Here is a 57,671-nt window from a genome sequence, read left to right on the forward strand (position 1 = left end):
GGTCGCCTTCCGCAGGGACACACTTTGGCTCCGAATGCGCACTGCTCGATACCGACGTGGTGTCGGCTCCCGCAGCCCCAGCGTGCGGTTCGCCAGGTCGGCCAATGCCCGTCATGTTCCATCTCCAATACGGTCAACAATGCGCAGCGTCCCTGGATAGGCCGCTTGGCTGACGGTTGGCTGACGAAGGATGCTCTCCGAATGCACAACCCCGCCCTCCGAGTTCCAATTTCATGGAAGCTGTTGTGGTGCTGAGGCAGCAATAGGACATGACCCATAAGGTGCGGGATCGTCGATTGTAGCGCCGGTCCGCATTCCGCCCCTCGCCGTGACCAGTATGGAAATGTGCACGCCCAGAAATAGCCCTGCCAAAGTCCTTCCCGAATACCGAAAGCCGTCGAGCATGGCGAACCGCAGGGTCGATTGTCAGGCTTTCGGCAGCAGCAAAGCTCTTATTAACCGGGAGGAGATGCTATTGGTCGACCAAAGAGTTTCGGATCCAACTATGCGTAGATCTGGCTCGATGTGGAACGTTCCGTCAACTCGACCTCTTCTTCTCGCGTTCGAGTGAGCAGAACCTACGCTGCGCAAGTCCTTTTCAGAATAGGGCCTCGCCGAGGATGCTGCCCAGTTACGCGCACTTAAAATAAAATAGCGCAGTGAGCGTGCCAAGCACACCGAGCGCCAATCTGATATCGGCGAACTACCGTTAGCCAGTCTCGAAACAGCAGAAAGCGTGAGAATCGGTTTCCCCACCAAGATTGCTCCGACCGATATCGAGGATTATGCAGGTATTTCGAGATGCATGTATCCCAGTGCATGTCCGAAGACGAGAAGGATACCGCCGAAGGGTATTAGCAGAAACATCGGCAAGAGCGTTGTTAGGTCCCCCCGGCCTTTCCAAACTGCTTTGAGGCAATCAACCCTGCGATTATCGAAAGCGCTACTAAGAAATGGCGTCCACCACTCAATCTTCAATGCTGAGCACATGATCCGAGGCTGGCGGCATGCGCCTGAACACGACCTCGGTCCGGATCAAGGTGACCTCTCAAGGATGTGAAACCGGAGGTGACGCGATGCCTTGTCGTGCCGCTCACGCTGCGCCTTGATCGGCCGATCTGACGCTTCAGGCGGCGTTTGGCCGGACGAACAGCCATCTCTTGGAGTTCCTGGCCGGCGAAGGACGTCGGGGTATCCCTGATCCCGGAGGAGATTTTTGGCCTTCAGCCCATCGATGCATCGCAAGACGCGGCTCTTCAATATCGTTCAGGAGACCGGCGCGAAGACGATCCATTTATCTCTATGATTTCGGTGACAGCTGAGACCAAGTGATCAAACTCGAAAAATGGTTCGACACCACGACGATAGAGGGACTTCCCTCCTGCTCGAGGACGTCGGCGGTGCGCCCGGCTATGCCGAATACCTCGATGCCAGCGGCGACCCTACTCATCTGGAATATGAAAATATGCGCTTCTGGAGCCCGCACAGTTCGATCCCAACCTCGTCACCCCGAGGATGCTCGAGGCCGGCGCCAGCGCATTGTCCAAAATTTGGAAGCCGCGGCGTCGCGGCACGCGGCTCAAATAGATGTCAAGCGTCAATCATCAAAAGGGCCGCAGAGCTACGCCTACAGTCCGATTACCGGTCTGGCGCGCCAAGTCGGCAATGAAGAGGCGAGGAACTTCAGCTCGTTCACTTCAGCCGGAGTGAGTTTCTGGCTGACAAACCGCAACGTTTGTCTTGCCGCTTTGGGACCAACCCGGGCAAGCGCGCGCACGCTCGACGGCTTGCGAGGGATAGCTGCCAACCGGGCGCATGCTTGAGCTCCACCATCTGCTTGCCGATGTAAAGCTTACGAGAAGGACCGGACGTTAGATATAATCTAGCATCCCAACGGAGCAATCGCGGTTGCTGCCACAGAGCAGATAACAGCAGACCTCCGCAACGTTCCCGAGGTCCTCACTTGACGAGTAACGCACATTTGCTCTGTATGAAGTCCAACATCAGCGGAACAGGCAGCCGCAATAGTGTAGCCGGCAAGCCAGAGGAATGAAGTTCAGAACTGTCGAAGAGCTCAAGCTAAATGATCTCGAAGTATCTCCGACGTTCAAAGTCGGTGACCCGATGTTGAACGGCTTCCCACTCCCAACGGCGCGAGCAAGAAAACGCTTCAACGAACCTTTCTCCGAAGACATCACTTGCCGCCGCAGACTCTGCAAACCGAGAAGTTGCCTCTGATAGGCTTTGAGGCAGTCTCGCGGACGGCCGACACATTTCCGCGCTTGCATCACCGATGATCGAATCCGGCAGTGCCGGACCTGTCTCGACACCCAATATTCCCGAACCAATCGCACTTGCGAGCGCGAGATATGGGTTCAGGTCTGCGCCAGGCAGCCTATACTCCAGGCGATGGGCAGATGGCTCTCCCGGAATGGCGCGAATTGCGCAGGAGCGGTTGTCAACTCCCCAGCTTGGACAGATTGGTGCCCAGCAGCCAGGTACCAATCTCTTGTAGCTGTTGAAGTTCGGCGCAGCGAGCACACAGAACTCATTCATGTATTCTAGTTGTCCGGCGATGAATTGCCTCATAAGCTTCGAGACGTTGCCGAACGCATCACTGTCGTAAAACGCGTTCTGACTATCCGAGGACATCGAGATGTGAATATGCCCGGACTGGCCGGGCCATTCCTCGGAAACCTTAGCCATAAATGTAGCCATCATGCCTCGAGTTTGCGCCCAGGCCTTTATCATCGACTTGAATATGGTTGCTCGATCGGCAGCTTCCAGCGCATCACAATGACGAAGTGACGCTTCGACCACGCCAGGTCCCGTTTCAAAGTGCAGTCCGCTGAGAGGTATTCTAGCCTTCTCACAAAGCGCCAAGATCTCATCAAACAGCTCATGTTGCGCGACAGAGCGCGCAATCGAGTAGCCGAACGGGCCGCGAGTTAAAGGAGCCCACTCGCCGAACGGCTTTTCTTCAATCGTGTCTGCGTTCTCCCTAAACAGCATGAATTCAAACTCGAACCCGGCAGTGCAGTCGTATCCGTGTTCAGCAGCCCTTCGCAGGACCTTACGCAGAATACCGCGCGGGCAGATGTCCTCATGTGCGCCCATGAACTCCGCGAGGTAGAGATATTGATCGCCAAGATGAGACACCGAACGGCCGGTGCCTGACAGAATACGCAGGTCAGCATCTCCGAACGCTGATAGCGGCTTTTGCGTGAAACTGGCCGGAATGACCCGGTCCGTACAATCCCACGCCAGCACCGCTTCAGAGAACTTGATAACTTTATCTCCATCCGAGAGATCTTCACCTAAGACGTGTTTGCCTCGCAGAACGCCATCGAAGTCGCTTGCGCCGACCATCGCCACGCGGGACCGATTCCCTCCGGTCAACCTGAAATCAGTTGGCATTAGTCGCGGTCCTGCATCACAAAATCGAACACCTGGTCCATCCGCATTGCTCGCAACTTGCGATAGTCACTCTCAAGCTGAGTCAAGTCGCTATTCACGAGATAAACGATGCCTGGTGTTGACACCAAGTCGATCGTGGGAACTAGCTCTTGACCAATCGGAACGAATGCAATGGCATCCGCGAAGCTTGAGAGCTTGCGGATTGCTTCGAGTCCCGGGTAACCGGCAACGACACCGCCCATATCTGAGATCAGCGAGACGCAAAGTGCGTGAGCCTGCCGCTTGTAGGGCCTGCGCAGCCTCATATATTCACCAAAGCCGTTGGGATCTGCGTAGCGCCGGGCCGTCAGGGTCATATGGTTGTGCCCCAACGCCATCGTTCGTGCTTTTGCCGACATGGTCCCTTGAAGCCTCGCTCCGAAGTCCACCAGGACCGGTCCCCGATGGTCGACGATGATCTCAGCATGAGCCGGTCCGTCGACGATCTGTAGTGCCTGCAACGCACGCTCCAAGTAGTCTGACAGTTCCTGAACGATTGGTTCGCTGCCCTCCAACAATCTCTCAAGTGAGCAGACCGATGATGCCCCCTCAATTGGAACCGTGTCATATGTCCAGGCCTCCGTGACGAAGGCTTCCCCGTCCATCGATACGGCATTGACCGTGTATTGCTGGCCATTTATTTTTTCTTGCCCAAGGGCAAAGCGATTCAATGCTCCGACACGGTTCGTCTTCCCGACAATTGCGCTAAGAGCCCGCTGAATATCAGCATCTGTCGAGCAAAAGAATACATCCTCGGTACCCGTACTGTTCAGAGGCTTGATCACGATCTGATCGAACTTCGCTTCGCGCTTCCAGCTCGCGATCTCTACAGGACTGTCGGACACGATTTGTCTGATCGATCGCACGCCTGCGGAGGTGAGCGCGCAAGACAATCGCGCTTTGTCACGCCGAGCAGCGGATAGCGCGGTCCCATTTGATGGTACGCCCAGCCGCTCCGACAAAGAATCGGCGAGTTCAACTCCGGTCTCGCAGCCCGCGATAACGAACTCCAATTCCCGGCCATGGAGAGCCTGAAGATGATATTCAACGATGTCGTCGTACCCCATGCGCTCCCTGGGGCGAATGACTTCACCATACAGATCCGCATTGAAATGCGATTGGAATATGGGCGGAATCTGTGCAGCCGACATCACATGCACCGTTCCAATTCCATAGCGCTTGAACTCTTCCGGTAGGTATCGGCCGGTAGAGTAGGCGTCTACGATTACACAATTCCGTTCTTTCATGCGGATCTCCGATACTGCAAGTAGATGTTGCCGACAGCAACAGCCGTAATGAGAACATTTCCAACGAACGTGTGTGACGAAGGCACGATGCGAGAATCGAAGTACTGGAACAGGAAGGTGATGATAGGGGCGGTGGACAGGACCATGTTGACGGTGAAGGGCTCTACGTGCCGAATGCCCTGCTGGATCAAGAGCAAAGGAATAAGGATCGTCGACAGCCCAATTGCTGCGATCGCAAACCAATGCTGCGAGATCTCAGGCAAGATAGATGAATGATCGACTAGTCCCAGCAGCAAGAGAATCGTTCCATAAAAGCGATGCGCCAGGACTTGTCGGCCGGAAAACCCACGATCGAAGAGCAGTTTGACAAGTATATTTGTAAGGGCCAGCGATAGGCCGGCCACGATGGCCAAGACGATGCCAAAGGACGATCGAGCCCCCCACTCCACGCCTGCGTTGCCGCTGGCCGAGATCCAAATCATGTAAGTTCCGATCGTTGCGATCGTGACGCTCACGACAATATCGGCTGCTGGAGGGGCACCCTGGCGCCTGATCAGTGCATTCAACCACGCTGTTGCGGTGGGCCCCAGCGCCACCATGAAGGCGACGACGATCGCGGGTTCTGCGTATTTCAATCCGATAAATAAGCCGATCCAGCTGATTGCTGTCACGACATTGAGCGCGACAAAGACCAGGAGCGACCATTTCGTCACCGTTGCCCCGCCTCCCCCGTGGCGAGCCAGGAGATTGAACATCAGACAAACCACAGCGAAGGACAGCAGGAGCGCGACGAACACATCCGCTTGCTGAAAATACGACGCCGCATAAACCTCGCCTGCCGCGCTCAGGACGACGTAAAGCGCCACAAAGAAAACTCCCAGAGCGAAGCGATTCGCCAATCGTCCAGTCTTCCTGTGCCCGCGAGGCGACGCACGGCCCTCGCAGGACCCGACGCGTGCGTCGGCTCCGAGGAAATGTCCTTTCGACGTGCACGGACCACGTTTGGTTTGAAATGTCACAATCCGCCTCTAGCTCCTCTTAGTCCGGTAGTACCCAACACACGCCTCTCCAAACGCCTTGAACAATTGCTTGCTGAGGAGATCGCTTGAGACGTGCCATTCGGGGTGCCATTGCACACCGATTTGCAGCGTCGGGGCGCCAATGACCGAAGCCGCCTCGACCAAACCGTCAGGCGCCCACGCCTCCCGTCTCAGCGCCGGGGCAAGCGCCTCGATGCCTTGATTGTGCAGCGAGTTGACTTGCGCTTCGATCGTCCGCGCGATCGGAAAGAGCGCGCCATCGGAACATATCTTGACGCTGTGGGCGGCGTCGTACTGGCGGTCTCTTGGACGATCTGGCTTCTCGGCATGCATCGCACCACTTTCCGGCCTCCACTCCGCAAGCGATGAGCGGAGCGTGCCGCCGAAATAGACGTTGAGTTCCTGAAGCCCACGGCAGATGCCTAGAATAGGCATTCCGAGCGCGATGGCGCTCTCTATAGTTACGGCAGAGAGCCTGTCCCGCGGACGGTCGAGGATCCCAACCTCAACGTCCTGCCGGTCATCCTCCGTCAAGGACGCGGGCGCTCTCAGGACGGCGGGGTCGATGTTCGATTCATCACCTGTCAACACCAAGCCGTCGAGCCGTCGCATGATCGCCGGGACGACCTCCTCCCTCGCATCTTCGGCGTCGACCGTCGGCAATATGACGCAAGCCACGCCCCCCTGACGATGGAGTGCCTGCAAGTACTTGCGCCGCAACCAGTCGCGATGCACAGCATCGACCAGAAGACGGTTCGAAGTGACGCCTACCACGGCTCGGGTGCTCTCTGGCCGAAGCAACGTCACGCCACCTGCCCTCGTGTGCGAACCTCGGCAATGGACTGCTCATACAACCGTCGATTTCGCTCTTTTAACTGATCTATGACGCTAGATTGACCTTGAGGTCCCTTGACAAAGAGCCCGCCCCAGGTCGCGGCAACCTTCGCATAGTTCGGATCTTGCATTCGGATTTTCTGAGCTTTGCGCAACAGCCAAAACGGAATGCCCGGCGAAAGGTGATGCTCAAGGTGGTACTCATCCAAATTCTGCCCGAGGATGGCCCGCTCGAGGAAATTTCCTTTCCGATTCCGGGTGAGATAGACGTTCTGCGTCTCGGTTTCGCACATAGGTGAGTGCTCAGCGAGCTCGATGAACCATCCGAGGACCTGAAACGTGGTGAGATAGGGCACGATCCAGAACAGGACGACGATATGGAGCAGCCCAACAGCATATGACCCGGCCAGGATGCTGATCCAGAAGAGATAGAAGCCATACTTGTCGACAAGTATGCCTGAGCGGCTCTGATCCTCGACATCTGTGACCGAAAATCGATTCGTCCAAAGGTACTTCAGATACGCCACTGTCGCGCCGCCGAAGATCGGCTTCCAGATCATGTTGAAAGCGTATCGCTCCGGAGGCTGCACCTCGTAAACGCCGCTGGCCAGGAAGAACTTCAGGTCGGGGTCCTTGTCCGGGTCTCCAAGATAGGGGTGATGCAAATAGACGTGCGAAATCCGGTAGGCCCAGTGGCGCTGGAACAAGGGATAGGAAGCGAACAGAATGCCCAGGACGTAGTTCCAGGTCGTGTTCTTCGCGAGCGTGCGGTGAGCCGCATCATGAGCGATGGTTGTCAATCCGCGCTGATAGGCACCAATTAGAAGGACGGCCAGCGGGTAGAGCCACCATGAGACTGACACAGTCGCGAGCGTGCACGCAGTGATGATAGCGTAATCTTTGGCAATATATGCGGCTCCCGTTATGTTGTCGGGCCTCAGCTCAGAGAGCTGCTTATTGATCTCTCGGCTGAATTGAACGGCCTCATAGCGTGATGACCTCAATTTCCAAGCATCTGCCTGATTCATGAGAACTTCCTCCTGATCGCCTTGCTGGTTGTCAGATTGCGGAAAGCGCCTTGTCCAGATCGCGCAGGATGTCGTTGACATCTTCGATGCCGACGCAAAGCCGGATCGAGCCGCCAAATATGCCGGCGGCTTCGCGCTTTTCCCGCGGGACGGTGGTGTGGGTCGTCGAGACAGGATGGGTCACGAGCGTGCGGGCGTCGCCTACATTCGAAACGTGATACATCAAGTCGACGTTCTGGATGAACTTGCGCCCGGCTTGTTCGTCCTCCACTTCGAACATGACCATCGCCCCGTGTCCGTATGCAACATTGAGTGTCTGTTCGACGACTTCCCGATCGGCGCCTTCAAAGAGCCCGGGGTAGAAGACACGGCGCACTTTAGGATGCTCCTTGAGAACATCGGCCACGATCCTGGCATTCGCGCAGTGCTGCTTCATGCGAAGTGGCAGCGTTTCAAGCCCCTGGATCAGTTGAAAGCTCGCAAACGGGGCGATCGCCGCGCCGGTATCGCGCAACCAGGTCATGCGAGCCTTGAGGAGAAACTCGCTCTTTCCGAGATCGTCGACATCGCGCACCGCGTTATGCCAGATAATTCCGCCATGCGCATCGTCGGGACGATTGAACAAGGGAAAGCGAGAGGCTCCCCGGTAGCTAAACTCGCCGTTGTCAACGATCAGTCCGCCGAGCGTCGTACCGTGGCCGCAAATATATTTTGTTGCGGAGTACGTCGTAATCGCAGCGCCGAGATCTGACGGCCGGCATACCAGGGGCGTTGTCGTATTGTCCACGACCAAAGGCACGCCGTACTTTCGGCCGATCTCGGCCAGCTGTTTGACGGGGAGCGGAATCAGACAAGGATTCGAAATCACCTCTCCGAACAGGCATATCGTGCGATCATCAATGGCACGTTCAAACGTCTCGGGCTTTCGAGGATCTGCCGTCCTCACGCTGATGCCAAGACGCTTTAATGTGTTGTGGAGCAGGTTCCAGGTATTGCCATATAGATACGGAGAGGCGACGACATTGTCTCCCACTTCGCCACTTGACAGGTTGACGATAGCCAGGAACGTCGCCGCTTGACCTGACGCGACGGCGAGCGAGTCCCTTCCCATATCGACGGAGGCGTAGCGCCTTTCCAGCGCGCGGGTCGTCGGATTGATGATCCTCGTGTAGGTGAACCCGTCGGCCTTGACGTTGTAGACGTCAGCAATGTGGTTTAGATCGCCATCGAGTTCATAAGCCGTATTCTGGTAAATCGGCACTGCGACGGCTTTCGTCACTGCGTCGCGTCGATAGCCCGCATGCAGAACCGCGGTCTCGGCCGAAAACGACAGCTGCGGTTCTCCAGCCATTCGAGCTGGCATCTTTACCCGAGCGCCACATGTCTCTTGGGCCGACATCGGCGCAGCTGACCGACCCTGACTGGAGCGGAAATATGTACGAAATGCGCAGCCCAACTGCACGATCCAGCTGGATTGGATTTCTCCAATGCAACCAATACGGAAACTCCGCGTCGGAAGATGCAGCTTCGAGTAGACGTAAAGGTTGTGGGCTGCCAAGTGGCGGTACAGCCCGTCGAATCCTGCCTGGTCCACGATTCCGGACGGCGCACCGAACGCGACGCAGACCGGCGATTGCAACTCGGTCGACAGCAGCGGCGACACTACTCCTTCGAGTTCTTTGACGAGATCGTCCCTAATCTTCTCATACCTGCGGCGCCTCGCATCAATGCCCTCCTCGTGCAGAATCTCCAGGGCCTTTGTCGTTGCCTGAACGATGTGGGTTGGTGGGGTCGATCGCCACTCACCGCTGCGCTCGAGCGAGAGCCATTGATCTCTCACGTCGAGCACAAAGGACCTCCGTTCTTGAACCGCATTCTCGAGCAGCTCGCGAGACGCGATGACAAACGCTACTCCCGGCGGCCCTTCAATGCACTTGTTGCTCGAGGTGACCAGGACGTCAGCTCCACGCTGGGTCAGATCGATATTATGGGCGCCAAAAGAACTCATCGCGTCGATGATGGTCTTTACGCCACGTCGCCTCGCCTCCTCCACAATCGCGTCCAGGGGATTGACGATTCCGGTTGTCGTCTCGCAATGCACCAAACATAGGTGCGTAACGCCAGGATTTCGGCTCAGATACTCGCCAATTTCTTCAGGATCCAAAGGATCGGTCGCTCGCTTGACGAGCTTCAGCGCTTCGACGCCCCACAGCCGCAAGATTCGTAAAATGCGCTCGCCATAGATGCCGTTTATGCAAACGAGCGGCCTGTCCGCTCGGGACACAAATGAAGAGAGCGCGGCTTCCATCGCAAAAGAGCCGCCTCCCTGAATAGGCACCACCGAATAGTCCTCAGCATTTCCCAACAAGCTGAGCATCAGCCGCCTCATGCAGGCGGTCACTTCCTTGAACTCGCGATCGCGCGACGCGAGATCAAGCTGCATCTGGCTCCTGACCGCCAGCGATAACGACAATGGACCAGGCGTCAGCAAAGAGCGCTGTCTCGTCAAACCATTCCTCCTCAAGTTGTCGTGTCAATTGATCTGGATAACGCCAGCCACCAGGGAGCCCTGGGCGAGCATCGACTTCCTAGGTCAACAGCTTCGGGCCCAGCGCCATACGCGGGCGCGTTTCGGGTGGGCGTCCGAAACCCCTGCCGGATGGCGACCTCCGTATCTCATCGCAGATGCGGAGCGATCGCTCATAAAGCTCCTCACGGATGCCATTCACATCTCCTAGACATTGGCCTTCCGAGCGCGCGCTCGAACGCAGGTGACGCTGACGCGCGATCTCATCCCAACTATCATCCATATGCAGACTTAAGCGCCGTCGGCTTCTAGCCGGCGCGAAGCAGTAGGTCGGTGACCGACCTTACGCGGTGGACCTGCTCTATTCAGGCAAACTCGACGTTAGGAAAACGATGCAGTCGGATGTCATCGCGCCTGGATGCAGACCATGCCACGACACACTTGATGATCGTTGTCGGCAGCGGCAGTCTGATGCGTGGGCTTGAGACTCGATGCATTCGCACTCCGTCGCTTTTTGGAGGATTTCGGACGCCAATCACTGTCGTTGTCCATTTCGAGATCGTACAACTTGACGTTAGGGTCGTTTCAACCCTCTCCCGGCATTTTCTCGTGTGAATTTTTCCTGACGTACTCCCATCTGGCGGCGACAAGCCGACGTAGGCGGCAGAGTGCTGAGATTCACAGCGAGCTAGAGTGAGAGTTCGACATCGGGACCGTCGGCATTCCGCCTGCAAGCGCGATACTTGGAGGGAAGTGATGGCCCGATCTTCCGTTCACGTACGATCCTCGCCATACCCCCAGATGGAGGTACCGAGCTTCTCCGCCGTGCAGGCGAGATCCTCCTGGCTGCTGGTGCCTGGAAAATGTACGCGCTCGTCGCACCTGACTGCCGATATCACATCTTTGCGCTTCAATGGAGCGGCCTTCGTCGAGTCCGGCTTGAAGACAATTGGGGGGCCTTGAATCGCTGGCCGTTTAGCAACGATCAGTTCGACACCTTTCGGCCAGTCGCCGCGAAGCAGAACATGTCGTCCTGCTTAGGACTACGTCGAGCCGATTCCAGGTGATGGCACGTGTCCCTATCTGCGAGCAATCGCTAGGCTGGCAGCATCGAGGCGATCTGGTTGGACGGATTGCGCCTCCGAGCCGTCCTGCTCGCGTTGGCTCCTCTGCAGCGCCTGCTCGTTGATGGCGAGCTCGCGTTCGACGCGGTGTACCGCGCGGTCGAACAGGTTGACGGTGGACCAGAGCGGATCATCAAGACATCGGCCTTGTCGCTTGTCATGGATGAACTCGCTTGCCTTTTTGGCCGCGCTCCTCACCGGCTTCATGGCAGGATGGCTAAGGATCGCGGCTGCTTTGTCTTGCGATGCGAAGACGCGGCGCGCACACGGGCCGCATCGGTCGACGAGCGGCGGGCCAAAAGGAAGCAAGCTTCCCGAAAGCTGGCAGGTCGCGACAGGAGAGAGTCGGGGTCGACTGCTAAGTTCGGATTGGTCAATATACTGAAGCAAGCGCCCGCTCGCTGGACGCGGCCAGGCTCAGAAAACCGGGGCCCCACCCTCATACTGCTGCGCGAAAGATCGAAGCCGGCCGAGACGCTGCCTGGCTTGGCTAAATGGGAGCTCGGCGTCGCTGGCCGCACGCGTAGAAAGAAGCGCTAAGCGAAACTCAACCGACTGGGAGTCGGAATTCCTCTCTGGCCTTTGTCATCGTCGTAGATTCTCATCTGGAGCATGGAAGGCACTTCTTGATCTCCATCCGCTCCCGACCATGCTCAATCTCTGCTCGCGTACTCGCTCTCGAATTGCCCGTCACTTCGAGCATGTAACCGGAAGCCGGCACTCGAGGAGTGGGTGCGACAATTTTGTTCCTTTAGAGCGAAAAGTCCGATGGCAGGCCAGCCCGAGCCGAATCGTCTTTGGCCGGGCCCGCAGGATATTCGATGGTGCGATGCGAGGGACATCTAACCATTAAGAATTGAGCGCGCCATCAAGACATCCACTACCGCTTCCGCTGAATGCTCTAGGGTCTGCTCCATGGTCCTCAGATGAATCTCGGGTGTTGTTGGTGCTTCGTAGCACGAATCGATCCCGGTGAAGTTCTTGATCTGGCCGGATTTCACTTTTGAGTACAGGCCTTTTGGATCTCGCCGAGCGCATTCCTCGATTGGCGTATCGACGAAGACTTCTATGAACTCATCCTTGCCAACCAGACCGCGCACCCTGTCCCGTTCGGCCCTAGAGGGCGAGATGAAGGAGCAGATCACGATCAAGCCGCTGTCCGCCATCAACTTGGCAACTTCACCGACGCGCCGAATGTTCTCCACGCGGTCCGTCTCCGAGAAACCGAGGTCCGCGTTTAATCCGTGCCGGAGGTTGTCGCCATCCAGCAGCATAGTATGCCGCGACATGCCACACAGCTTTTGATCAACCAGGTTGGCAATCGTCGTCTTTCCCGCGCCAGACAGGCCAGTGAACCAGATGACGCAAGGCTTCTGATTCTTGAGCGCGGCGCGCTCCCTCCTGTCCACGGATAGCGCTTGCCTAACAATATTGGTGTCCCGCCGTAGCGGAAAGGCGATCATGCCGGCCCCGACCGTACGATTCGTGTAACGATCAATGAAGATAAATGATCCGGTCTTTCGATTGAGCTCGTAAGGATCGAATACTGCGGGCATTGCGGTCGCAACATCGCAGAAGCCGATCTCGTTGAGGGAAAGCATCCCGGTGGTCAGATGCTCACAAGTGTTGACGTCGATCCGATGTTTAATTGCGGTAATGCTGCCGATAATCGTCTGCGATCCAATCCGCAGGATGTAATTGCGTCCGGGAGCGAGCGGCTCGTTGTCCATCCAGATCACATAAGCGGCGAACTGGTCGGCGACCTTCGGTCGGTCGTCCGGCCGCGACAGAATGTCGCCACGGCCGATATCGATTTCATCTTCCAGTGTAATGGTAACCGCATCGCCGGCTTCGGCGCCGACAAGGTCGCCATCATGGGTCACGATCCGCTTGATGCGCGTGGTCCGTCCCGAGGCGGCGACAACGATCTCGTCTCCTGCCGAAATCCTCCCGGAAGCCACCGTCCCGGCATAACCCCGAAAATCCGGGTTTGGGCGGTTCACCCATTGGACCGGAAAGCGGAAAGCCTGGCCTGCGGTGCCGGACGGGATGTCAATGCTCTCCAAATGCTCGAGCAGGCAGGGACCATCGTACCAGTTGGCATGAGCGGAGCGATCCACAACGTTGTCGCCGTAGCGGGCCGAGATCGGGACCGGAACGATCGAGGTGAAGCCGAGACCGGCGGCAAAGGCCAGATAGTCACGGGCGATCCGATCGAAGCACTCTTTGTTGTATGCGACAAGATCGATCTTGTTCACTGCCAGCACGACATGACGAATACCGAGCAGCGAACAGATAAAGGAGTGGCGGCGGGTCTGAACCATCACGCCTTTGCGGGCATCGATCAGGATGATGGCGAGCTGGGCATGGGAGGCGCCGGTAGCCATATTGCGGGTATACTGCTCGTGGCCGGGAGCGTCGGCCACCATGAAGGAGCGCCGCGGCGTCGTGAAGAAGCGGTAGGCGACGTCGATCGTGATGCCCTGCTCCCGTTCGGCCTCGAGCCCGTCCACGAGTAACGCGAAATCGATGTCATTTCCGGCGCTACCGTGCTTGATGCTGTCGCGTTTCAGCACCGTGAGCTGATCGTGGTAGATCATCTTGCTGTCGTGCAGTAACCGGCCGATCAGCGTCGATTTGCCGTCGTCCACCGAGCCACACGTGATGAATCGCAGCTGATCCTTTGTCCTGGCCGGGACCGCTTCCGTTGCCGGCTTTACAAACATCAAAAGTAACCTTCCCTCTTCTTCTTCTCCATTGAAGCGGCTTCATCGACATCAATTAGGCGTCCCTGGCGCTCCGACACAGTCGCAGTCCGCATTTCTGCGACGATGTCTTCAATCGCCATCGCGTCGGATTCAATAGCCCCGCTCAAAGGGTAACATCCAAGCGTCCGAAAGCGGATCATCCGCATTTCTGGCGTCTCGCCGCAGTTAAGCGGCAATCGCTTGTCGTCGATCATGATCGTCGCACCATTTCGACGTACTGTGGGTCTTAGTTTTGCGAAGTAGAGCGGAACGACCGGAATCTTCTCGAGCATGATGTATTCCCAGACATCGAGCTCGGTCCAGTTTGACATCGCAAACACGCGCATGGTTTCACCCTGGCGTATCCGCGTGTTGAACAAGCTCCAAAGCTCCGGTCGCTGGCTACGGGGGTCCCATACGTGTCCGGCCGAACGGAAGGAGAGTATCCGTTCTTTTGCGCGACTCTTTTCCTCATCGCGCCGGGCGCCGCCAAAGGCGGCATCAAATCCGTGGAGGTCGAGGGCCTGCTTCAGCGCGTCTGTCTTCATCACCTGGGTATGGAGCGCGGAGCCGGAATCGATCGGATTGATCCCGCGCGCGATGCCCTCCTTGTTGATATGGACAATCAAGTCGAGGCCGAGCCGCTTGGCTGTCGCGTCTCGAAAGCTGATCATCTCACGGAACTTCCAGGTCGTGTCGACGTGAAGCAGGGGGAAAGGCAATTTTGCCGGATAGAACGCCTTGATCGCAATGTGCAGCATCACGCTTGAGTCTTTTCCGATCGAGTAAAGCATGACCGGCCGTTTGAACCCGGCGACCACATCACGCATGATTTCAATCGATTCAGCTTCGAGACGGCGCAGATGTTTCGGCAGCATATATCTTCTTTTCGATGCAGGATCTCTGTTCTTCGCCGTTCTGTAGCTCCAGCCCAGAGTGGAGAATATGCGCGGAGGAAACGGCCGGCCAAGCGGCAGGCTCGTTCATGAGGTCGAGCTCCATTGGACAGCAGACTTGCAGACGCGGCAGCATCTCGTATTCCTCCGCTGGTGCGGCCGGCGCCGGCCTCACAGCTAATCGGGAGATCAGCTCGTGCGGGTCCAGGATCTTGGCTAAATCAACCAACGTGTTTTGATCGCAAGCATTCAGATCGCACTAGCAGTTATTAAGGATCCGCTCAAGCCGCTCGACTTCGCCTCGCAACATCTCGATAGCCGCGTCGCGGTTCTCCGAAACGTTCCAAGCAGTATGGACCGGCTCTCCAGCGTGAGAGGGGCCAGATAATGCTCCGGCCTTGGTACTTCGCAAATCCCACCAGGTTCGGAATATCCGACGATAGAGTTCAGTTACCTCACTTCCCCTATCCAGCACTCCGGCTTCCTGTGCACGCAGCAGTTCCTGCTCATATCCGAGTTCTAGCAAAAGCTCAGAGCCGACCAAATCAGTCACGGTTTGCATCTCTTCGACGCTCAATTGAGATTGCCATGATTTGACAGAGCTTTCGTCGACGGCGTTTCGTTCCAGGATATTTCGATCCCCAAAGCTGCTGGATCGAAGATAATCTGCTTGTCTCATCCCAGCCGATGCGACGGCCGCTGGGTCACAGCCGAGCCCCTTCAACAGACGCCGGATTTCCTCGTCCGGATGCGCCACGAGCAGTTCGTATTGCACGAACTGAGTCTGCGGGCGAGAGCGGTGCGCGGCGAGCTTGGGAAGGCCCAGAACCAAATCGGCGAGTGAAGTTATGATGACGTCGGGCAGACGGAGCATCAGATCGGTGAGACTGGATACGCTAACCGAATGCGGGCTTTCTGTCCGCAGTGGGACGCCCCACGTCGATTTCAGTGAAGCGGCGATGGCATAGGGATTGCGCATCAGAAGGATGTGTGGCGCTTCTGGATAGACAGATTCAAGAAACTCAAGCACGGTCCAATACCGCGGTGTCTTGTCTATGATGATGCGCTTGCCCGCGTCCACCAGATACTGATCATATGCTGCATCGGCATAAGCGCGGCTGGCGATCGTGCGATCTATCCGCCCCAGAAACTCCGAGGTCGCGGTCTTGATCAGTGAGCTGCCCGCCGGATGGCGCTGGTCCACCTTGCCAAATGCTTCAAGCGCCAGCATCAACCAGGGTTCAGGCGGAGCCACAATATCTGGATGGTGCTGGAGCAAATGCGCCAGGAGTGTCGTCCCGGATCGTGGAAGACCAAGAAGAAAGCACACCGCAGGCGAACGGCCGAAACGTCCGCTCATCGTTCAGACCCTCGTGCCTGAAAAGCAAACTCTGCCGGCGCTCGCTCGATTGAGCGAAACAAGCCAGCCGGGGGATCACATGGACAGCCGCTCCCGTGCAAAGTATCAAAACAAGACTTTTGTGTAGCACTCATGAGTTTAGTCCGTTCGGTTCGATTGATCGGCGGGATCACCAAAAGATAACTGCAATCGCCCCCTCGATTGCTCGACAGTTAAAACGACGTCAAGCGGCAGCTCAATCAAACGAACATCGATTGCGGATATGGGAAGGTTGGAAAGAACTATACGGACGTTTGCCGAAGACCGCCGCCGCTACAGGAAGGCTATTACGTGTAGTCATAAGTCGCCGTTGCTGGGGCATTGAATCCGTAAATGCGACATGCACCTCGCTGAATATTCGGCATACCGGCGAGCGCGGCAAAGAAGCAGCCCACATCGCGGAAATCTCACTTGGCGACGCGCAGCTATCTTGTCAGCGTGCATCGATCCTAACGCAACTTTGCCGTGCATACTGCCGTTGGTCCAAGACACTGGGCCATAGCTCCGGCCAGCCTGTTGTTCGCAAGCCCATCCGTCCCAACTATACCAAGTGTTTGATTTACCTGCTCTTGCGGCACTGCCGCCCCCTAATCGGCGCTAAGGACGGTTGTAAAGGACGGAACCCGGCTTAAGATGGCTGATCCAGCAAGCGCGCTTGGCCGCATCTATACTGACGGAAACGAGATTGTCCGGCCGATCACATGGGAGGACCATTGTGTTGGGCATCACTGGGCCACGGTGGACGATCCTGATGGCGGTGACCTATTTGGGCAGAGAAAAAGGGTTGTACCGGCCAATCTGGTGTCACGATTGATGCACGTCGCCCCTTCCTTCGTGACGACCCACTCAAAGTTGCTAGAGAAAAAAGGTTGCTGCGGCATAAGTCCTCCGCAAACGATGACCGGATCCTGCAGATGTCGCTGATGGCCAAAACGCGCAAGCATCTCGCGACTTTGGCGCCACGACAGACAGCGCAGGATGAGCTCACTTTTGATGAAAGCGGCATTGACCGATCAAGCGAGTTCATTGCCAAGGCTGCTACAATGAGACATCGCCTGGAATGGGCCCGCTCTGGCATTCAGAAGACCAAACGCACGGTTGTCAGAAATGGACTCGCTAACCATAAGTCTCCCATTCTTCGAATATGTCTTGAAGCAGCGCGGTCGAAGGTGGTTGTGGTCCGTTCACAACGCCGACGGCGCGCAGGTGATGACGGGTTCAGGACGTAACCGCTCCGCCGCCATCTACCAAGGTAACAGAGCGCTTTTTCAATTGCTGCTGAGCGCGCCATATCGCCTCGGAGCTCGAGCTATCCGACAGGCTCGGCGAGATCGGCTTACGCCCAAACTTTAGCCGCGCGCCTACGACGCAGCTTTCGATTACCCACATTTCCAGCAGCTTCGATTCTTTAAGCCACGCACTTAGAGCACCAAGTCGTGCAGCCCGCTCCAGGGCAGATTTCCTTAGCTCTGTAGTCAGAACTTTAGGGGCTTTCAAGGATGAGAGCGGCGTCTCCGGGATCAATTTCGTATATCATCTTCAAGGTCGCAGCGAGATCGGTATCACCCCGCCTCGGCGGACGCTCAGGAATGTCAGTGGACGCAATCGGATCAGACTGCGCATCAACCAGCAACAGCGACCAGTGACTGCCGCGCTGATCTCTATCCGTATTGCTGGCATTGCTTACCATCCGCCTTGAGCCACCGCGCTTGAAATTCGTCCATCATCTTCAAGGCAGTCAGGAGGTTTTTATTGTTCGGAAACAGCTCTGCAGCGCGCTTGATGCGTGAACGCTAACATGCAAGGGGCCCCAATGCGCCAGCAGAAGAACGGTTATGATCGCGGCGTCTTTGTCGTAGACGAGAATAGTAAGCTCCGCCCAGACATCGCCGCAAAACGACTTCTCAAAATCGATCAGGCCTGAGGCGGATACGCCGGATGCTATTTGATGAGGGCATCGACTTTCGGCCGCAATGCATCATCGAGCCGCCTGTAAGCGATTGCGGCAACTCCATGTCGCCCATATCCCGCCAGGCGTAAGCGGGACTGGCCAGCCCCATGAGGACGAAAACAATACCCGAGAACGCGCATGGCTTGGCTCCCCTTCCGCACAGCAATGGCTGGAAATAAAACCTCTCAAATCAGTCCGTGCTTCGTGCCGACGGGATCACTGCCTTGATGGAGACCAACTGGCATTGATTCCTCAGAAAGGCACAAAGGTCTCTGACAGGCGATTTGGGACTTCAACGGGAATGACCATCGCCACGTGGGTCTGCTGTTTGCCCGCTCGAGGCAGCGAGCAACGCTTCTACAGCGCTGAAGGCAACAAAGTGGCCGGTGTGATCAATTGTACGGTCTACAAGGGTTTGCGAAAACTCCGACCTTTAAGAGCGACCGCGAAGGTCACATTTTCTTCGAAAACTCCGTGCTAACCATCGTCTGATTGTCCCGGCCGGATGTACGCTGTGGCATGACGGGAGCCCCGGCCTTCATGCCGGGGTTTTTCGTTTCCATCGCGAGAAGTCCGCCGATTCACTTTGCGGAAGAGCGCCTTTCCGTATTTGCGCAAGAACAGGGCAGTGGCGGCCTCACAGCCTTCGTATGCCAACTTCCAATCCCAGCCTCCCCGGCGGTGGCCACCGCATGCGCGTGACAAATTGCAGTTTTGCGCAATGTCTGCTTCCCTGGTGCTGTCGTGAGAGCGACCGGCATAGCCACCTTGCACCTCCCTAACCGTCACCCCGCGAGCATGGGCACGATGAGCGGATAACGTCCTGTTACCTGATCTTCTCCAGCCGTTGGTTGCCAGAGCGCATCAGGTGATTTTCGAGGTGAGACGATGGACTTCGGCCCGCCTCCGATGAACATACTGGCGCAGCAATCGGTCCACCAGTCACCTAGAAGAAGGTGCGCAGCGTGGCGTCAAGTTAAGGTGATATTTGCTGTCCGACCCAGCTGCGCAGTGATCGGATTGCGGGATGCACGGCGGGAGATGCAATTTTCTGACTTGCTCTCGCGGAGTATGAGCACGTCTTCCGTCGAGATCACGCCGGCAAGGCTCAAGTCTGCGTAGCAGACATACGCAAGCTGTCACTGCAATGATCCATCCAGCAATAAGTGTTCCACGAAGGCTTACGGGACAGTTACGATCACTCTGATCCCTCGTCAGCTTCTAGAAAGCTAAGCCTCTTAGCGTGAACGTACTTATCCAGACCGGCGTTAGCTGCTCAGATCTGACTAGGAGAGTGGGATGGATGCGTTTAATAATCTCAACCCATTCGAGACCCGTGTCGATCAGGCGTACTACGATCGGCGGCAACAGCAGCAGGCCGACCAAGCCGGGTTTCAGCAGCACGTGAATGATTTGCGTCTTCACGGTCGCCTGCCTCCCAATCCAATTAGCCTCGGCGAGCCGCCCTGTGTTGCTTCGAACAGAGGTGCGGATCGTTTGGGAATGCCGCACGAGGATGTAGTCCGACAGGGCACCTCGCGGTCGCCGTCGGATTCGTTCGCCTGCTCTGAACGAGACGATCAGCATGTGCTTTTTCCGGTCGCGGATCGCGACGGGCAGTTGTCGGATGGCAACTTCAGTCTGACAGATGATTGGCACGCCATGGATTCAGCTGCCGATTGGCCACCGTATAGTGTCGATCAGGAGGAGCATTCGTGGGCCGAGGCCGGTGATGTAGCGCCGGAGTCGTCAACATTCGCCGCGAATCGTTCCGAGCAAAATTTGGGGGCATCGATTCTGGGCCGACAGCCCCGGCCGGGCGATGGCAATACCTCTAGATTGACCCCGGCCGCAGCGCAGTGGACCATAGCCTTGCAAACGGGGGCTCCGAGGCGCGCAAGCGGTCAGACGCATGAAGAACCTGTCTTCAGCGAGTCGCGGCTTAACCAGATCCTGGATGGTTGGGCCGAAGAGGAAGGGCAGTCGCAAGACGAGAACCGCGAAGAGGCTGTAAGACGAATAAAAGCCTGGAGTGAGGCAGGCGACGTCTATGCAGGGCTGGAGCTCTTAAATCTATCCCTGACGACACTGCCAGCCGCCCTTCCGCCTGGGCTTCAGTCGCTCAACGTGAGCGACAACGAGTTGGTGCACCTGCCTGACGCCCTCCCGTCTGGACTGCGGGCGCTCGGCGCCAGCGGCAACCGGCTGACCCGCCTGCCCGACACACTCCCTAACGGGCTTCAGTCACTTGCCATCGGGGGCAACCGGCTGACCAGTCTGCCTGAAAACCTTCCAGAGGGGCTTTTGACGCTCGCGGTCGGCAGTAGCCGCTTGACCAGCCTGCCAGATACCCTGCCGGATGGGCTGCAGGACCTCGACGTCCGTGGCAACCGGTTGACCAGACTGCCCGACGCCCTCCCCATCGGACTTCAGTCACTTGCCGTCGGCGGCAATCGCTTGACCAGCCTTCCCAATACACTCCCGCCTGAAATCCAAGAGCTCGAAGCCGATGGCAACCGGCTGACCAGCCTTCCCGACACTCTCCCCGTCGAACTGCAGGTGCTCTTTGCGCGCGACAACCAGCTGGACAGTTTGCCCGAGACCCTCCCCCCCGACCTTCAGAGACTTCACGTCGGCGGCAACCGGCTGACCAGCTTACCCGACAATCTCCCCGTCGAACTGCAGGTGCTCGAGGCACGCAATAATCGGCTGAGCAGCTTGCCGCAGGCGCTGCTAACCCGGCTAGGTTTTGGGTGCATGGTTTATTTGGAGAATAATCCGCTGCTCGAGCGGGTGCGTACGAATTTGGCGGAAGCCCTCAATTCCCCGGGCTATGACGGCCCGCGGGTCTTCTTCTCGATGGGCGAGGGACCGGCGGTTGATCAGGAACGGTCGCTCGCCGAGGTGGTAGCGGACTGGATGGACGGGGAGCCGAAGGTGATCGACGCCTGGCAAAACTTCGCCGGCGAAGCGGGGGCGCCGGAATACGCGCTCTTCCTCGATAGGCTACGGAACACCGTAAATTATGATAATCCTTATCTCCGGGAGGCCGTCGCAGAGGATCTGCAGCAGGCTGCGATCAGACCGCACTTGCGCGAGCAGTATTTTCAGTTGGCTTTCGGGGCGAGCGAGAGCTGCCAGGATCGCATCACTCTGACCTGGAACAGCATGCAGACCGCACGCCTGAACGCTGATGTCGAGGACGGGGCCTATGACGATCGGCTCGGCGAGCTCATCCATAAGGCCCGGGTCTTGTTCCGCCTGGGCGCACTCGAGCCGATTGCCCGTCAGAAGGTCAACTCACTCCAGTTCGTCGATGAGATCGAGGTCTATCTCGCCTATCAGGTCAAGCTACGTGACCGGCTGGACCTGCAGCTCATCGCTCCGGACATGCGGTTCTATGACATCTCGTACGTCACTGAGCACGACCTCACCGCAGCCGAGACGCAGGTGCGGAATGAGGAAGCGGCGGGGTTCGCCGATTTTATGGCAACTCGCTGGCAGCCCTGGGAAACGGTGGTGAGCCGGATTGCCCCCGACGCCCATGCAGAGATGCAGAACCGGCTCGCCGAGGCGATGGACGGGGAGTTTCCGAGCCGGCTCGAGCAGCGACTCGCCGACCATCACCTGACCGGAAACAGCGACGCCGAGTTGCAGTTCGGAGCCCAGATCCGCGACGAGATCGCCCGCGAGATCAAGGGCGCACTGATGCGGCAGGTGCTCGCGGATCATGCGCTTGAGCTGTGAAGCGGCCGTCCACTCGGCGAGGATGCCGGCGCGCCGAACGGGCTGTTCGTTGAACGTTATGCCGGCAGGATTAGGCACGTGGCAGTCACGAGGCGCGCAGAGGAGCTTCGACGACCGCTTGACGAGGAGCCCGCAGAGATGGCGAGATGATCACTTCACCTCGTCGGCTTTCGCGCAAGCCGAATTGCATTCAGAGCAGTTCTCTCAAGGAGAGCTTCGGCGAGTGCTGGATCATCTGGATGATGAAGCCGTGCCGTCGGCGGCCTTCGTCGCTTCAGAGGAGCTTCAGCGTCTGGAAAAACAATCGCATGATGAGCTTCACGGACTAGGAGACAATCATCTTGCTGCGTCGGTTTAGCGCTGTAACCGGCGACGGTCGCCGGTGCGACGTAAAAGATGATGACCAAGAGTCGGAGCCAAGTCCATGTCACGAGGGCGAGCGCGAGCTGGCCGATGCTGAACGTCGCGGCGCCAGCGACGAGGGCGACAGCGATGCCGCCCAGAGCGCCGGCTCCCGTGTGGAAGGCCCAAAGACCAACCGTTACGCCGGCGAAGACGGGCAACGCGAAGACTGCAAGCGTGAAGAGCAGCCACGCGAAAAAGCCTATGACGAGGAAAACGAGCAGTGGTGCGAAGGTGATCATGGCGGTGGGCTCCGTGAGTCATAGGTCTGACGGTTGCGCCTTTCACCACCACGGCGCGAGCGTGAGTATAACCGCAAATAGAGGCCGTCGGGAATGGCATCCGTCGGATGTTCTGCGACACCCGAAAAGCGATGCACCCGATCCGATGATCGTGGCATTGGCCTTCCGATGTCAGAACCCGGTCAATCGGCTCGGATCCAGAAATCACGTCCACTTGCTAATGTGCTTGCATAAAACTCTTGAGCGGGCCCATAAGGCGTCAACGTTAGCTCGCACTCGAGGTCTGACTCAAGAACAGTCTTACAGAGACTCGTTATGAAGCCCGAAAAACATCGTGCGCATCGAAGGGACCTGAGACGTTGGAAGCTCCACCCGAATTGAATGCTCTTCGGAGCAGCATCGACAATCTGGACGCCGCCCTGATTCACATTCTCGCGGAACGTTTTAGGTGCACTCGAGAGGTGGGAAAACTAAAGGCTCGATTGCAAATGCCTGCTGCCGATCCAGGTCGGAAGGAGAGACAGACAACAAGACTGCGTGCGCTCGCACAGGCCGCCAACTTTGACCCAGACTTTGCTGAGAAGTTCCTGGCCTTCATCATAACAGAAGTGATCCGGCATCATGATCTTGCTCGTGAAGAGATCGGTAAAGTGTAGAATTGCCTCGTTCAGCATGCGACGCGCGGGCCCGTAAAGCTTGACAAGCAAATCCTGCTTCGAAGGATGCGCTGCTACTACGCGGATGTGGACGACTATCCTTGCGTTGCGGGCGACTCGGTTTTCCTCTCCGCATACTCGGCCAGAGTTGAACCGGCGTCGGATCGACGCTTGGATGTTCTGCGGTAAGGTTCATGTGGGGGATCAAAGCGGTGCGCGGGTTAGTCTCACTAGCTCGCCGCAGAAGCATTGCGTCAATGCCTTCCGGCAGCAGTCTCGGCAACGGAGCGCCAGATCGGTGTTCCAAGCCGGCAAGTCTCGCGGGAGGCGCCAAGCCTCATCGTCGGCAGAGGCCTAAAAAAGGTCGAACGTCGGCCCAGTCAATTGATGAAGGCGCCCCAAGGCCGCTCAGTGGCGCGCCGGGTATTCCGTGATCTTGCGTGCGCCCTACCAGAGCTCAACAGCAAAATCCTCCGCGAGTTGATAGGCTCATTTTTTTTGCGGTGTCCTCGTCTGCACAGATGATATTTACGCGCTGCAGAATATGCCCATCAGGCCCGAGCATGAAGGCTGCGTATTCTTCCATCGAAGTGTGCCCCACGGCTTTGATTACGGCCATGATTGAGCGCTTTCGAAGCTTAGCTGGTTCGAGAGTCTGCGATCATGTCGCGCTCGGAGCTGGCCCTTGCTTTCTTGATAAGCGGAACATTTGCGGTGGGTCCGCCCTGTACGGTTCGGTTCGCTGGTAGTCCGATAGTCACCCAGATTGCCGCCCAAAAACAAGACCTCAGTCTCGTGAGACCCCTCACCCAATCTAGCAACTTCTTATCTCCTGGAGCACGCCCGCGCTCTAGAATACCTTTGACTTTCTCGATTGTCCAAGCGGTAACCCGACAAGGCCATCCCCACCGGAAGGAGACCGAGGATGCCCCATTCGCGAGTTTGTTTCCATTTGGCTAAAGCGATCAGCCAATGAGTTCGGCCCAGCGTGACCAAGACTGTCTCGCCGAATCTGAAAAAGCTGCTGGCCGAACGGATGTTAGATTCGGACCTAGGAGTTCGTTTAAGACTGGTTAGATTCTCGGAAGCTAACGCGCCTAGAACTGGGCGCTTTGGCCCCATCGCCTGCGTCCGGAGACGAGCGTTTCGGGGTTTCATCTTCGAGACAGGCCTATGGGCTAAGGGTATCTGTTCACTCGCGATCATACATCGCTAGCGGCCGTCGAAAGCGCCTTCCAAAGAACTTGATCAAAGATGAGGACACGTTGGGGCCCGTTCCGCGACGTTGAAGGCCATCCAGCACGTGCGTGAAAAACTCTCTCAGCGCGGATCGGCAAAGCTAATTTGCGACGAAGTTTCTACGACCAAAGAGGGCGGCCCGCAAGCCGCCCTACCGCCATTAGCCAGTGTTGCTCAAAATTACCGCTGATGTCCGAGTCCAATTCCGAGATTTAAGGCCTTCTGGCGCAGCGCGCCGGCGCTGCGTCTGGTCATTTTTGCTAACTTTATGACCGGGGTCCGAGCCTTCGAATGAACTTTGAGCTCTTTGATATCTGCCTTCGTCCACTCGCGCCGCTTGACGCGTTTCTTTGTTGCTTTTTTCACGATGAATGCTCCTTCCGAGAAGAGCGCTTGTAACATAGTTTTTTCGCAGCGACGACCGTAAAAAAAGAACAGTCATTGGAACTCGCGCCAGGTATTAGCTCGGTCATGCTTTCGGAAGACAACGTCTGGACTAGTGCAGCTGTGGAATTGTAAACTTCGTGCAGACTCTGTGTAGAGAGGCTTCGTTACAATTGAATGCTCAATCCACGCCTTTCTATTCGAAACTAAGCACGTAGACTAACATGTTCTGGAATGAGCAAGCCAATCGCGATGAACCTGAACAGCTGCATCTCGGGGAGGTTCGTGATTTGTATTAAGCCTAGAGTGATCAAACATCGAGGCCCTGAGAAACATCGGGGCGGTCTCTTGCTATGGTCACCTTATGACGATTAGCGCGCTTTATCTAAACGCCAGAGCTCCCTTGGGGCGTACGCGAATACTAGCACTACTTTGGCAGAATGTGGTTGCGCCACTGTTTTTCAAGGATTTGTTTTCTGCAGTATGGACACCGCTGCGACGGCGGTCGAAGGATGAGATCGACGATGGCGTGACGTACGGCGGGCATGGTTGGCTGAGGCGGAGGCCCGTTGATTCTTTTTTTTCCGCCCCGCGTATGCGAGGCGACGATGTTGCAGGAAGGCGTAGGCAATCATTGTCATCAGGGCATGGCGATGAAGACCTTGCCATGATCGCCCTTCGAAGTGATCAAGTCCAAGCTCCTCCTTCAACTGCTGATGCGCCTGCTCACAAATCCATCGTGCCTTGATGGTGGCGGCCAGTGTGCGCAGATCCGTCGCCGCAGGGAGGTTGGCGAGATAGTATTTCCTCTCCCCGGAGGCACGTTGCTCGCCAATGAGCCAAGCTTCGTCGCCCGGGAGATGCTGCTGACCTTTATCCCATATCCGCTGCGGAGGGCCGTCGGCGGTGCGGACACGGAGAGCAGCAAATCGCGCTTTCAGGCGACCTTTCGTCCCGCTGCGCCAACTCACGGTTTTCCATTTGGCGCTGGCCAGCATTTGTTCCGCCGCAATCGACAAGATATCTGGTACGTGGTGCTTTCGTGGCTTCCCGCGGACTTTGGTAATCGGCCAAATGAGCTGTACATCAACCGGATACACCTTGAGATGCCGAGGGATGCCAACGGCCCAGGCCAGGCCGCGGTCTGTTAGCCCTTGTCGAAACGGTGCGCTGAGCCCGTATCCTGCATCCGCCAGCACGCATCCAAAGCGCACGTTGGCTGCCATCGCTCGGTCAACCTCGGCCAAAGCAATTTCCGGCTTGGATCGTGCCGTTCGGTGTTCGATCGGCACGCGAGCACGCTTCAAACGAGACACACTGCCTGTCCAACTCTCGGGCAGAAAGAGACGCAATGCGACCATCACGGGCACTTCGCCGCGCGCAAGTGTCAGCGACACCAGCGTTTGGCAATTTGCCGTTTTGCCAAGAGAGGACGCATATTGAGCCGCGACACCAACCGAGCGTTCGCCCTTCTTCGGCATTGCCGTGTCGTCAATAACCAGCACCGCATCCTTGCCGCCGACAAGCCGGTCCGCCTGGTTGAGCAGTTCGGATTCCAACGGTGTCGCGTCCCAGACGCCATCGGCGATGAAATGGTGCAGCTGATCGTAGTTGCCGGTTGCAAGGCGTTCTGCCATCGGCTGAACGCTTTTGCGATCGCCAGGGCCGATCAATCCCGCAACGTACAGGGGGCACATCCGCTGCCGGGTCTTATGACCTAATCGGTCCAGGAACGGCTTCAGCCAGCGTTCGAGTTCGTCTTCCCATTCCGCCATTGGTCAGCCCTCCAAGAGCCGACCACCCATGAATCATTGAAAAATCGATTCGGGAATCCTAAAAAACGCGGCAAAAGCGATAATCTGCCAAAGTAGTGCTAGGGCTCGGACTCAATTGATCCAATAGGCAACGATGGCGGCGAGATGGATGGCAGCCAAGAAGTTCCTGGCTAGTTTGTCGTAGCGAGTTGCGACACGCCTGAAATCCTTGAGGCGGCAGAAACAGCGCTCGATGACGTTGCGCCCCTTGTAGGCGCGTTTGCTGAAGCTGTGGAGAGTGACCCTGTTGGATTTGTTTGGAATGACGGGCTTGGCACCACGATCGACGATTTCGGCTCGAAAGCCGTCGCCGTCGTACCCTTTGTCGCCAATGAGGCAGACATGGGTGGCGCGAGTTCCAAAAGGGCTGGCGCTGCGGCAATATCAGCGTCCTGGCCTGGAGTGAGATGAAATGCGCAAGGTCTGCAGTCAGGGTCGCTCAGCGCGTGGATTTTCGTGGTCCGCCCGCCGCGCGAGCGGCCGATCGCTTGCTCATGCTCCCCCCCTTTTCCGCCGCTCGCCGAGCGATGCGCCTTGATCGTGGTGGAGTCGATGGACAAAGTCACGCCGTCTTTGCCGCAGCGGGCGAGCGCTTCAAAGATCGCCCGCCAATGTCCGCGCTTGGCCCAGCGATTGAAACGATTGTAGATCGTCGTGTAGGGACCATAGTCGGGCGGGCAATCGCGCCAGCGTGCGCCGCACTGAAGCATGTGAATGATACCGCTGATGACGCGTCGATCGTCGTCGCGCACCGGTCCGGTCTGGTTCGTTGGCAGATGCGGCTCTATCAGAGCCCATTGCTTGTCGTTGAGCCAGAACAGTCCTTTGCGCATCGAAGTCCCCCCGCGTGGAATCAACCCGCTGCGAGGGAATCAGAGTTCGCTAACTAGGTACAGACCCTAGATCGGTCGGGTCTTCGTGTGGGTTCGGGCTCGGCTCAACGCGTTGGAGTGCACGAAGACATCCGCTCCTCCATTCCGTAGGTTGGATGAAGCCAGTGGCCATCAGCAAGGGATTGAGCGGCAAGCCGTCACGCCGATAGCCCTTGCGCGTGCTCAATCGCTTGCCGGGGAGCGCTTTCTGCGCGCGCTGGTTCGTTGCTGCGAAGACACCGGGGGCGGCTACCCATCTTCGCGCTCTTGCGCGATCTCCCGCTTAACCTGACCCTGCATAGCACCCACATCTACCAATTCGAGCCTTTCAAGAGTCTTCCTTCCATCGTCGGTGATAATCCAGCACCCGGCCTCTCGCTCGATCAGCCTTTGGCCAAAAATATCGAGTTGGGGCGCTCGGCTCGCGATACGCTTCATACGCGCCGGCCACTCTGGGCCGCTGCTGTAATAAATGGCCAAATGCTGTTTAACGACTTCGATGCTCGCCCGTCCGTGCGGCTGGCCGGCAAGTATCTTCAGTATGGACAGCTGAAAACTCACGCGCGCACGCCATCGAGTCGGGGAAAAGCTCCATAATACTTATCCGGAGGGAAGCCGCAGCGCCGTGCGCGGCTTTTCAAAAGAAACCTTGCGCCATAAGCCTAATGAAGCAGAATACCCGCCTGCCGTCGATGCGGTAAGCAAGGTTCTCGACGGGATCGGCGACATCCTGCCAGAAGTGTTTTGAAGAATGGGTCAGCGGTAGCCGCGTTGGCTACGCGTCTGACGAGGTCTCGACTGCCGTCTTCGACCGATTCGAGATCAGACTACGTCGGTGGTAACCGCGCTGTTGCACATCTTGGCGAATAACATCGCTCACTGAACACACCGCCCGCTTCTTTCGCTTCCAACTGCCGGCCACCCCCGCAGGGATCGCAAACCCTCGCGGAACGACCAAAAGATCGCGTCTTCCGTTCACATAAATATCGAACATGTCGTCCCTCGGTTAACACCAGCGTAGATCGCCGGTTCATACATTTGGTGACATCGAAGCAACAGTTGCGCTTAAAGAACTACGCGAGTTGTCTCCGGATTTCGCCTGCACTTGACAGTGCACGCGCAATCTCGCTTGTCCTTCACGTGCTCCGCATTGCCGAGAATGCAGGAGCCTTCGCGCGCGCCTTATTGTCGCTAACAGATTCCCCTTGTCCGGGCGTCGTTCAAGGCAATAAGCCTTGCAGGCTACCGTCGGATCGATAGCGAGCCGGTGAACTGAATTGTCCTTTGGAGAGGCCTGATCTGTGATGCGAGGGACTTTTGCCGCTCGGACGAATTTGATTGAGCATTTGTCTGCCGTGGCAATTCTCTTTCGTTCTGAGTTTATCCCTGATCGCGATCGAATCGTACTCGGATGCTGATGTTACAATGTACGTGAGGACTGTCGTGGGTCCGATGGTGCCGACGGACGCGAACGTGTTCACGTCCCAACTTACCGCCCGTTCATAGCGGTGATTGAGGATGATGGCTGCGCTGGCAGGCTGGCGGCGAAAGTGAGCAATACGCAGAAGGTAAACGCCGAATCGTATTCCCATCGCAGCCAGAAACAGCGAGTACAGACACAAGGGCTGTCGTGGATTTCGAGGCGGCAATGAGGCTTGTCCTGTGTCGACTCAGGGGCATTGATGTGTGCGGATTGGCTAACCACGCAGACCCTTTGAGACAGCCATGGCTGCCAGAGGCAGACTTGTTCTTGTCACGAATCGAACAAGACCGATTTGTGGGAGCGGATCCTTTGATCCGGATGGCCCTGCCGGTATGACGCTTTCGCTGTGGTCGACGCGACCCTGTCCGGGACCACGCTTAGATTACAGATTGACCCACAATCCAATTCGCAGACTCCCTCCGCCAAAGTCAAGCTAACCAGCCCATGCCGGCGGCAATGCAGTCGGGGTTCGGAGCTCTATCACATCGGCGAAGACGGTCCAATCGCGAACACTCTTTTGCTTGCAGAAATCACTCTCCGCCTGCTGTGCAGCAGCGCACAGCGAGGTGGCATTAACCTTGAACGTCGCCTGACAGGCACGATGTTCGTGCCCGGTATCGTCACAAACGATCTTGATGAACCGAACATCAAATGAAATCATGGCATCCTCTTCTTGTGGGTTTGCTTATCCACCATTCTGCCATTCGCTCCACAAGTGTATTTGATCTGCCTCAAGCGGCATCCCCAACCGCTTGTCCGGTCATCCATCGAGATTAGTTCGAAGCTTTGGTAGCGCGTCTCGCGCGCTCCTGTTGTCGCGCAGACCACGCGGCCACTACTTTTCCAGCTCGGCGGATCGCACTCTGTTTTGCGAAGAGGGATAACGCCTTCTGGTCTGCTCATGCCCTCGACTGACAAAATTGAACGACCGATGACTCGAGGAACGTCTGAAGAGACGCGCCGTCATGCCCGAGATGCCGGCTATTGATCTCTATCGATCCATACCCAACCGCTGGCAATATTGAGAGGCCGCTAACTTTACACGCGATACTTGGTGGTCTCACGAGACATTGCCGCAAACACCAGGTCGTCGCGCCAATCGCCGAGCAGAGCCATTTCCGAGGCGCGCCGGCGGCCGAGACAATCGATGGCGAGACCTATGCGCACGTGATCGTGGGCCAAGATGAGGCAAACTGCCCCTGCGGCCGCGACAGCACAGCCGATGATCACGCTTGTCGCAGCCAACGTTTCCATGAGCCCAGGGCTCAGACTTCAGCGCCAAAGCCTTTGGCTGGGATCTGCCCGGCAAGGCCACCGATATTGCGAGGCGAGCGATCAATTGAACATCCGCTTGCCGGCTATCGCAACATTGAGGACAAATGCCGTCGTGGCCCATTCGCGAGTGGTGCGCCTCAAATCAACCCCGCTACACGCTGGCGTGTCCCCTCGCGGATCGCCCGACTTGGGACATGTCGCCAGCCAACGCGGGCCTGTGGGCCCGCAGCAGCCGCTGGAGCTCGGCCATTCTGGATGCGCATCAGCTCCTTTTGACCTGTATCAAATACTGCAGCGACTGCCTACTGATAGAAGTGAGCTTCCCGTCCAAGGTCACACACATGGCAGAAAGAAAGACTTGGCGCCCCATCATCTTTTCATGTCTAGATACCGGCGACCGAGTTCAAGGACTGCTGCCGGACGTGCCCGAGCCGCGTGCCTACACACAATAACCTGCGCCGCGTGCGAAGGCGTCCACTTCATCGACCCGCGGACGGGCGCGATGATCGGCGCCGAGCGCAGCTAGGCTCATCCGAATGGGTGTCAAGCGAGCTCCGGCGTCTTCCGGTTCTCGGGGATGCCGCCCCGCTCACAAGGGCGCGGCTGACGTCATCACAACCCAACGCCCCACGTTGACGCCGTGGGACAAAGAGATTTCCCACCAACGAAGGATGTTCGACATGACAGACCACGGGGACATTCGTCCCGCCGCCGGCGAGATCGCGGGAGCGGCAGTCCAGTTCTACTTCTGCAGAACAGCGGTTAATACCAAGCGCCAAGGACCTGAGCTGATCCATATCGTTTCCACCAAGGCCCGGGAGTTGTTTCGCGGGGCCAATCCTAATATTTCGGGTGGCGAGCCGATCAAGTCCCGGTACGATAGGTTCAACGGCGCCGCGGTCGATAAAACCCCGGCCGCGGCTGGCGCAATCGGGACCACGCCGCCTGGGCAATATTGGGCTGAGCCAGCTCTCGCGGCGGCCAAGCCATCTCGTGCGTAGTTCAGAAGGTTGCCTGAATTTGTCAGCCGGCAGCGATGAACACCGTCCAAGATCTACTGGCGACCTGACCTGGGAGCGGGTCGAAACGGCGCCGCCCTTTGATCAGGATCTGGAGATTGCCGTGATCGAGGGGAATGCCATTCACCGGGTGGTCTTTCCTTGCCGCCGGGCCTTCGGCGGCTGGATCAAGGCCAAGACCGGAGAACACGTAGCCGTGCAGCCAACGCACTGGCGCATATGGCCAGATGGCGGCGGCCGTCCTGCACAATAGATTGGTGTGAGCTGAGGCGCGTTCTGCTCCGGTGGCCCTCGTGGGAAACAATGTATAGTCGATCGAATGAGAGGGTCTACCAGGAAGCATGTCGGACCACATCTGGTAAGGCTATGGCACTGCCGCGGCAGCCGCCGCGCTGCCTCTCGTGCTGTCGTCGACAAGATCGAGATGCAGAAGGTCGCGGTAGACTTGATACGCAATGCAATCGAGGCCATGGCTTCCTGCCCGCCCGCTGAAGTTGCTGTCGACAGGTTTACAGTTGCTAATAAGGGCCCCCGGCATCAGCGCTGATATCGCCGACCGACTGTTGCAGCCCTTTGTCACGACTAAAAGGCATGGCATGGGTGTGGGGCTATCAATCTGTCGGACGACCATCGAGTCATGGCAGCCATATCGTCGCGCAAGCAAATCCGGGTGGCAGCGCGATCCTTCAGTTCACCGGGCCATTTGTCGAGCTTAGCGAACAGACAGCATGATTGGGCGGCGCATTCTTGTGATCGACGATGACGCCGCAATGCGGGATTCGCTCGCGTTTCTTCTTGATGTTAACGGTTTCTACGTAGCAACCTATGAGACGGCGACCGCGTTTCTTAATGACGTCGCGAGCGGTCCAGTTGATTGTATTGTGTCGGACATCCGCATGCCGGGCATGAGCGGTCTCGAGCTAGTCGGTAAAGTGAAGGCCAATCGTGTCAACTGCCCCGTCGTCTTCATAACTGGTCATAGCGACGTATCGCTCGCAGTTGAAGCGATGAAAGCGGGCGCGGCCGACTTCCTCGAGAAGCCGTTCGTGGAGGAGGTGCTATTGCGTGCGATCAATAGTGCTCTGGAAGCGCGACCAACAAAACCAGCCGATGACGCAGCAAAACTCCAGGCGGAAGCCCGCCTCGCGTGCCTCTCGTCGCGCGAGCGTGACGTCCTGCAGGGACTATTAGCGGGCAAGATTAACAAGGTGATCGCCTATGATCTCGGCATCAGTCCCAGGACAGTCGAGGTTTACCGTGCAAACCTCATGGCCAAAACCAATGTCCGCAGCGTGTCCGAGTTGATGCGGATCGCCATTGCCGCGGGACTCTAGCACCAGCGCAAATGCCGCGAATGGCTTATTTATGCATTCAAGCTGCGCACTCCAGACGAACGGACGGTTTTCAGGCGCACCGCACCGAGCGGGTCATATCATCGATAACGGCTACCGATGCAACACACGCTGCTGGTTTCTCGCATCACGACGGCACATGAAGCAGATCAATTACGTCGGCCACATTTGCGCTCCGATGGACAGCGGATCTATCGGCCCGGAGAAGGGGGCTACGGCAGCGTATCGCATGATCATCGAGCGCGTCGACCACGTCGGTTAGCGTACATCGATCGGGATGCCGTCAATATCTGCCTGGTCACCTCCGCGGCCGACCGATGCTGACGGGGGTCAGAGCCAAGGCGCCCGAACAAGACTTCCTGCGGCAAGCCGAAGTGGCTGTGGACGACAACTTTTCGGCTGGCTGGAGCTCTTCACGGGTGCGGCCGTGCGCTTCCGACTGTTTCCATGGACGCGGCCGAGGAACCCAGCATGCAGCTTTCTAATCCGGTTTGGCCATGTTTGAGCAAACAAGGGACCGCGGCGCCCCCGTTCAAAACGCCCTGCTCGTGGCACTTACGGGTAAATACTTAGGGACTTCTACCTAGGGAAAACATCCAAATTTTCGAGTTCGTCAGGAGCAGCCAATCTGCGTCCCATCGATGTCCGCAAGATAGGGTCCGCCATGCACGCCCAGGCCGCCAAACTTACCGAAACCAGCCGTTATCCGACCAGCGTCTTGCGGGGGCAACCTCAACACTTCGGCGGCTAAGTTGATTTACGCCGGCTCGAATTCAAAGCGCGCTACGTTTTTGCGTCGAACAGCGCAAAAAATTGCGGCGTCGCGAAGGACACCGAATTCGGCCTGGGCGATCTTGTAAGTGGCAGAAACGCTTCCGGCCTACATTGTGCCTCCAGGAGCACCGGAATGATCATCGACCTTTTGCTTCGAGAGCATCGCAACATTGATCTGCTTTTGGCCGCTCTTCAACGCGAATTGGAGATTTTTGAGGGAGGGATCGGTCCCGATTATGAGGTCATTCGCGCGATTATCAGCTATTTCGAGGTTTACCCCGAACTGTACCATCATCCACAGGAAGACTTGATTTTTTCGAAGCTCAAGGCTCGCGATCCCGATGCAGCTGCAATCGTCGGCGATCTCGCGCTTGAACACCAGGAAGTGGCCGACCGTTTGCACCACTTCGCGCGAGCTATTGACGCCATCCTCGCGGATCGTGAACTCTTTCGGCAAGACGTCGGCGATATCATACGCGAATTCATAGTACGCGAGCGGCGCCACATGATGTGGGAAGAACGAGATTTCTTTCCGGCCGCACTGAAGGCTCTCTCGGCACAGGAATGGACCGAAATCGCTTCCGCCCTCACCGATGATGGAGATCCCCTGTTCAGCGAGACAGCGGCAGCCACTTCCGATGCGCTAAGAGCGCATATTCTGCAATTGGAGCAAGAAGCTGAGGCCGAACGGAGCTCGGTCGCATTTTCGTCCGCCAAGGCCGGCAACCCCTGACACGGCGCCGAGACGTAGGGGCCGTATTGATCAGCGCCGTCTTACAGCAGGAATTAGACCTCATGCTCATCCTGTCGAATGAAAATGGGGGTGTTCGCGGGCACGTAGGCTGCCGCACCACCAAGATGGCTTTCTCCGCACGATGATCGCTTCCGGTGCCCGAACCTTCCTGAGCTCTGGTTCCGGCACGTTCCACAATGTGATGTCGCAGGTCTGGCAGTTGCGCAGTGATATCGCGCGAAACGGATGCCTCTCATGTCCGCCGCCGCACAACGACGGACGATTACCGCCGCGCGGGTGGGGCGAAGCACTCCCAGTCTTTCCCAGCCTGGCAGGCTCTGAATGATCCGACCGCGGCCGGTTTGACCCACAGCACGTCAATTGCCAGGCACTGCTCGCCCGGGTACGTTTAGCACGAACGGCAAGGCGCTGGACGACGTCGGGTCTAACTCTGCGCCGAGCCGTGCCGGATCGGAGATCGCCATCATTCAACTGGCCCTGTGCTGAGGGCAGGACCAGGCTCACGGCTGAGGAGCACCCTGTCGGCACCAGTGCCATCTTCAAGCTCGTGACATCCTCCGCGTGGTCCGCTCATAGACTCTCAAACAGAGACCCAAGACGAAACCCGACCACCGGCTGGAACCGGTCGACCAAGGACTGCCTTAAGCAGGGATCAAATCAATAGCAACCGCTCAGGCATTGTCTACACTTGCAAGATCCTTGGAGCCGGGTTTTTCGTATCCTCGCGCTGATCGAGCATAAGGTTTTCAGACAGGAAGCGCACCGAGTTTGCGGCTCGTGCCCTGCTGTGACCGCCCGGCATCACCGTCCTCGTCGCCGTCGTAATCGTTGCCGACGTGCTCTTGATCGACAAACTTTGGTGTAACTTTATAAACCTCAGGCTAACGGTCGCATACCACGGCATAATTGAGCTACGCTGAGCTTGTGCTTCAACTGAGCTCAGATTTTCGGCGAATGTCCTTGCCGTGATCGAACCGGCGGTTGTCCTCTCTCCGCCGATGGAAGTCCGCGCGATGCGTCAGCGTCGCTCCTCCCGGACTTTCGCCCGGCCCGCTCAGCGAGGCCGGGCCTTTTTTATTCCCAAGGCTCCATCGATCATCGACAGCGCAAATGACCGCAAGAGGATCCGCTTTGTCGGGAAGAGACCCAAGCCCGGATCAATGGCCTCGCGGATCGGATGCAGCGCGTAGTTGGCGGGCGGCAGCGACCATGTTCGCTAGCGCCGGACGCACTTCCTCCCATTTGCGCGTCTTCAGGCCGCAGTCCGGATTGACCCAGAGCTGCGAATCCTGCAGCCGGGTCCGAGCCAACACCATCAGTTCCTTCATTTCGCCCGCCTCGGGAACGCGTGGGGAGTGGATGTCGTACACGCCCGGTCCGATCTGATTTGGATATTCGTAGTTCCTGAACGCGTCGAGTAGTTCCATTTTCGAGCGCGACGTCTCGATCGAGATGACATCTGCGTCCATTGCAGCGATCGCAGCGATGATGTCGTTGAACTCCGAGTAGCACATATGTGTATGAATTTGCGTTTCATCGGCGACGCCCGATGAGCAGATGCTGAAGCAATCCACGGCCCAGTCGAGATAGGCCGTCCACTCCGATCGACGCAACGGCATTCCTTCGCGCAGTGCGGCTTCGTCGATCTGGATCATTGTCGCACCAGCATTCTCGAGATCGCGGACTTCGTCTCGGATCGCGAGCGCAATCTGGCGACAGACCTCGCTATTGGGAATATCATCGCGGACAAAGGACCAGTTCAAAATCGTCACCGGTCCGGTCAACATAGCCTTCATCGGCTTCCTCGTTAGTGATTGCGCGTAGCGCCACCAGTCCACGGTGATAGGCTTCGGCCGCACCACATCGCCAAACAGGATCGGCGGCCTGACGCAGCGCGAGCCGTACGACTGCACCCATCCGCTCCTAGTAAATGCGAAGCCGGCGAGGTGCTCGCCGAAGTACTGCACCATGTCATTGCGCTCGAACTCGCCGTGCACGAGGACGTCGAGACCGATGTCCTCCTGCCAACGTACGGCGCGCGCAGTCTCCTCCTTGAGGAACCTGTCGTATTGCTCGTCACTTATCGCGCCTCGCGCATGCGCCGCACGGGCATTTCGGACCTCTGTGGTCTGCGGAAACGATCCGATGGTCGTGGTAGGAAAAGCCGGTAGTCCGAAACGATTGCTTTGGATCTCGGCACGACGGGCAAATGGGCTCCCGCGTCGACGCATGGTCTGATCGATCGCTTTCATCCGGACAGCGACATTGGCATCACGAATTTTCGGCGAAGTCCGGCGAACAGTCGCGGCACATTCCGACTCGGCAAGAGCTGGCGCAACATTCTGGTCGCCTGCGAGTGCCCGCGCCAGGATCGCAAGCTCCCGCATCTTCTGGACCGCGAAAGCAAGCCAGCTCTTGACGTCGGAAGCGAGCCCGGTTTCAAGTTCAACATCGACCGGCACATGAAGCAGCGAGCAGGATGGGGCAATCTGTACACGGTCCTTGCCGAGCTTCGCAATCGCGGGTTCGAGCCGCTGGCGCAGGGATGACAAATTCGACCGCCATACATTCCGGCCGTCGACGACACCGAGCGACATGACGAGATCACCTCGGCCGCCAGCGATGATCTGGTCCAACAACTGTGGCGCTCGAACTAGGTCGAGGTGTAGTCCGGCAACTGGCAGGCTCAACGCGGTGTTCAGATTGTCCCCGAGGTCGCCGAAATAGCTGGCAACTAAGATCTTGATGGCCGGCACCTCCTTGGCGAGCCGATCATAGGCATGTCGCAAAGATTGCCGCGCCCTCTCATCCAGATCAAGAACCAGGCAGGGCTCGTCGAACTGAACCCAATTTGCCCCACGTTTGGCAAATTCCTGCAGAACCTCGATATAGATCGGTATCAGTTCATCCAGCAGTGAGAGTGGCTGGAACGCAGGATCGAGACTCTTGCCGAGCTTTAGGAATGTGACCGGCCCGATCAGGACAGGACGGGTCTGAAAGCCAAGGGCCTTAGCTTCCTCATACTCCTCGATCGGCTTGCGAGAGCATAGCCTGAAAGTCTGTCCCCGGTGAAACTGGGGAACCATGTAGTGGTAGTTGGTGTCGAACCACTTGGTCATCTCCTGCGCGGGTGCGCCAAATCCGCGCGGTCCGCGACCGCAACTCGCATCCTGATCGTCGCATTGTGATCCGCGGGCCATGGCGAAGTACGTCTTGAGCGAAACGGATTCGGTTTTCGAGCCGTAGATCTCCGGGATGGCGCCAACCATGACACTTGTGTCGAGCACTTGGTCATACAGCGAAAAATCGTTCGATGGAATGACCGTGACGCCGATAGATTTCTGACGAGCCCAGTTCGCGGCACGCAGGCCAGCTGCGTCCTCGAGCAACTGTTGTTCGCTGGTTTTTCCCGCCCAGTAGCTTTCAAGAGCGAGTTTGAGCTCGCGCCTTGGACCGATGCGTGGCGTTCCAAGCGTGGCAACAGGAAGGGAGAGAAGAGACATAGCGTTAACCCCTTGTTGGGGGCAAAGGCCGTGGCGGACGCAGGCAGGGGAAGTCGCGCGGTGCGACGGCTGCTTGACGCACCACCGGGACACCCCGCCCGTGGACGAATAATTGTCGGGGCAGGTCTCCTGGCTCGCGGGTCATCGCTTCTGTCCGGCCTTCCCGAAGCCGCGCAGGCTTCAGTGACATCGTTGGACAGCGGCTTGCCGCTCACAGTTGCGGGGGCAGCGCCGGCATTGTCACCGGCTTCCCTCTTAGCTCCGGATCAAGTGGGACCGGAGAACCTCGACGACTTGGATTATCGGCAAGACAAGTCTTCCGTCAACCTCTCAGATTATGTCGCAAGCTGGTGCTGCGACATCCGCTACGCGAATGACCGCGCATCCTTATCGCTGAGTCGATGTAGATGCGCTCTTCAGTCAGCGATATTGTAATGACCATCGCAGCTGCCCCCTGGCCGCACGCCAGATCGGTGGAGGGGATAAAAGCGGCTTCCGCGGTCGGGACTGCTGCCTGGAGCAGAACGCATTTGATGCGTGTCCCAGGCTTCCCAGCAGGTTCTTCGAGCGTGTCCGCCATCCAGCCGCGCTCTCGACCAGCTGGATCCGTGCTGCATAAGCCTAAGACACGTGGCAAAGTCAGCAACATACCTGACCGGCACGTTGATTTGCAGTGCCAGCCAGACTCCAAATGCTCGGCGCGAGTGCCGGATGTCGCGAAAGAAGCGCCAAACGCGCTCTGGCCTCTCGGCCGCGAGTACCCAGAGGCATGCCAGAGATCGAAAGCTCACTCCGGTAACGATAGCGAGCCAAACAGTTCTGTGGCGGCAAACGTGCTCCCAATTCTCATCAGGAACTTGGTCGAGGCGTTCAGCTGCGCCCACCGAACATTCGGCGCGTGGCATAAGCCGCGGTGAACGGAAACATCGAGACGCCCGCAAGTCGGAAAGCCGACAAAGGGGGCATAGAAGCGGTGCGAATTGCCGTCTATTAACCTGGCACGAGGAATGCAAGTCTTCGGCATGCCCAGTCTCCTCTTGCTGGGCATGTCCAGCACAGCAACTTGAGGCTGTCGCCGGCAACGAAGTTAGCGGCGCGTGACATAGAGCGGGAGCGCCTGCTCGCACGGAACACCATCGGCCTCCCCGTCGCGTCGCCGCTAACTTCTTGCGCTCGCGCATAACAGGCTGAAGTTGCCCGCTCTGGAATGACGGGCGGATGAAACCAGATAGGCCAACAGTCATGAGAAAAGTGTCTAGAAGACGCGCGTTATTGTTTTGTCTCGGTCGATCCCTGATCTGCCTGGCCGGGCTGGCTGTGACTGGCAACAGTGCTCGCGCTATCGAGAGCCCCCATATCGAAAGATTCAAGTCAACGTGGCGAGCGCAAGACGGTGAGACAATAGAACAAATTATCTCCAACGTCTCGAAAGTTGCACGGTTCGTCCCTCGAATGTGGGGCGTCGCCGAACTTGACGGAAACGACTATGTTTTCGTTTCGTGGACCAGGCACGCGGATGATGTACTAGACGAACAGTACGTTATCACCTGGAGGATCGCGCTCGACGGCACGTTTCAACTTGCGTCGACCTATGCAAAGCCGATCGAATTGGGCTGGCACGCCCTGGCGCTCGGGTTGATCGCCAGTGAAGTCAAGGATGGCGAAAGGGACGCAAATCTTCGCTTTCTGCATGATCCGAGCAACTTCAACTTCGTGACGACCACGCAGGGCCGGCTCGGCGATCTCCTGCGGCAGGGCCGCTGCACTATCGTTGAGCCTGTTGGAGTGGACTACTTGCCGAAGCAGAAGGACAAGCCGACCGAAAAAGGTGATCTGTGGCGCGTTTTGCTTTTAGTGAACTGTAATATCCCAGGGCCCCGTTTTTACACCCATAACGGGGTCATCACTTTCGAGAAGAGCGAAGGGCAAGATTGGGAGCCGCAATCCTCCTTTGCCAAGCGTATCGCGGCCTTTCCTCCTGGCTCCTGGTTCGCTCGGATGGAGCCCAAGGAACGGGAAGAGTAAGAAAGGAGCGAAAGCCCTCGGTTTAATGGTCGCGCAGAGCAAGATCGCGCCGCAGCTCCTGACCGCCTCAGAGTAACTGCAAGACATATTAGCCCTAAAGTGTCGGTGCTTACGCCTTCGCAACAGTCGCGAGCCTTTCCCCGCAGCCTTCAGCCCGTCAGGCAAAAATCGGGCAGCACGACTACTCGAGCCTCTCCGCGACAGTCGAGCTCAGCGGCGCGTACCAGTTGGCGAGATTTTGCTCCCAGCGCACCTGACGCCGTGAGAGAACACCGATCTGCGAGGGAACCAGCTCTCCATGCCACTCTTCAAGGGACCGGGCCTGGAGATGCCTCGGGCCCAAGTCTGATCCGGCGTGCAGGCCGCGCATCGCGCGATTGACTGGTGAGCATGCCGACGCCGAGCCGGCACGATCGAGTGCTGCGACAAACCCATTAAGAGGGTAATGCGGCAGTGTCGGCATACCCTTGAACATCGGCCGTTTTCCGAGTGGCCCCGGCGACGAGTCCCGGAGCCGTACGCGAGGCATCGAGGAACGACTGATTCGGCGCTAAATTTCCTCGCGCGCATTCGTCTGCGCGTCATAGATCCGGACTTGAAGCATGGGAAAACGCTTCTTTAGTTCTGCTCCGCCTGCCCTGGCGCCGTCTTTAGTTGCGAATTCAGCTCTGAGTCGGCCATCCACTTCAAGCGCGTAAGAAGAGACCGGCAATTCCCGTGCAGCTGCAGCCATTTGATTCCTATTGTGTAGTGAGGTCGTTGAGAACGATTTGTAGCTTGAGTCGGCTAAACCGCGCCAGAGCAGCCTGCCCGAGTGCCGCGATGAGGCAACCATGATGCGGATTGACGCCTCCTACCGAATGGCATCAGGATGGTGCTCGCGATCGTCCGAACACGCGGGCGGCATACCCCTCGTGCGGTGCGTATACGACGAAGCCACGCAGGTTGCCGTTCCACATCTTCTGGCGCAAACGCACGCCCTCGCGTCGGGCTTGCTGGGTCAATCTTCACCTGTGATCGGGGTGAAGCGCACTACGACAGAGCGGCCGCCAGTCGCGCCGCCCATGACATCGGGTTCTTCTATGAACGGGGCGGCGGCACCACGAAGATTGTGGCGCACAGCAGAGGTGCGAAAGGCCACAATGCGATTGGCATCCACGCGTGGCTCTCCAAAAGATGGCTTGGGGATTGGCGGTTTGAGCAAACGATACCGATTCATTTACGCAGCGAGCCTCGAGCTGAACTCCGCGGCGCCTTTGTCCAGATCTCAAGGGAAGCGAGATCAGATTTCTTTCGAACATCAATCTTGTCCTGACAAGAACTTACAGCGAAATGCCATCCCCCTCCCTGAAACCGTCGGCAGCCTTCTGTCTGCCGATGCGGGTTGCCACAAAGCATAGCCAGGTTGCTCGTCCCCGCCTGACTTCCACTCGACGTCAAGATTCACACGCGACTTCATCTTCAAGTGCGTGAGACAACAGCGTTCGACGCTTGGCCTTCTCCCGCATACCAAGTTTGCCGCCGAGCGATGGAGATCTCCTCCTCAGGTCGAGAGGGTGCAGTACGCGCCCCGACACAGAGACCGACGAGGCTACGGATACCGCGACACGCACACCGGAAGAAATCGCTTGAACCTCACGCAGCGTCAGGTCGTAGCGTGGAAATGAAGGCCACGCTTTCATAGATCAAGCGTCGAAAGATGCGGCCGAATAATGGACAAGCGTTTAAGCAGTCGAATGCGGCGGCGCCGGATCGCGCGCGAACATGAATCAAGAGCGAGAGGTTTTTGTCGGGATGAAACACCGCGTAATGATGGTTGCAATGTTCGCTGTCATCACATCTCCGGTCTGCGCAGCGAAGCTCCGCGGTCCTCCGCGCATCCTCGACGGCAATACGATCGAGATCGAGCGATCCAAGCTTCGGCTCTCAGGCATCGAAGCTCCGGAAACTGACCAGATTTGCCTCGACGCCCACGGTCGGAAATGGGCTTGCGGCCTAGCTGCTCGCGACGAGCTGATCAAGCATTCGAACGGACGAACGTGGGATTGTCATACCACAGGAGGTGATGAATACGGCAGGTCACGCGGCAGTTGCTTCATAGAAGGCGAGGACGTGAACGCCTGGATGGTACGCTCCGGTTGGGCACTCTCGTCGGGGCCGTACGTCATCTATGAAGTTGTGGCAAGCAAAACCTGCGCGGGGCTGTGGTCGGGGGCGTTCATCGCCCCCTGGGACTGGCGTCGCCGCCATAAGGGGACGATCATCATCGGCGCGAGCTCGGTTCCCGTCGACGCTCAGGCGCTCCTGCTCGGATCCGCGCTGCTATCGGACCCGCCCTCCTCCGAGTGTGTGATAAAAGGCACTATGGGCCGCGATGGCGAGCGCATTTATCACCTGCCCGGGCAACTCAGTTACGAACAAATCGACATGACGAAGCCCGGTGAACGCTGGCTCTGCAGCGAAGCGGAAGCCGAAGCCACCGGGTGGCGTAAAGCCGCGCGATGAGGTGAGATGCATGAAGGCAGGCTGTTCTCTGACCTATCTGACCAAGATCGCGCCGTCGCGCCGCTCGCTGTTGCTGTTCGCTTTTTCGGCGGTTTGCCTACGGGTTGGCAACAACATTGTCGATGCAAAGGAAGCAAAAGCGCCGCCCAAGCCGAATAACCTGATCTCGCCGGAGGCTGCCCTGAAGCGGCTAATGGAAGGGAACGATCGCTATGTCCAGGGCGTATCACGACGCGACGATTTCAAGCGCGAGCGTGAGGTTTTGGTGGATGGGCAAAATCCATATGCCGCGGTTCTGAGCTGCGCCGATTCTCGCGTGGCGCCTGAACTTGTCTTCGGCAGCGGACTTGGTGATCTGTTTGTCTGCCGCCTCGCCGGTAACTTCGTCAACGATGACACGCTCGCCAGTATGGAATATGCGGTGGCCGTGCTGAACACGCCGCTGATCCTGGTACTTGGCCACGATCATTGCGGTGCGATAGACGCCACGATCAAGTCGCTCCACGACGATAAGCCGCCGCCGGGGCGCATTTCATCCCTCGTTGCTGCGCTTGCGCCTGCGGTAAAAGGATCTCGCCAGCAAACCCGTGACACGTTCGCCGAAGCAACCCGACAAAATGTAATCGATAACGTCAACAAACTAAAATCGACGGGGCCGATTCTGAACGCGGCAGTTGAGCAGAACAGACTAAAGGTCGTCGGGGGCCTGTATCGGCTCGACACCGGCAAGGTCGAGTTGCTGAGCTGACGCTGGCACCCTCGGCGGCCCGCTATCGTTTGCCGCCTGTTGCAGAGCTTCGGTCGAATTCCAGTAATTCACTCGTGCATCGGCTTCCTCAAATGCACCGACTACAACCGCTCCACAATTGTCACAGCTTCGGGAAGATCCTTGGTATGCGCGGCCTCGTAATTCTCCTTGCATTCTACGTGCTCATATTGGCAACGCGAGGCCAGCACCAGGAAGCACTCATACCGCGGGCGACAGTATTCATGCCTGCACGTTAATGCGCTAGACCAACAGAGGCGGTGCAAGCGCCAGATCGCGGTGCGAGGCATGCGGGTCTGGGCTCTCGGCCCAACGGAACACGTGACAATTCCGGCAGGCTCTCACCCGCGACCCGGCAAGCTAATTATAGTCCTGCTATGATCACCAGGCTCAGCAGGTCCGAAGATCAAAAAGAGCGGAATTGCGACCACGACGACTGCCCAGCCGACCGATGTAAAGAAAACTGCTATTCGCGCCGGCATCGGACAGTCTCTCCTGCATCAGCCATTTGGGAGATCGCGTGTCGGACAAGCAGCCTCGTCGCATCTGTCTTGGCCTGTACCTCGGACCAGCATAAAGAGAAACTTGTCGCGCGTACGACAATTGCGACCATAGGCTCAAGCGGTGAACACTCTTTTTGTCCTCGCCTCAGTTCGTCAAGCCTGGCGGTCAGCTATGCACGCACGCCTTGACGTGTCATCGAAAGAGCGTTCCGGGCCCTGCGCAGACCGGTCTTGTCATTCGTATTTCCGAGGCGCGCATCGGAAAGGCGCATCTTCGCGCGCCGACGTACAGCTTTGAGGATCGTTTGCCGATACGGACATCAGCCTGATGAGGGCGGCTCGCGCCGTCAGCGCACCTCCCCCTAAACTCTTCGACCAAACGCATCGATCACATAGGATACATCAACCTGCCCGACGTTAAGCGTCAGCGAGATCCGCAACCCCGCCGTTCCCACAATCACTGTTGGGGCCGCGTGCCGCGGATATCAAACTCTCGGCTGTGATGCAGAGTCGAGCATCTCGCGGCCGTGGACGCCCACGACGTCAGGAACAATCCGTTCGAACGGCTCGGTCGCCCGCACGCAACGAGCTGACTTGTGTAAAATCGACCAGATCGATCAGGCGCTGCTGCCGTTCAGGCTCCTCCTGCAGGATCTGGAGTGCTTCTCCACCGCGACAGCCAGAAGGGGTGATGGCGCCTTGGCGAAAATGAATGGACGGCACCGATCGACCATGAAGTTGCGCAAGACGCCGGAAGCAGTGACAAGCGCGCCTGCCGCGCCCAGTACCTTGCCGCAGGTGTGGACCACCACCAGATCTCCGCGCCCTTCATAGGACGCGCTGAGTCCCCCGTCCCTGCTCGCCGTAAACGCCAGTGGCATAAGCCGCGTCCACGACAGGAACGCCTCTTAGCACTCCGCGACTACGACCAGATCTTTAAGGGGCGCGAAGTCGCCGTCCATTCTGTAGAGGCTCTCCACCGCGATCCAGATGCGCCTATTCCGACCTTGGCGCGCCCGTTGCCAATCGCATCTGCAACCGACTGTAGATCACTATGGGCGCTCATCCGAAACTCCCCGACGCCGCCGTCACGTTTGTTGAATATCTGCCGTGTGATGTCCACATCCAACCAACAGCTCACCCACAGTCGCGAGCACGGTAAATTGCGCTGTTGGTAATGTCTGGAGATCGGAGCGGGCCTGAAACTCCAGCAGGCAAGCCGAGCCCGACTGGTTCGCGGTCGAGGTCCACTTCAGTCGTTCTCCTTCCGCCGTGTCCGGTTGATGACGCGTTGTGCCTGGAATCAGACACGAAGGCGCGAACATCCTCCCGGCGCGGCGGCACGAGCCAAGTGATCTCGCTCGATTCAGACACGGCCGGCAGACCATGATTGATGGCACGTCGATTGCTGGGGACATGCAAAAGAGCCGCAGGACATCGTCGACCTCGCGGTTGCCAGGTCAGGAATTCACAACGTGGTTCGACCCGGCCGGGCGCAAGTGTGACAAATCTCCGTTGGAGGACACATGGCAGAACCAGCGCTGTCGTCAGCCGTCGGAGACATAATGCAGCAGAGGTGGATCGATCTCGACGCCGCATATCAGTTGCTTTGCCGGCTCAGCCTCAACGACAGCAACGGCAGCCATATCTATGTCAGTCTTGCCGGCCGCCAACACCTCTTCTTTGAGTCAATGCGTTCGGGGGGTAGTTTGGACTGGCAACCGTCAGTAATCGCATCACGGTCAATATCAACTACGACAGTTTCGACCATCCCTGCCGACTGGGTATCAACCCGACCGGCTTCGCCGTGCGCGTGCAATCAAAATCAATGAAGTGCGGCAGCGATCGGCTCAAAACACCGAGGACAGCTTTATGAACGCTCCACCAGAGACGATCACTCCAGTAACCGACGCTACGGCTGCGACCTGGAATAATCTGTCGCCGCTACTGGTTGATATCCGCGCGCGTCGAAACGAATTCGCCCGAGCGCAGAAGATTCCAGACGAGATCATCGACGGCTTCAAGCGCGTTGGCGTCTATCGAGCTTTGGTCGCCAAGCGATTCGGCGGCGAGGAGCGAACGCCGGCCGATTTTTGTCACCTGATCGAGCGCATTTCCGAAGCCGACGGATCCGCCGGTTGGGTCGCCAGCTTCGGCGATGGGGCTCGCTACCTCGCTGCTCTTCCGGAGGACACGCTTCACAAGGTATACGCGAATGGACCTGACGTGGTGTTGGCAGGCGCGCTTTTCCCGCTCCAGCCCGCCAGGCGAAGCAGCGACGGGTTTGTCGTGAACGGCGTGTGGCCATTCGCCAGCGGCTCACCGGGCGCGGATCTGATAGGCGTCGGCATCACTCTGGAAGACGATCCGACCGGTGGCCTTGCGCGTGTAGCCGTGATGCCGGCCGAGAAAGTGACAATCCGCCCCAATTGGGACGTCATCGGTCTGCAAGGCACCGGCAGCCACGACGTCGTTGTCAACGATGTCATTGTGCCGGAGGAATGGACCTTGATCCGCGGCGGTCCGCCGACACTCGACGCGCCGATCTATCGTTATCCGTCCGTGACTTTTGCTGCCCAGGCGCATGCGATCGTCGGCATCGGTATTGCGCGCTCCGCGCTAGACGAGGTGGTCGCGATGGCCGGAAGCCGCGCCTCAATCACAGGAGCGCCCGTGATGGCAGAGCGCGGCTATGTCCAACTGGAGATGGCCAGAGCCGAATCCATGCTGCGTTCCGCCCGTGCCTTCTTCTATGAAGCCACCGAGGAGCTGTGGAAGGAAGCGCTAGAGGGTGCGGTAAACCAGAGCACCGCGACCCTGATGCGACTCGCCGCCACAAATGCCGCGCGGCAAAGCGCTGAGGTCTGCAACATTGCGAGCGTTCTCGCTGGAAGCGCGTCGCTCTACACAACCAGCAATCTGGCGCGAGCGATGTGCGACAGCTTCGTGGTTGCCCAGCACGCAGCTTTAAACGAGGGAACGCTCCAGAGCGCCGGCCGACTCCTGCTCGGAAGTGCAGCACAGCCGGGATTTCCATGAAGTGGTTCATCCACGTTCCGCACCCCTCCCAGCAACTGATTGCCGCATCTGCGATATCATGCTGTCTGCAGCTACAGAACCTAGCGGCCTGGTGGCCTTCTTCAAAGGAAGAGTAGAGAGAGAGAGAGAGAGAGAGACAGAGAGCCTTGCAGGCAGGCTTTTCTCAAAAACACCACTTCATATCCGTGGAGCAAGCCTCCCTTCGCAGTCGCAAACATAACGAGCGCCTCTTCATAGGTCTCTACACACCCGCCTCTATCACTGGCGTGTCGAGCACGATCCACATGCAACAGCGCGACGGCTCGCGGTTCAACTCACAAAGCTTCCGAGTCCGCCATTTTTTGATGTCGCACTCCATGCGCAGCCGTTCGCTATCCTGGCGTAGGAGGCCGATGCCCGAATCCTGGTCCGCCGACATTGGCCTCGCCTACGTGGTGGAGCGCCACCACGCCCCCGGACACGACTCCTGGAGCTTATCCAGCGTCGCAGCACCTAGTCGCGCAGACCGAGTTCGTTGACGAGGTTCCGATCGGTCGACCGCTAGATATTGCTGGCGTCTCCTTTGTGCGCATTGGCGGTATCCAATACTCCATCTGGGTAGGCCCCCGCTGAGCTAATTAAGAAACGCATTGTTCTTCTTCTCGGTGAGTTGTGCGCCGAGTTGAACTTCGCGCTTAATTCCTTGGGCTTCCTTGAGAGTCCAAACCTGAACCGAATGGAATGCAACGGCAACGTTCGATCTGACCTCCGACCACGAACACTGGGGTGTCGACGTCACCATAGATTGAAGGACTATAGGGGTCAGTGATGTCCGGCCGTAACCCCCGCCAAAGTAGCTCCCAACGTATCCGCCGGTCGAGCTCTATATTGCTGCGGGCGCCTTTTACTGTGGCTCCACAATCGGCCGAATGAGCGGCGGCGCTTGCAACGATTGCGGCTGTTCCGGCAACACAACGAGGACGTTTGAATCGCATATCACCTCACGTCGCCGCCATCTTGCTGCGGCGAATGATCCGGCTCGCTGGCGTCACGGCGGGGTGCAGGAGTTATGCTAGCGGCCGCAATGCGCGTTCCTATGCAGTTGTGCGATTGCACTGTCGTATTCGCGATAACAGGTGGTCTGGCGAACGTCTGGTGTTTTGAGTAGGAGAGAATTCGCAGGACGAACGTCGGCGACCGGAGAGCACTCGGCTGCGCCAGGAGAACGGACGGCTGCCAGGCGCGCGACCTTTCAACACGGGTGGTGCCAGTCGGAAGCCGACAAGCTCGAAATGATGACCAGACGATTCATGATCGCCAACGCACGCGATCTTCTGGACAAGACGAACACACGACATGCCCATATGACGTGCAATGTGTCTGGAGCGCTCACGTGCATATGCCCATCCGATACGGTATGCGGGACGCATGTCGACCGGTCGCGGATCACTTGCTATCGGCGAGAGGTCGGCGGCTTGAGCTTTATGCGGGTCAGCTCAAAAGACCTTGAATCGCACGTAGCGTCACGTTGTACCATCTTGAAGTAGCTAACGGGGATGGCCGGCAAGCCGACTGGGCCGCTGTTTGCCGCCGACGTCGGTGAGACGATGATACCAGTGCGGTCGATGTGTATACGGCAGAGGGGGACTCTGGTGCGCCAATCACTGCCTGCGAATTGCTCTAACGCGCTCCGAGTGCTCGCATGCGATAACAAGGTACTTCTTCCCAGACATCGGCGATGGTGGGACGCTACGCTCTTCGGCCGGCACGTTGATGGCATGCGAACAGCCGCGGATCAACTCTGTTCAGCGCCACTCACGTAATCAGCATGACTTTGACGATCCTCAGGACAACGGACAATACCTCCTTCCAGCTGTGCGAGCCAGTGTTGAGCCACATTCCGCCAATAGTCGGCGGCTTTTGAAAAAAAGGAATGAAGCCAGGTTTCTGCGACCATTGATCACTCCGTAATTAGAATTTGCGGCGAACGTTTTGCCGCAAATCATCGTCGGCAGCGCTCCCTCTGTCGACGACTAACTTCCGCCCGGCCATCGACATGAGGCCGGGCGCTTTTTTGTCGATGAATGACCGTTTGTAGCGTTCTGGTCCGCGGTGCTTGATGATTGCGAAGGGTTTACGGAGAGAGACAAACGTAAGCGATCGATTGGGAGGATAGTTCGTCACATACTGAAATCGATTGATCCGATCCTAGCGCCCGCGTTTGATCTGGCCTCTCGCATCCATGGTCCATGGCCGCGACCTCGTGGCCGTCAACCCCAACCACCCGGCCACCCGCATCGCCGCCGCGGCTCTGCGAGGAGCGCCTGATTTAGCTGCCGCGCATGAGTTATGGAGAGGACCGTCCGCGTCATATTAACGCTCCATCCGCGCGACGATCTCGTCGATCCCTGCGCGTGATGATGGACGACCCGACCGTGCGCCCGGACGCAGCGCACGGTGCTGCCCGGAATCGACCGCTCGGTCGGCCGTCCCATCTGTCCCGGTAAGCTCTCGCGTGGGGATTTCTCGCGCTACGGATTCGACGTCGTGAGGTGGGTGACGGCGGGGATACTCGTGCTTTCTGATCAGGAAGGGCGTGATCAGAGAGCACTTCTCCGCGCGATCACGTGAAACTCTGCACCCAAATTTGAATGGCCTTCGCGCAACCGAGCGACTATCGTCGATCCATGCCTCGCCTTTTGTGTCTAACTGCTACTATCATCCTGCCGCTGCTGCCGGTCGTCGCGAACGCTGCGCCAATTAATAAAAAGGGACCCAAGCCGGTCTGGCAAGGCTACGGCTTCCTACCCGGCTATCGCCATCGCCGAGCAACAGCATTCCGCTCTACAAGCAGAAGGACTTGATGCGCCGGTTCTCGCGCGTCGACCGACGCCACTGGTATATTGACCCGGTTCCTCAGTATTACGGTTGGGACGGCGAGTGGCACTATTTCGGCCAACCCGGCTTCCGCGGCGGCCGCTACAATGGAGGCAGTTTCGGACCGTGCTGGACGCGGACGCCGATCGGGCCGATCTGGAATTGTGGGTGATCGCGCGCGCCGCTAGGAAACACTTCGCGCCATTGCGCCGGAAATACGTCGCGGCGTTTACTGACGTCCTGCCCCGATCTTCGTCATCGCGCTGCAGCCCACAGGCAGAGCGTGCTCGCAGATTCGATGATCAGGTCTGCCTGCGGCAAATGAGCAGCCAAGTAACCGCGATGACGATCCTGATCCGATCCGGCGCGAAATCGGCCGCTGTTGATCGCCGCCTTTCTGCGCCGCGACCCAGGCCCCCTTGCCGGAAAACATATCGGCCGCTGCAGTGATGCTGGACTCTCGCGGCAAGTTATTCCGAAATGAACACATCCTTCAGCTCGCTTTCCCATTGACACAACAACAGCGACGCCACGCGCGTGCTGAAATCCGCTCAGCTCAAGGAGTTATGAGAACCGATGCAATTGTTTGGCATTTGTTCGAAGCAGTGCACCAGCTCCTCGAGGACAAGGCCATGCGGCAGCCGCTCAGACCATTCAATGCTTCGAGCGCCGGTTGGCAGCGTTAGAAATCCACCACCCGCCCGATGTGGACCTCGTGCGCCGGGTCTGTAATGCAACCCGGAAACCGGAGTGCCCGTCCGGCCATCGATATCCGCTCAAAGATCACCCGTTGTGCAGCTTTGGGCGCCTAAGCGCGATGGTCAGGTCTTTCAGCGATGAATGAGGCGCTCCAAGACTCGTCACTAGAGTCGCGTATTTTTGAGCAATACATCACCCTCCACCGCGCGGGGATAGTGGGACGCCACCTCGAATGATGGCAATAGGTCAAGAATAGCTTGCAGCGACAACTGCCCTTCGTAGAGCTCGCGGTCGCTATATTCCGTGTATACGAAGCGCGTGTTGCTCAAGGTCTGCATGCCGCCGGCGATAACATCGGCTTCGGCTCCCTGAACATCCATCCAGATGAAATCGATCATATTTAGCTTGGCTTCGCTGCACCAATCGTCCAGCCGCCGCGTTTCAACCGAGACAGGGCGATCGAACCGAACCCAATCATATTCAGTAAGATGATTCTTCGGGCGGCGTATTGAGCCGGAGAGGTCCCATTCCTTCGCATCACCATCTGCATTGCTTGGATGGAAGTCGATCATCCCGTTTCGATCACTAATCGCGATTTCAAGCAGCTTCACCCTATTGAGGGATGGCCCCAGCTTCTTCTTGAAGCGCGCGATCGCTCTGGGGTCCGGCTCAAAGCAGTAGAGCTGAGCTTGCGGGCAGAGGTTGAGAAACTGTTGCGTATCGGTCCCATCATTACAGCCGATATCCAGGATGACGGGATTCGGCTTCTGAAGAAGTGAAACAATGTGCTGGTGTACTTCGATAGACGACACGGGTGCTTTTTCCATTGGGCGCGGTGATCGGTTGAATTTCGTCTTTGACGCCGCAATCACACGCCAGACGCGCCGGCACAACGCATATCAATGTATATGATTCATATACCTGTCGGTTCCCTTGAATTATGACAGCCATTTGGAGGCCTGCAGCGACTGCCCTGTAATGCAAATTGACCCTCTATCGGGAGACGAGCGAACTGCGAGCTAGATCGTCTTCTCCGGCCCGTCTTTCGGAGCGGCAGAAAGATCGCTTCGTACTAATGTAAGTCGTCGGCTATTCTCCTCAAAAGGGACGACGACGGGTTGCTGCGCGTAAGCAAAACACTGCACGGCGGTCGTCGCGGATCTCTTCGACTTCTGGCAGGAGACCTTGCTGCGGATCTCCGGCAAATCAAAGCTGGCCGAGGCGATCCGCTATGCCGTCTGTCGGCGCGCCATCTTCGAACGCTTCCCACCGGCGGCCGCATTGAGCTCGACGCCACCACCGTCGAACGCGCATTAGCTAGCAGCCATTCGCAACCTGGCGAATACGACGTAAATGAACAATGTCGACCCATTCGCGTAAATTCAGATGACGTATTGCCAACGCCTTACCTTGGAACGAAATCGACGCGCTTATGCCATAGGACCACGCCCTCTGACGACCTCAGCTTGCCGACGGCGTAGTTCAACTCGAGATTTCACATGCCTTACGGTTGAGTTCGCGCACGCTGTCCCGATGCTTGCAACGTCGGTCCTCAGGCGTGGATCGCTGTTGAGCTGCCGATCTCGCTCCATCACCGACCGTGGTATACAATTTCGAACGTCGATCAGCACAGTCAGTTTAAGTGGACGAGCTCTGCATGATTGCGCCGAATTTTGCGATAGGCCATCATATGCAACTTTAGGGCTCGCCGGTTTACGTCTGCCACAAGCGCGCATAAGCGCTTTCAGCCAGCAGATCAAGATGTCTGCCCTCCGCGACGATCCGGCCCCTGTCTAAGACGACGATCTTGTCGGCACCACAGATGGTGCTGACTCGGTGAGAGATGACCACGACAGTCTTGCCGTCCCGACGCAAATTCTCAAGGAGCCGGTGCACAGTGGCTTCGGCAACCGAGTCGAGGGAGGAGGTCGGCTCGTCCATCCCGGTCCCGGTATAGAACTCGTGCTAACGAAAGGCGCTGCTTCTCGCCACCAGACAAGTTGGCCTACAGTCAGTCTCGTCTCAATCGCCGGAGAAAATGCCTGTAGCGTCCTCTCAACTCTGTTCACAATCCTGCTAATGTGGTGTGGCACGACGCTTGTTCTGGACCGGACCGTCACTCGAGGTGAGTTGCTCTCCTGCTATGCACTGCTCGGCTATATCAACCGACCAATCGCCGACCTGCTCCAAACTAATTGTGCTGCAGGCCGGCCAGCGCCGTCGAAATACGCGACGCTTCGATCGGTGTAAGGGCCGTGAGAAGCCCTGGGCTCAACCGGTGTTTCGGCGAAAGCAATGTCATTTCCGCAACAGCTTGTCGGCCGTGTATCTAAGCGCGTCTGCTTCCGGACAAAGACACGCGCAGCCCCGCCAACGGATCAGCAGACCTGCAGGCACGGATCGTTCAGCTCATTTTTGGCCTGACTCTTGCTGTAATTTGGTTTGTCACAATGTGACTATCAGCAACTTGAGCTCAGGAGACCTGTATGAATTTTCGTCCGCTTCGCGACCGCGTCGTGGTCAAGCGCACCGACGCCGATAAGAATACCGCTTGCGCCGTTATCATTCCCGACACAGCCAAGGAAAAGCTGCAGGCATGGGTCGTTCAGCTCATTATTGGCCTGACCCTTGCTATAATTGGACTTGTCACAATGTGACTATCTGCAACTTGTTCAAAACGCTCAGGAGTCTTGTATGAAATTCCGTCCGCTTCACGACCGCGTCGTAGTCAAGCGCATCGACGCTGATGAGAAGACCGCTGGTGGCATCATCATTCCCGACACAGCCAAGGAGAAACCTTCGCAGGGCGAAGTCATTGCAATTGGCCCGGGCGGCCGCGATGAGACCGGCAAGCTGATTCCGATCGACATCGAGGTCGGAGACCGCGTGCTGTTCGGCAAATGGTCGGGTACCGAAGTCAAGATCAATAGCGAGGAGCTCTTGATCATGAAGGAGAGCGACATCATGGGCGTTCTCACAGATGTGTTTTCCAACAAGAAAGCCGCCTAACCCAGCGCTCGCACAGCTCACTCCCTGAAGGGCGCCCACTTAGGCGCGCTGAAGGGAGAAAATAAGAACTGAGGGAATTCTTAATGTCAGCCAAAGAAGTCAAATTCGGAGTAGACGCGCGGGACCGCATGCTGCGCGGCGTCGACATCCTCGCCAATGCCGTGCAGGTCACGCTTGGTCCGAAGGGCCGCAACGTCGTGCTCGACAAGTCGTTCGGTGCGCCTCGCATCACCAAGGACGGCGTTGCCGTCGCCAAGGACATCGAACTCGACGACAAGTTCGAGAACATGGGCGCCCAGATGGTGCGCGAGGTCGCTTCGAAGGCGGCGGATGCTGCCGGCGACGGCACCACCACTGCGACCGTCCTGGCCGCCGCGATAGTCCGCGAAGGCGCCAAGTCAGTTGCCGCCGGTATGAACCCGATGGACCTGAAACGCGGTATCGACCTCGCGGTCGAAGCCGTCGTTGCGGACCTCCAGAAGAACTCCAAGAAGGTCACCTCGAACGAGGAGATCGCCCAGGTCGGCACCATTTCGGCCAACGGCGACCAGGAGATCGGCAAGTTCCTCGCCGACGCCGTGAAGAAGGTCGGCAACGAAGGCGTGATCACGGTCGAAGAGGCCAAGTCGCTCGAGACCGAACTCGACGTCGTCGAGGGCATGCAGTTCGACCGCGGCTACATCTCGCCCTACTTCGTGACCAATGCCGACAAGATGCGCGTCGAGATGGATGACGCCTACATCCTCATCAACGAGAAGAAGCTCTCCTCGCTGAACGAACTGCTGCCGCTGCTCGAGGCCGTGGTGCAGAGTGGTAAGCCGCTGGTCATCGTCGCCGAGGACGTCGAGGGCGAAGCGCTCGCGACCCTAGTCGTGAATCGCCTGCGTGGTGGCCTGAAGGTCGCGGCCGTCAAGGCTCCGGGCTTCGGCGATCGCCGCAAGGCCATGCTGCAGGACATCGCGATCCTGACCGGCGGCCAGGCGATCTCGGAAGACCTCGGCATCAAGCTCGAGAACGTGACGCTCAACATGCTCGGTCACGCCAAGAAGGTGATGATCGACAAGGAGAACACCACGATCGTCAACGGCGCCGGCAAGAAGGCCGACATCGAGGCGCGCGTGGCCCAGATCAAGGCGCAGATCGCGGAGACCACCTCGGACTACGACCGTGAGAAGCTCCAGGAGCGACTTGCCAAGCTCGCGGGCGGCGTCGCGGTGATCCGCGTCGGAGGCGCGACCGAGGTCGAGGTGAAGGAGCGCAAGGATCGCGTTGATGACGCAATGCATGCGACCCGTGCGGCTGTCGAGGAAGGCATCCTGCCGGGCGGCGGCGTCGCCCTGCTCCGCGCTTCCGAGCAGCTCAAGGGCCTGCGCACCAAGAACGACGATCAGAAGACCGGCGTCGAGATCGTGCGCAAGGCACTGTCCTGGCCGGCCCGCCAGATTGCAATCAACGCCGGTGAAGACGGTTCGATCGTGGTCGGCAAAGTCCTGGACAACGAGCAGTACTCTTATGGCTTCGATGCGCAGACAGGCGAGTATAGCAACCTTGTCTCCAAGGGCATCATTGACCCGACCAAGGTCGTGCGCATCGCGGTCCAGAACGCCTCCTCGGTGGCCGCTCTCCTGATCACGACGGAAGCGATGGTTGCCGAGCTGCCGAAGAAGGCCGCGGCTGGTCCAGCAATGCCTCCAGGCGCCGGTATGGGCGGCATGGACTTCTGATCTACTCTGCCAAATTATCAATGACCATGCAAAACCCTGGCGGGAATGCCAGGGTTTTGCGTCGGCGGGCTTGCAACATAGCCCTAGCAAGCCGCTGTGTGTCAGAAGGTTGCGTAATCGATGCTGTTGCGCATACGGTCGGGCAGATCACGGGGAATGACTTTCTTGAGGATGCTAACGACTCTGAACGGCTAGCGGGCTGGCTGGGCCACGTGGTTTTGCCGCAAAATTGGCGATTTGTTGCCGATTGCTCTCTAGGCGCTTTTTTGTTGTAGTGTTTGCGCCAAATCTCCGCCCTTTTCTGTGCGTCTGCAAGGCGGAGGCACCGATCGTCGCTGAGATTCCGCCCGGAAGCGGCCGTTGAAAGCCTGGATGAACGCATCATCGTTTGGCTTGCCGGGCAGGCAAACCAAGCATAACGCCGCGCTCTCGCCCTCAGTCAAGATTGCGCGAGACAACTCGCTGCCCTGCTCGATGCGGATCGTCGATATCCCACTTCTTTGTAGGCCCTTTCCGGTATCTCTACGACGCCGCGGCCGAAGGCTCGTACTGCGCAAATGCCACAATAGATGCGGATCGGCTTCATGGAGTTCTCTCCCGTGTCGGCACGCATTTTCATTCGCTCCTTTCGCAGAGCAGCAGGCCACGTCGTAACTGTCATCAGCCGCAGGCCAGCCGAGAAGAACATCAGGAAAGCCACAGTTCTGATCGATCGCTACTTCACCATTGGTCACACGAACTCTCGTCTGTTTGGTGCTTTCGTCGAACATCGGGGCCGATGCATCTATGGTGGCATCTACGAGCCCGGCCATCGGAGCGCAGACGGTGCGGTTCATCGTTGCGCAACATACCTAGTTTTGGCCAATGGGAAGAAACGGTCCTCGAACACAGCTTCGATTACGTCGACTAAATCTCAATCCATACTTAACTCGGAAATTACAGTCAGGACATCGCCTCGTTTCTCGCGAGCACCGACGTGAGGACTGCTTTACTGATGAGGTCGTCTTCCTAGCTGATGCGGCTGCGGCCACGCGGCGCTCCAAAAAAAGCGTCTTATGCTCAGCTTCGACGAATGGAACGTCTGGTATCGAACAACGAGGCTACCCCGGCGGTAGACCGCTGGCTTGTGGCCCCCCATCCTTGAGGAAATCTATACAATGGAGGACGCGCTCGCCTTCGGCGGCGCCTGCATTTCCCTTCTGAATCGCGCCGATTGGGTAGGAGTTGCCTGCCTGGCGCAACTGGTGAACGGCATCGCGCCGATCATGACCAAGACAGGGAGGTGCGTGGCGCAAGACCATCTTCTTTCCTTTTGCGCATATGAGCCGCTTTGGTCGCGAAAGACTTTTGCACGCGCAAGAGCCACGGAGGACATGTTTTGAATGCCATATTTCACGTTCGCCTCGCTATGCCGCCCAATGTTGCATGACAGACCTCTCCTCGGTCGGCCCGCTTTGGGACGAGACACCAATCGACAACGCAGAGCGAGTCTTGAGAAGAATGGGAGGTTACTGAAACGAGCGTGTGCCTCCGATAGGTCCGACAAGACTTATCTTAATGAGAGCCCACGCAGCGGTTGCAATAGGTCGAAGTCCCGCAGAACGTGCTTATACTGCACTTACATCGTACCGTTCGGCGTAGGCCGCAGCGTCACCGCCTGAGCAGTTCAGGGTTTTCTTTGTAGAACTTGATGAGTTCGATCAGGTTGTCGATGCCGAAGTCGGTGAACGCCTGGACGCCGTCTTCTCCGACGCCATAGACCCAGATGACGCCATCTTCGATCTCCATCTCGTTGGCGATGTCCCACAGCCAATCTTCATCTTCGCCGAGATCTTTGGCGACCTTGGCGAGGGTGGTGACGTGATGGACCTTGTTGACGTGCGTGGTCATGCTGCTTGAGCGGAGAGTGTTGATGCCGGTGTCCAATTCCAGGGCAGGAGCTCGTCCAGGCGATGAGCCGGGTGGGTCGCGATGCGAGCAAGGACATCGGCCAGCCACACCTGCGGGTCGATGCCGTTCATTTTTGCCGTGACGATCAGGCTGTACATGGCCGCCGCACGCCGTCCGCCGCGATCGGAGCCGCAGAACAGCCAGGACTTTCGCCAAGAGCAATGCCCCTCAGCCCTCGCTCGGCGGCATTGTTAAAGGGTATGATGTTTTCAGCGCTCAAACCCGGTGGAGAGGACTGGTCGTCCGGATTAGTCTGTCGAAGCCGGGATAGGGGCGCTGGAGCACGAAACGGTGGCAGGCCGCCATGACCATGAGCTGTGAGCTCGCTTTGTTACTTGGCCGCCCCTACGACTTGCCCGGCTGCGCTGCGAGCGCGGATCCGTAGATGTCGTGCAAGCCACTGGCATGCCGCGACGCATATCGGTGTGGCGAGTGGCGATCCAAACCCTGACGCCGCTGCACGTTAAGCGCGTCGCGGTCGCCAATCCGAGGCTCGTTCGGGCGATTGCCTATGCGCGAGTCAAAACGGACAAGGTCGATGCTCGGACCCTGGCAAAGTTGCATGCTGCCGGCTTCTTGCCGGAGGTCTGGGTTGCTGACGAGGACACCTACAGCCGCCGGCGCCAGATGGCCGAGCGCGCTGGCGTCTTGGCGCAGATCATCCGGATTAAAAGACGCATGAAGAATTCCGACAGGCTGCTATGAGGGCCTAACCTAATCTCGCTCCGGTCAGACACCTCGATGTCGAGATCGAGCGCACCATCAACGGCCGGGACGCCGACGAGCGTCCCGCTGTGCGCAACGAAAAGAGCAAGCCGCTTCTTGAGTAC

40 protein-coding genes, 8 pseudogenes and 1 riboswitch (1 of these 49 running past the window's edge) are annotated in these 57,671 nt (G+C 57.9%); of the genes and pseudogenes, 20 read left to right on the forward strand and 28 right to left on the reverse strand.

Annotated elements, in window-relative coordinates; translation table 11 throughout:
- Positions 1 to 115, reverse strand: partial view of a hypothetical protein gene (locus tag AAFG16_RS39020; RefSeq protein ID WP_342733986.1) — the 5' portion only. The gene continues 2,141 nt to the left of window position 1, outside the view; the window shows 115 of its 2,256 coding nt (coding positions 1–115); the start codon lies at positions 113 to 115; the stop codon falls past the left edge of the window.
- 1,230 nt (positions 116 to 1,345) lie between these two features.
- Here AAFG16_RS39020 and AAFG16_RS39025 point away from each other — a divergent pair.
- Positions 1,346 to 1,669 carry a hypothetical protein gene (locus AAFG16_RS39025; protein ID WP_342733988.1) on the forward strand — a complete coding sequence of 108 codons (324 nt, stop codon included), beginning with the start codon at positions 1,346 to 1,348 and terminating at the stop codon, positions 1,667 to 1,669.
- 410 nt (positions 1,670 to 2,079) lie between these two features.
- On the opposite strand, the gene AAFG16_RS39030 is transcribed toward AAFG16_RS39025, so the two are convergent.
- The 10 genes from AAFG16_RS39030 to AAFG16_RS39075 form a co-directional block, all read right to left on the reverse strand.
- The gene (locus AAFG16_RS39030; protein ID WP_342741037.1) at positions 2,080 to 3,369 is read right to left on the reverse strand and encodes a glutamine synthetase; all 1,290 of its coding nucleotides are present in this window, start codon (positions 3,367 to 3,369) and stop codon (positions 2,080 to 2,082) included.
- Positions 3,370 to 3,416: 47 nt separating this feature from the next.
- Positions 3,417 to 4,703, reverse strand: a complete 1,287-nt coding sequence (locus AAFG16_RS39035; RefSeq protein WP_342733990.1) for an ATP-grasp domain-containing protein — start codon at positions 4,701 to 4,703, stop codon at positions 3,417 to 3,419.
- On the reverse strand, positions 4,700 to 5,602 hold the full coding sequence (locus AAFG16_RS39040; protein WP_342733992.1) for a DMT family transporter: 903 nt from the start codon (positions 5,600 to 5,602) through the stop codon (positions 4,700 to 4,702). Before AAFG16_RS39040 ends, AAFG16_RS39035 begins: the two co-directional genes overlap by 4 nt.
- 129 nt (positions 5,603 to 5,731) lie before the next feature.
- Positions 5,732 to 6,550 carry a gamma-glutamyl-gamma-aminobutyrate hydrolase family protein gene (locus AAFG16_RS39045; protein ID WP_342733994.1) on the reverse strand — a complete coding sequence of 273 codons (819 nt, stop codon included), beginning with the start codon at positions 6,548 to 6,550 and terminating at the stop codon, positions 5,732 to 5,734.
- Complete coding sequence (gene rtxC, locus AAFG16_RS39050) at positions 6,547 to 7,605, reverse strand: dhydrorhizobitoxine desaturase (RefSeq protein WP_342733996.1); 1,059 nt, start codon at positions 7,603 to 7,605, stop codon at positions 6,547 to 6,549. Before rtxC ends, AAFG16_RS39045 begins: the two co-directional genes overlap by 4 nt.
- 31 nt (positions 7,606 to 7,636) lie before the next feature.
- A complete protein-coding gene (locus tag AAFG16_RS39055) occupies positions 7,637 to 10,048 on the reverse strand; it encodes a 2-aminoethylphosphonate--pyruvate transaminase (protein WP_342733998.1) in 2,412 nt (803 codons plus the stop codon).
- Positions 10,049 to 11,211: 1,163 nt separating this feature from the next.
- Positions 11,212 to 11,646, reverse strand: a complete 435-nt coding sequence (locus AAFG16_RS39060) for a hypothetical protein (protein ID WP_342734000.1) — start codon at positions 11,644 to 11,646, stop codon at positions 11,212 to 11,214.
- Between the two features lie 452 nt (positions 11,647 to 12,098).
- Positions 12,099 to 13,982, reverse strand: coding sequence for a sulfate adenylyltransferase subunit CysN (cysN, locus tag AAFG16_RS39065; protein WP_342734002.1), 1,884 nt, complete (start codon positions 13,980 to 13,982; stop codon positions 12,099 to 12,101).
- On the reverse strand, positions 13,982 to 14,881 hold the full coding sequence (gene cysD / locus AAFG16_RS39070) for a sulfate adenylyltransferase subunit CysD (RefSeq protein ID WP_342734003.1): 900 nt from the start codon (positions 14,879 to 14,881) through the stop codon (positions 13,982 to 13,984). Before cysD ends, cysN begins: the two co-directional genes overlap by 1 nt.
- A 277-nt stretch (positions 14,882 to 15,158) precedes the next feature.
- On the reverse strand, positions 15,159 to 16,259 hold the full coding sequence (locus AAFG16_RS39075; protein ID WP_342734004.1) for a sulfotransferase: 1,101 nt from the start codon (positions 16,257 to 16,259) through the stop codon (positions 15,159 to 15,161).
- Between the two features lie 3,289 nt (positions 16,260 to 19,548).
- On the opposite strand from AAFG16_RS39075, the gene AAFG16_RS39080 reads away from it, so the two are divergent.
- Complete coding sequence (locus AAFG16_RS39080) at positions 19,549 to 21,996, forward strand: NEL-type E3 ubiquitin ligase domain-containing protein (RefSeq protein WP_342734005.1); 2,448 nt, start codon at positions 19,549 to 19,551, stop codon at positions 21,994 to 21,996.
- A gap of 155 nt (positions 21,997 to 22,151) precedes the next feature.
- On the opposite strand, the gene AAFG16_RS39085 is transcribed toward AAFG16_RS39080, so the two are convergent.
- Positions 22,152 to 22,640, reverse strand: a complete 489-nt coding sequence (locus tag AAFG16_RS39085; protein WP_271608512.1) for a hypothetical protein — start codon at positions 22,638 to 22,640, stop codon at positions 22,152 to 22,154.
- Between the two features lie 359 nt (positions 22,641 to 22,999).
- Here AAFG16_RS39085 and AAFG16_RS39090 point away from each other — a divergent pair, with 359 nt between their 5' ends.
- A complete protein-coding gene (locus tag AAFG16_RS39090; protein ID WP_271608513.1) occupies positions 23,000 to 23,296 on the forward strand; it encodes a chorismate mutase in 297 nt (98 codons plus the stop codon).
- Positions 23,297 to 24,715: 1,419 nt separating this feature from the next.
- On the opposite strand, the gene AAFG16_RS39095 is transcribed toward AAFG16_RS39090, so the two are convergent.
- From AAFG16_RS39095 to AAFG16_RS39110, 4 genes and pseudogenes are all read right to left on the reverse strand, one after another.
- The gene (locus AAFG16_RS39095) at positions 24,716 to 24,937 is read right to left on the reverse strand and encodes a hypothetical protein (RefSeq protein WP_092219384.1); all 222 of its coding nucleotides are present in this window, start codon (positions 24,935 to 24,937) and stop codon (positions 24,716 to 24,718) included.
- Positions 24,938 to 25,380: 443 nt separating this feature from the next.
- Positions 25,381 to 26,731, reverse strand: a pseudogene (locus tag AAFG16_RS39100) (IS701 family transposase).
- Positions 26,732 to 26,805: 74 nt separating this feature from the next.
- Positions 26,806 to 27,566, reverse strand: a protein-coding gene (locus tag AAFG16_RS39105; protein WP_271608514.1) for an IS5 family transposase whose coding sequence is annotated in 2 segments (ribosomal slippage) — positions 26,806 to 27,071 and positions 27,071 to 27,566 — 762 coding nt in all. Because the reading frame shifts where the segments join, the coding sequence is not laid out codon by codon here.
- Positions 27,567 to 27,854: 288 nt separating this feature from the next.
- The gene (locus AAFG16_RS39110; protein WP_271608515.1) at positions 27,855 to 28,166 is read right to left on the reverse strand and encodes a hypothetical protein; all 312 of its coding nucleotides are present in this window, start codon (positions 28,164 to 28,166) and stop codon (positions 27,855 to 27,857) included.
- A gap of 64 nt (positions 28,167 to 28,230) precedes the next feature.
- Between AAFG16_RS39110 and AAFG16_RS39115 the strand changes: the two genes are divergently transcribed.
- Complete coding sequence (locus AAFG16_RS39115; protein ID WP_271608516.1) at positions 28,231 to 28,353, forward strand: hypothetical protein; 123 nt, start codon at positions 28,231 to 28,233, stop codon at positions 28,351 to 28,353.
- A gap of 1,168 nt (positions 28,354 to 29,521) precedes the next feature.
- On the opposite strand, the gene AAFG16_RS39120 is transcribed toward AAFG16_RS39115, so the two are convergent.
- Together AAFG16_RS39120 and AAFG16_RS39125 are read right to left on the reverse strand one after the other, a co-directional pair.
- Complete coding sequence (locus AAFG16_RS39120) at positions 29,522 to 29,749, reverse strand: hypothetical protein (protein WP_271608517.1); 228 nt, start codon at positions 29,747 to 29,749, stop codon at positions 29,522 to 29,524.
- Positions 29,750 to 30,126: 377 nt separating this feature from the next.
- Positions 30,127 to 30,342 carry a hypothetical protein gene (locus AAFG16_RS39125; RefSeq protein ID WP_342734008.1) on the reverse strand — a complete coding sequence of 72 codons (216 nt, stop codon included), beginning with the start codon at positions 30,340 to 30,342 and terminating at the stop codon, positions 30,127 to 30,129.
- Between the two features lie 701 nt (positions 30,343 to 31,043).
- On the opposite strand from AAFG16_RS39125, the gene AAFG16_RS39130 reads away from it, so the two are divergent.
- The gene (locus tag AAFG16_RS39130; RefSeq protein WP_271608518.1) at positions 31,044 to 31,364 is read left to right on the forward strand and encodes a hypothetical protein; all 321 of its coding nucleotides are present in this window, start codon (positions 31,044 to 31,046) and stop codon (positions 31,362 to 31,364) included.
- A gap of 22 nt (positions 31,365 to 31,386) precedes the next feature.
- Here the strand turns inward: AAFG16_RS39130 and AAFG16_RS39135 are convergent, their stop codons facing one another.
- Complete coding sequence (locus AAFG16_RS39135) at positions 31,387 to 31,593, reverse strand: hypothetical protein (RefSeq protein WP_167381111.1); 207 nt, start codon at positions 31,591 to 31,593, stop codon at positions 31,387 to 31,389.
- Positions 31,594 to 32,110: 517 nt separating this feature from the next.
- On the opposite strand from AAFG16_RS39135, the gene fixJ reads away from it, so the two are divergent.
- The 3 genes from fixJ (at position 32,111) to AAFG16_RS39150 (ending at position 34,241) form a co-directional block, all read left to right on the forward strand.
- Positions 32,111 to 32,716, forward strand: coding sequence for a response regulator FixJ (gene fixJ, locus AAFG16_RS39140; RefSeq protein WP_271608520.1), 606 nt, complete (start codon positions 32,111 to 32,113; stop codon positions 32,714 to 32,716).
- Between the two features lie 157 nt (positions 32,717 to 32,873).
- Positions 32,874 to 32,996, forward strand: coding sequence for a hypothetical protein (locus tag AAFG16_RS39145; RefSeq protein WP_271608521.1), 123 nt, complete (start codon positions 32,874 to 32,876; stop codon positions 32,994 to 32,996).
- 645 nt (positions 32,997 to 33,641) lie between these two features.
- The gene (locus AAFG16_RS39150; protein WP_271608522.1) at positions 33,642 to 34,241 is read left to right on the forward strand and encodes a hemerythrin domain-containing protein; all 600 of its coding nucleotides are present in this window, start codon (positions 33,642 to 33,644) and stop codon (positions 34,239 to 34,241) included.
- Between the two features lie 1,178 nt (positions 34,242 to 35,419).
- Here the strand turns inward: AAFG16_RS39150 and metE are convergent.
- On the reverse strand, positions 35,420 to 37,765 hold the full coding sequence (metE, locus tag AAFG16_RS39155) for a 5-methyltetrahydropteroyltriglutamate--homocysteine S-methyltransferase (RefSeq protein WP_342734014.1): 2,346 nt from the start codon (positions 37,763 to 37,765) through the stop codon (positions 35,420 to 35,422).
- Between the two features lie 101 nt (positions 37,766 to 37,866).
- Positions 37,867 to 38,069: riboswitch (cobalamin riboswitch) on the reverse strand.
- Positions 38,070 to 39,007: 938 nt separating this feature from the next.
- Here metE and AAFG16_RS39160 point away from each other — a divergent pair.
- Complete coding sequence (locus AAFG16_RS39160) at positions 39,008 to 39,790, forward strand: nodulate formation efficiency C protein (protein WP_342734016.1); 783 nt, start codon at positions 39,008 to 39,010, stop codon at positions 39,788 to 39,790.
- A 550-nt stretch (positions 39,791 to 40,340) separates the two neighbouring features.
- On the opposite strand, the gene AAFG16_RS39165 is transcribed toward AAFG16_RS39160, so the two are convergent.
- Together AAFG16_RS39165 and AAFG16_RS39170 are read right to left on the reverse strand one after the other, a co-directional pair.
- Positions 40,341 to 40,523 (reverse strand): hypothetical protein, encoded by a 183-nt coding sequence (locus tag AAFG16_RS39165; RefSeq protein ID WP_271608525.1) that lies wholly within the window; start codon positions 40,521 to 40,523, stop codon positions 40,341 to 40,343.
- A 267-nt stretch (positions 40,524 to 40,790) separates the two neighbouring features.
- Positions 40,791 to 40,949: a hypothetical protein gene (locus tag AAFG16_RS39170; protein WP_194389490.1), complete on the reverse strand. Its 159-nt coding sequence runs from the start codon at positions 40,947 to 40,949 to the stop codon at positions 40,791 to 40,793.
- Between the two features lie 605 nt (positions 40,950 to 41,554).
- On the opposite strand from AAFG16_RS39170, the gene AAFG16_RS39175 reads away from it, so the two are divergent.
- The 3 genes from AAFG16_RS39175 (at position 41,555) to AAFG16_RS39185 (ending at position 46,603) form a co-directional block, all read left to right on the forward strand.
- A complete protein-coding gene (locus AAFG16_RS39175; protein ID WP_342734019.1) occupies positions 41,555 to 42,295 on the forward strand; it encodes a thermonuclease family protein in 741 nt (246 codons plus the stop codon).
- Positions 42,296 to 42,305: 10 nt separating this feature from the next.
- Positions 42,306 to 43,043 carry a carbonic anhydrase gene (locus AAFG16_RS39180; protein WP_271608526.1) on the forward strand — a complete coding sequence of 246 codons (738 nt, stop codon included), beginning with the start codon at positions 42,306 to 42,308 and terminating at the stop codon, positions 43,041 to 43,043.
- A 2,393-nt stretch (positions 43,044 to 45,436) separates the two neighbouring features.
- Positions 45,437 to 46,603 carry an acyl-CoA dehydrogenase family protein gene (locus AAFG16_RS39185; protein ID WP_271608527.1) on the forward strand — a complete coding sequence of 389 codons (1,167 nt, stop codon included), beginning with the start codon at positions 45,437 to 45,439 and terminating at the stop codon, positions 46,601 to 46,603.
- Between the two features lie 1,774 nt (positions 46,604 to 48,377).
- Here the strand turns inward: AAFG16_RS39185 and AAFG16_RS39190 are convergent.
- On the reverse strand, positions 48,378 to 48,539 hold the full coding sequence (locus tag AAFG16_RS39190; protein ID WP_342734023.1) for a hypothetical protein: 162 nt from the start codon (positions 48,537 to 48,539) through the stop codon (positions 48,378 to 48,380).
- Positions 48,540 to 49,233: 694 nt separating this feature from the next.
- On the opposite strand from AAFG16_RS39190, the pseudogene AAFG16_RS39195 reads away from it, so the two are divergent.
- A pseudogene (locus AAFG16_RS39195) lies at positions 49,234 to 49,631 on the forward strand (hypothetical protein).
- Between the two features lie 691 nt (positions 49,632 to 50,322).
- Here the strand turns inward: AAFG16_RS39195 and AAFG16_RS39200 are convergent.
- On the reverse strand, positions 50,323 to 50,970 hold the full coding sequence (locus AAFG16_RS39200) for an FkbM family methyltransferase (protein ID WP_271608528.1): 648 nt from the start codon (positions 50,968 to 50,970) through the stop codon (positions 50,323 to 50,325).
- A gap of 334 nt (positions 50,971 to 51,304) precedes the next feature.
- Here AAFG16_RS39200 and AAFG16_RS39205 point away from each other — a divergent pair.
- Positions 51,305 to 51,599 (forward strand): annotated as a pseudogene (locus AAFG16_RS39205) (transposase); the annotation flags it as partial.
- A 272-nt stretch (positions 51,600 to 51,871) separates the two neighbouring features.
- On the opposite strand, the pseudogene AAFG16_RS39210 reads toward AAFG16_RS39205, so the two are convergent.
- Positions 51,872 to 52,157: pseudogene (locus AAFG16_RS39210) on the reverse strand (peptidase C39); the annotation flags it as partial.
- A 17-nt stretch (positions 52,158 to 52,174) separates the two neighbouring features.
- Between AAFG16_RS39210 and AAFG16_RS39215 the strand changes: the two are divergent.
- The 4 genes and pseudogenes from AAFG16_RS39215 to groL all read left to right on the forward strand — a co-directional run.
- Positions 52,175 to 52,354, forward strand: a pseudogene (locus tag AAFG16_RS39215) (hypothetical protein); the annotation flags it as partial.
- 290 nt (positions 52,355 to 52,644) lie between these two features.
- Positions 52,645 to 52,746: pseudogene (locus tag AAFG16_RS39220) on the forward strand (co-chaperone GroES); the annotation flags it as partial.
- 106 nt (positions 52,747 to 52,852) lie between these two features.
- Positions 52,853 to 53,167, forward strand: coding sequence for a co-chaperone GroES (locus AAFG16_RS39225; protein ID WP_027562730.1), 315 nt, complete (start codon positions 52,853 to 52,855; stop codon positions 53,165 to 53,167).
- 83 nt (positions 53,168 to 53,250) lie between these two features.
- Entirely contained in the window at positions 53,251 to 54,891 is a 1,641-nt protein-coding gene (gene groL / locus AAFG16_RS39230; RefSeq protein WP_092219351.1) for a chaperonin GroEL, read from the forward strand.
- Positions 54,892 to 55,145: 254 nt separating this feature from the next.
- Here groL and AAFG16_RS39235 read toward each other — a convergent pair whose 3' ends face one another.
- Positions 55,146 to 55,727 carry a hypothetical protein gene (locus AAFG16_RS39235; protein WP_342734028.1) on the reverse strand — a complete coding sequence of 194 codons (582 nt, stop codon included), beginning with the start codon at positions 55,725 to 55,727 and terminating at the stop codon, positions 55,146 to 55,148.
- A 321-nt stretch (positions 55,728 to 56,048) separates the two neighbouring features.
- Here AAFG16_RS39235 and AAFG16_RS39240 point away from each other — a divergent pair, with 321 nt between their 5' ends.
- Entirely contained in the window at positions 56,049 to 56,273 is a 225-nt protein-coding gene (locus tag AAFG16_RS39240; RefSeq protein WP_342734030.1) for an alpha-L-arabinofuranosidase C-terminal domain-containing protein, read from the forward strand.
- Between the two features lie 268 nt (positions 56,274 to 56,541).
- Here the strand turns inward: AAFG16_RS39240 and AAFG16_RS39245 are convergent, their stop codons facing one another.
- Complete coding sequence (locus AAFG16_RS39245; RefSeq protein WP_283081635.1) at positions 56,542 to 56,781, reverse strand: hypothetical protein; 240 nt, start codon at positions 56,779 to 56,781, stop codon at positions 56,542 to 56,544.
- Positions 56,778 to 57,034, reverse strand: a pseudogene (locus AAFG16_RS39250) (transposase domain-containing protein); the annotation flags it as partial. The pseudogene AAFG16_RS39250 and the gene AAFG16_RS39245, both read right to left, overlap by 4 nt.
- 245 nt (positions 57,035 to 57,279) lie before the next feature.
- Between AAFG16_RS39250 and AAFG16_RS39255 the strand changes: the two are divergent.
- A pseudogene (locus AAFG16_RS39255) lies at positions 57,280 to 57,528 on the forward strand (IS110 family transposase); the annotation flags it as partial.
- Positions 57,529 to 57,671: the final 143 nt, after the last annotated feature.

It is taken from the genome of Bradyrhizobium sp. B117 (assembly GCF_038969555.1).
In the GTDB taxonomy this organism is placed as follows: domain Bacteria; phylum Pseudomonadota; class Alphaproteobacteria; order Rhizobiales; family Xanthobacteraceae; genus Bradyrhizobium.

Excerpts from the sequence above, each read along its gene's own strand:
- AAFG16_RS39095 (WP_092219384.1), bottom strand. The coding sequence starts at position 24,937 with ATGTTACAAGCGCTCTTCTCGGAAGGAGCATTCATCGTGAAAAAAGCA.
- AAFG16_RS39025 (WP_342733988.1), top strand. The coding sequence starts at position 1,346 with ATGGTTCGACACCACGACGATAGAGGGACTTCCCTCCTGCTCGAGGAC.
- AAFG16_RS39240 (WP_342734030.1), top strand. The coding sequence starts at position 56,049 with ATGGAGGACGCGCTCGCCTTCGGCGGCGCCTGCATTTCCCTTCTGAAT.
- AAFG16_RS39180 (WP_271608526.1), top strand. The coding sequence starts at position 42,306 with ATGAAGGCAGGCTGTTCTCTGACCTATCTGACCAAGATCGCGCCGTCG.
- AAFG16_RS39085 (WP_271608512.1), bottom strand. The coding sequence starts at position 22,640 with ATGATCACCTTCGCACCACTGCTCGTTTTCCTCGTCATAGGCTTTTTC.
- AAFG16_RS39145 (WP_271608521.1), top strand. The coding sequence starts at position 32,874 with ATGAAGCAGATCAATTACGTCGGCCACATTTGCGCTCCGATGGACAGC.
- cysN (WP_342734002.1), bottom strand. The coding sequence starts at position 13,982 with ATGTTTGTAAAGCCGGCAACGGAAGCGGTCCCGGCCAGGACAAAGGAT.
- AAFG16_RS39225 (WP_027562730.1), top strand. The coding sequence starts at position 52,853 with ATGAAATTCCGTCCGCTTCACGACCGCGTCGTAGTCAAGCGCATCGAC.
- AAFG16_RS39160 (WP_342734016.1), top strand. The coding sequence starts at position 39,008 with ATGAGAAAAGTGTCTAGAAGACGCGCGTTATTGTTTTGTCTCGGTCGA.
- fixJ (WP_271608520.1), top strand. The coding sequence starts at position 32,111 with ATGATTGGGCGGCGCATTCTTGTGATCGACGATGACGCCGCAATGCGG.
- AAFG16_RS39125 (WP_342734008.1), bottom strand. The coding sequence starts at position 30,342 with ATGGAAACGTTGGCTGCGACAAGCGTGATCATCGGCTGTGCTGTCGCG.
- AAFG16_RS39175 (WP_342734019.1), top strand. The coding sequence starts at position 41,555 with ATGAATCAAGAGCGAGAGGTTTTTGTCGGGATGAAACACCGCGTAATG.
- AAFG16_RS39130 (WP_271608518.1), top strand. The coding sequence starts at position 31,044 with ATGACAGACCACGGGGACATTCGTCCCGCCGCCGGCGAGATCGCGGGA.
- AAFG16_RS39055 (WP_342733998.1), bottom strand. The coding sequence starts at position 10,048 with ATGCAGCTTGATCTCGCGTCGCGCGATCGCGAGTTCAAGGAAGTGACC.
- AAFG16_RS39150 (WP_271608522.1), top strand. The coding sequence starts at position 33,642 with ATGATCATCGACCTTTTGCTTCGAGAGCATCGCAACATTGATCTGCTT.
- AAFG16_RS39245 (WP_283081635.1), bottom strand. The coding sequence starts at position 56,781 with ATGACCACGCACGTCAACAAGGTCCATCACGTCACCACCCTCGCCAAG.
- groL (WP_092219351.1), top strand. The coding sequence starts at position 53,251 with ATGTCAGCCAAAGAAGTCAAATTCGGAGTAGACGCGCGGGACCGCATG.
- AAFG16_RS39080 (WP_342734005.1), top strand. The coding sequence starts at position 19,549 with ATGGATGCGTTTAATAATCTCAACCCATTCGAGACCCGTGTCGATCAG.
- AAFG16_RS39190 (WP_342734023.1), bottom strand. The coding sequence starts at position 48,539 with ATGGTCGCAGAAACCTGGCTTCATTCCTTTTTTTCAAAAGCCGCCGAC.
- rtxC (WP_342733996.1), bottom strand. The coding sequence starts at position 7,605 with ATGAATCAGGCAGATGCTTGGAAATTGAGGTCATCACGCTATGAGGCC.
- AAFG16_RS39075 (WP_342734004.1), bottom strand. The coding sequence starts at position 16,259 with ATGAGCGGACGTTTCGGCCGTTCGCCTGCGGTGTGCTTTCTTCTTGGT.
- AAFG16_RS39035 (WP_342733990.1), bottom strand. The coding sequence starts at position 4,703 with ATGAAAGAACGGAATTGTGTAATCGTAGACGCCTACTCTACCGGCCGA.
- AAFG16_RS39165 (WP_271608525.1), bottom strand. The coding sequence starts at position 40,523 with ATGGCTGCAGCTGCACGGGAATTGCCGGTCTCTTCTTACGCGCTTGAA.
- metE (WP_342734014.1), bottom strand. The coding sequence starts at position 37,765 with ATGTCTCTTCTCTCCCTTCCTGTTGCCACGCTTGGAACGCCACGCATC.
- AAFG16_RS39185 (WP_271608527.1), top strand. The coding sequence starts at position 45,437 with ATGAACGCTCCACCAGAGACGATCACTCCAGTAACCGACGCTACGGCT.
- AAFG16_RS39030 (WP_342741037.1), bottom strand. The coding sequence starts at position 3,369 with ATGGTCGGCGCAAGCGACTTCGATGGCGTTCTGCGAGGCAAACACGTC.
- AAFG16_RS39120 (WP_271608517.1), bottom strand. The coding sequence starts at position 29,749 with ATGATTTCATTTGATGTTCGGTTCATCAAGATCGTTTGTGACGATACC.
- AAFG16_RS39235 (WP_342734028.1), bottom strand. The coding sequence starts at position 55,727 with ATGAACCGCACCGTCTGCGCTCCGATGGCCGGGCTCGTAGATGCCACC.
- cysD (WP_342734003.1), bottom strand. The coding sequence starts at position 14,881 with ATGCTGCCGAAACATCTGCGCCGTCTCGAAGCTGAATCGATTGAAATC.